This window comes from Bradyrhizobium sp. 139 (assembly GCF_023074175.1).
GTDB lineage: Bacteria > Pseudomonadota > Alphaproteobacteria > Rhizobiales > Xanthobacteraceae > Bradyrhizobium.
In genome coordinates this window covers 57,672-115,342 of sequence record NZ_JADPKS010000174.1, presented here as the reverse complement: position 1 = coordinate 115,342, position 57,671 = coordinate 57,672, and the positions used below count along the sequence as shown (strand labels likewise).

Sequence of the window (57,671 nt, the reverse complement as noted above, 5' to 3'; positions counted from 1 at the left end):
ATATTTGATCAGGAACGGCCGATCGTTGGCGATCAGCTCGGCGAACAGCGACACCACGAACAGGATCATGAAGATCCAGAACGACCAGTAGCCGCGCCGGTTCGCCTTGAAATTCTGCCAGCGCCGCCTGTTCAGCGGCGACGGCACGAACGGCTTCCGCGTGATCGGCACGGCAACGCCGAGCGGCGACTTCGCAGTGGTTTCGATCGGCGTGGTGGGGGCCGCCAGCGTCATCAGACCTCCCGTGCCTCGAAATCGATCCGCGGATCGATCCACATGTAGGTCAGGTCAGAGATGAGGTTGATCACGAGGCCGACGAGCGAAAAAATGTAGAGCGTACCGAACACCACGGGATAGTCGCGATTGAGCACGCTCTCGAAACTGAGCAGTCCCAGCCCGTCCAGCGAGAAGATGGTCTCGATCAGAAGCGAGCCCGAGAAGAAGGCGTGAATGAAGGTGCTGGGAAAGCCCGCGATGACGATGAGCATTGCGTTGCGGAAGACGTGGCCATAGAGCACCCGGTTCTCGCCGCAGCCCTTCGCGCGCGCGGTCATGACGTATTGCTTGCGGATTTCGTCCAGAAACGAGTTCTTGGTCAGGAACGTCATGGTGGTGAACGCGCCGAGCCCCATGGCGATCAGCGGCAGCGTCAAATGCCAGAAGTAATCGATGATCTTCCAGTACCAGGGAAATTGCGACCAGCCGTCCGACGTCAAACCGCGCAGCGGAAACCAGTTGAAGAAGGAGCCCCCGGCAAACAGGATGATCAGGAGGATCGCGAACAGGAAGCCGGGAATCGCATAGCCGAGCACGAGCACGCTCGAGGTCCAGGTGTCGAAGCGCGTTCCGTCCTTGACCGCCTTGCGGATGCCGAGCGGAATCGAGATCAGGTAGGTCAGCAGCGTCAGCCAGATGCCGAGCGAGATCGAGACCGGCAACTTTTCCTTGATGAGCTGGAGTACGCTGACGTCGCGAAAATAGCTCTTGCCGAAGTCAAAGCGGGCGAAATTCCACACCATCAGCGCGAAACGTTCCGGCGCCGGCTTGTCGAAGCCGAATTGCACCTCCAGCTTCTTGATGAAGTCGGGGTCGAGCCCCTGCGCGCCGCGATATTTCGAGTTGATGGCATCGCCGCCGGCCCCTAACTGTCCCGGCGCGCGCTGCGCAAAGTCGCCGCCGCCAGAAATGCGCGAGCTGCCGCCGGTATCAGCCCCGGACAATTGAGCGATGACGCGTTCGACCGGGCCGCCAGGGGCGAATTGCACGACGACAAAGGACACGAAGAGGATACCGAGCAAAGTCGGGATCATCAGGAGGATGCGGCGGGCGATATAGGCGCTCATGGCTATTTCGCCTGATCGAGCTTGGTCGACTTGGCGCGGTCATGCCACCAGATGTCGGGGGCTCCCACGCCATTGGCGTAACGCGGCAGCTTCTGCGGATGACCGAATTGGTCCCAATAAGCGAGCCGGTGCGTCTTGTTGTACCATTGCGGCACCCAATACCGGCCGGCGCGAAACAGGCGATCGAAGGCACGGCAGGCGACGGTTAATTCCCCGCGGCTCTCGGCCGCCATGATCTTCTCGATCATGGCGTCGATGGCCGGACTGGCGACACCGGCGAGATTGTACGATCCCTTGGTCGCAGCGACCTGCGAGGAGAAGAACGCACGCATGGCGTCGCCCGGCGTCGCCGACATGCTGAAACGCTGGATCGTCATATCGAAATCAAACTCTTCCTGGCGCGCCTTGTGTTGCACGGCATCGACGACACGCACGCTCGCCTCGATGCCGAGCGTCGCGAGATTCTTGATGTAAGGCGCATGGTGCGGCTGGAAGGAAGGCTCGTCCAGCAGGAACTCGATCCTGAACACCTCACCATTCGGCAGCATTCGCTTGCCGTCCTTGATGGGCATGCCAGCTTCGTTCAGCAATTGCTGCGCCTTGCGCAACAGCTTGCGGTCTTGCCCGGAGCCATCCGAGACCGGAGGCGTAAATGGCGAGGCGAACACTTCCTCGGGGATCTGCCCGCGAAACGGCTCCAGCAGCCTCAGCTCTTCCGGCGAAGGAGGCCCGTTGCTCGCCATGAGATCCGAGTTCTGGAACGGCGACACGGTGCGCGCATAGGCACCGTACATGATGGTCTTGTTAGTCCATTCGAAATCGAAGGCATCGATCAAAGCCTCGCGCACACGAGGGTCCTTGAATTTGTCGCGACGCGTGTTGATGAACCAACCCTGCGCGCCGGACGGCGTGTCGTCGGGCACGACCTCCATCTTGACGCGGCCGTCCTTCACGGCGGGAAAATCGTAGCGCGTCGCCCAGATGCGCGAGGTGAATTCCTCACGATAAAGATAGTTCTTGCCGGTAAAACCCTCGAAGGCGACATCGCGATCGCGATAGAACTCGTAGCGCACGACATCGAAATTGTAGCTGCCGCGGCAGGCCGGCAGATCGGCGGCCCACCAGTCCTTCACGCGCTCGTATTCGATGTGGCGGTTGACCTCGAATTTTCCGATCTTGTAAGGCCCTGAGCCAAGCGGGATCTCCAGCGACGTTTCGTCGAAGGCTCGAGCGGCATAGTACGCTTTCGAAAAGATCGGCAAACTTGCGACGTAAAGCGGCACGTCGCGCGCCCGTCCCTTGGCAAACGTGACGACGAGTGTCGCATCGTCGATCGCTTCCGCGCTGACCAAATCGCGCATCTGCACGATGATCAGCGGATGGCCTTTCGTCTTCAGCGCAATCAGCGAAAACGCCGCATCCTGCGCGGTAAGCCTGGTGCCGTCATGGAATTTCGCCTCGGGCCGCATCGTGAAGCGATAGACCAGCTTGTCGGACGAAATCTGCACGGATCCGGCGGCAAGCCCGTACATCGCATCCGGCTCATCGTTTGCGCGGACCATCAGCGGCGAAAACGTCATGTCCATGCCTTGCGCGCCGTCCCCCTTCAGGATGAAGGCGTTGAGCGAGTTGAAGGTCTGGTAGGACTGGTTATAGGCACGCACCGACGGGATGAGCGAGAATGTACCGCCCTTGGGCGCATCGAGATTGACATAGTCGAAATGGTGAAAGTCGGCGGGATATCTGAGATCGCCGAATGCGGAGATGCCGTGCGCCTCGGCCGGCATCTCCGACGCCGCCGCGCCCCGCAGCCGGGCCGCGCTGATCGCGCCGCCGACGCCCAAGGCCAGCACATGCCGGCGTGAAAGCTGCGCCATGCGAGAAATGCCCTTCACGATTTCCTTGCGATCCGCGTGGCCTTGTCTGCGTCGTACCACCAGATGAACGGGAAGCCGGACTGACCGTATTTGGGCAATTCCGCCGGTCGGCCGAAGCGATCCCAGCGCGCGGTACGCACCTTTGGATAATTCCACTGCGGCACGACGTAGTGATTCCACAACAGCACGCGGTCCAGCGCCTTGGTTGCGGCAACCAGATCGTCGCGCCCCTTGGCGTAGATCACCCGCTCGATCAGCTTGTCGATAGCCGGATTCTTGATGCCGGTAATGTTGCGCGACCCGGCGATGTCAGCCGACTTGGACGACCAGAACTCGCGCTGCTCGTTGCCTGGCGACTGCGATTCGCCCCAGGAGTTGGTAACGACGTCAAAATCCCACTCGCGCGTCCTGTTCTCGTATTGCGTCGGATCGACCGTGCGCACGCTGACCGCGATGCCGAGCCGTTCCAGCGACGGCTTGTAGAACAGCGTGACCCGCTCGAAGCTCGGATCCGAGTTCAGCAGTTCCAGGGAGAACTGGGCGCCGGTCTTGACGTCGATCAGCTTGCGATCACGCACCTCGTAGCCGGCTTCCTTGAACAGCCGCAGGGCCTCGCGCAGATTGTCGCGCACCGCTTCCGGACTGCCGCCGACCGGATTGGTGTAGGCCGTCGTGAAGACTTCGGGTGGGACTTCGGCGCGGACAGTCTCGAGGATCTCGAGCTCCTTGCCCTGCGGCAACCCGGTTGCCATCAGCTCGTCGATGCCATCGAAATAGCTGCTGACGCGCTTGTACTGGCCGTAGAAGATCTGCTTGTTCATCTCCTCGAAGTCGAACGCGTAGTTGAGCGCACGACGCACGCGCGGATCCCTGAACTTGGCGCGGCGCAGGTTCGGCACGAAAGCCTGCATCACGCCCGAGCTGCGATTGGCGAACTCCTCGAGGATCACCCGCTTTTCGGTCACGGCCGGGAAATCGTAGGCGGTCGCCCAGTTCTTGGCGCTGTTCTCGGTGCGCCAGTCGACCTGATCGGCCTTGAAAGCCTCGATCGCCACGGTGGCGTCGCGGAAATATTCGTAGCGCATCTCGTCGAAATTGTTGCGGCCGACATTGGCGGGGAGGTCGCGCCCCCAATAATCCTTGACGCGCTCCAGCGCGATCGACCGTCCCGCGATGAATTCCTTGACCCTGTAGGGACCGGACCCAAGCGGCATTTCGAGCGTGGTGGCGGAGACATCGCGCTTGCGGCCCTGCGCGTCCGTCCCCTCCCACCAGTGCTTCGGCAAAATCGTGAGCTGCCCGACGATCTGCGGCAGTTCGCGGTTGCCCGGCGCGTCGAACACGAACTTCACCTCGCGCTCGCCGACCTTCTCGGCTTTCGCCACATGGCTGTAATACGCCGAGTACATCGGGTGGTGCTTCTTGAAGGACTCGAGCGAGAAGATCACGTCATCGACGGTGACCGGCTTGCCGTCATGCCATTTGGCCTGCGGCCGCAAACGATAGGTGACGAAGGAGAAATCGTCCGGGTGGCTCACGGCCTCGGCCAGCGCGCCGTATTCGGTCGAGACCTCGTCGAGCGCGGGGGTCAGAAGCGATTCATAGATGAATGCGACGGCACCGGCGACCTGCCCCTTCACGCCTGCCACCACGATGTTGAAATTATCGAAGGTGCCGACGGCGATCTGGCGCGCGACGCCCCCCTTTGGCGCTTCCGGATTGACGTAATCGAAGCGCTCGAAGTCGGCGGGATACTTGACCTGTCCGAACAGTGACAGCGCATGGCGCCAAGGAAGCCCATTTGAAGGCAGCTCACCCGCGGACTGCGCCTCGGCACTGCCGATGACGGAAAGGCCCGCTATGGAACCGAGGGCGGGGAGCGCTGCGGCAGCAGTGCCGGTGAGCAGGAGATCGCGTCGGTTCATGGCCAAATCAACATTCCTGTCTTGAAGGAGGCTACTCCTTTAAGTTCCCAATATAGGCGAGGTTTCGACGGAATATGTTGCTTTTTCCTCATCTTGGAAGGCCGGCTGGCCGATCGCTGCGGCCAAACGCCCCGATAGCCCACGCCGCAACGCCCGGATAAGCAAACGGCCAGGCTTTTCAGCCTGGCCGTTTATTCCAAGAGGATTTTCGAGGCCCTTATTTCGAGGCCGTCGGCAGCGGCTGAGGATGCTCCGACAGCGAATTCAGATAGGCAATGACGTCGGCGCGCTCGGAATCCTTGGGAATGCCGGCGAAGCCCATCGCGGTGCCCGGGATGAAGCCCTTGGGGCTGGCGATGAACTTGTTGAGATCGTCGAACGTCCAGGTGCCGCCCTTGGCCTTCATGGCGGCCGAGAAGTTGAAGCCGTTACGGCCCTCACCCCGCGCCTCGCCAACGACGCCATAGAGGTTCGGACCGACGCGATTCGGACCGCCTTTTTCGAAGGTGTGGCAGGCGCCGCACTTCTTGGCGGCGGAAGCGCCCTTTTCGACCGAGGCGGTCTGGAGCAGCTTTTCGATGGGCTCGGAGGGCGCAGCGGCGGCGCCACCTTCCTTGCCGTGGCCGGCGTCTTCCTTCACGGCGATCTCGAACCCCGGTTTTTCCGGCATCTTGGGCGAGAACAGCGCACTCGCGGTGAAGCTCGTCACCAGCAGGACGAGACAGGTGCCGAGCACGGCCCCGAGAATCTTGTTCAGTTCGAAAGAGTCCATTTCCGGCCAGGCCCCACACCGCAATAAAAATTGAGCGGCCGCGCGGCCGCCAGGACGAGCCTCGGGAGAATCAAACGTTCCCTATTGTTTCCCCGAGTTTTGCCATTGAGATATCGGTTTGCCCGGGGTCTGGCAACCCGTATAAGCGACCCGGCTTTCAGCCCATCCCCACCCCATTTCTCGACGCGGAAAACGCTCCATTTCCAGGCCCTTGAACCGATGACCGATCCCCGCATCCTGGTGCTGATCCCGGCACGCATGGCCGCCACCCGCCTGCCCGGCAAGCCGCTCGCCGATATCGCCGGGCTGCCGATGATCGTGCACGTGCTGCGGCGGGCAGAGGCCGCCGGAATCGGCCGGGTCGCGGTCGCAACCGACACGGCGGAGATCGCCTCGGTCGTGACCGCCCATGGCGGCGAGGCGGTAATGACGCGCCCGGAGCACCCCTCCGGGTCGGACCGCATCCACGAGGCCATGCAAAAGCTTGATCCGGACGGCAAGGCCGAGATCGTAGTCAATCTCCAGGGCGATTTCCCGACCATCACGGTCGCCAATATCCGCGAGGTGCTGCCGCCGCTGCAAGACCCCGCCGTGGATATCGCGACGCTGGCCTCGCAGATCCATACCGAGGAGGAGGACCTCGCGCCGAACGTCGTAAAGGCGATCGGAACCTCGCTCGGCGGGAAACGCATGCGCGCACTTTATTTCACCCGTGCAACCGCTCCGACCGGCGACGGACCGCGCTATCACCATATCGGCCTCTACGCCTATCGCCGCGCCGCGCTGGAGCGTTATGTCTCGCTGCCGCCATCCCCGCTGGAATTGCAGGAGAAGCTCGAGCAACTCCGGGCGCTGGAGGCCGGAATGCGGATCGACTTCACCATCGTCGATACGGTGCCCCGCGGGGTCGACACGCCGGCGGACCTGGAGACCGCGCGCAGCATCCTTTCCAAATCCTGAGCCGCTGTTACAAGGCCGATCATGAGCAAGCTGAAAATCGCATTCCAGGGCGAGCCTGGGGCCAATTCCCACATCGCGATCGTCGAGGCCTATCCCGACGCCGAGCCGATGCCATGCGCCACTTTCGAGGACGCGCTGTCGGCGATCTCGTCGGGCGAAGCCGATCTCGGCATGATCCCGATCGAGAATTCGGTCGCGGGCCGCGTCGCCGACATCCATCATTTGCTGCCGGCCTCCGGCCTCTTCATCATCGGCGAATGGTTTCTGCCGGTTCGCCATCAGCTGATGGCGGTGAAGGGGACCAAGCTTGCCGACATCAAGTCCGTCGAGAGCCATGTGCACGCGCTCGGCCAGTGCCGGCGCATCATCCGCAAGCTCGGCATCAAGCCGATCGTGCACGCCGACACCGCCGGTAGCGCCCGCGACATTTCCGAGCGCAACGACAAGACCGTCGCCGCGATCGCCTCGCGGCTTGCGGCAAAAATCTATGGCCTCGACATTTTGGCTGACGACATCGAGGACGAGGCCCACAACACCACGCGCTTCGTGGTGCTGGCGCGCGAGCCGAAATGGGCTGCGCAGGCTTCGGGACCACTGGTCACGACTTTTGTCTTCCGGGTGCGCAATTTGCCCGCCGCGCTCTATAAGGCGCTCGGCGGCTTTGCCACCAACGGCGTCAACATGACCAAGCTCGAAAGCTACATGGTCGACGGCAATTTCTTCGCCACGCAGTTTTACGCCGACGTCGACGGCCATCCCGAGGACAAGGGGCTGGCGTTCGCGATCGAGGAATTGAAATTCTTCTCGCGCGAATTCCGCATCGTCGGCGTGTATCCGGGACACCCCTTCCGCGCGACGATGGAGTAGCCTCGTGTCCCGGACGCGGCTAGCGCGAGCCGGGACCCAGAGGCCGCAGGGGCGCGATGGACCCCGGCTCTGCAGCGCAGCGCCGAAGTGGCGCTGCGCTGCAGAGCCGGGCCACGAGAGCTTTATCCGACCGCTTTGAGTCCAAACGCCTCCGCCAGCAGCGAATACGATCTCTTCCGCGCCTCGTGGTCGTAGACTGCCGTGATCACCATCAACTCGTCCGGCTTGCTCGCATCGATCAACGGCTGGAGTTTCTGCTGCACCGTCGCAGGATTGCCGACGAAGAGGCGCGAGCGGTTGCGCAGGATCGAGGTGCGCTCGACGTCCGTATAGGGATAGGCCAGCGCCTCCTCGACACTCGGCAGCGGCAGATATTGCCCGCGGTCGCGGCGCAGGCGGTTGAGATCGAACGAGGTGGCGAGCTTTTCGGCCTCCTCATCCGTGTCGGCCGTGATGACGGCGACCGCGAGGATCGCGTGCGGACTCGCGCTCCAGGCCGAGGGCTGGAAACGGTTGCGGTAATGCACCATCGCATCGATTGCATCATGCGATGCGAAGTGATGGGCGAAGGCGAAACCCATGCCGACTTGCGCGGCGAGCTCCGAGGAATAGTCGCTCGAGCCGAGCAGCCAAATCGGCGGCAGCTTGGTGTCGTCGGGCATCGCGACGACATTATTGTAGGGATGGCCCGAGGGAAATTCGCGGGTCTCCCACAAAATCAGTTCGTTCAGCCGCTCCAGGAAGTCGTCGCCCTCGCGGCGGTCGAGCCGGCTCCGTAGCGCGTAGGCGGTGGCGCCGTCGGTGCCGGGCGCGCGGCCGAGACCGAGATCGATGCGGCCCGGAAACAGCGCCTCCAGCATCTTGAAGCGCTCGGCCACGACCAGCGGCGCGTGGTTGGGCAGCATCACGCCGCCGGAGCCGACGCGGATGTGCTTCGTCACCGCCGCGATCTGCCCGATCATCACGTCGGGCGCCGGGCTCGCCACCGAGGCGAGGTTGTGATGCTCGGCGAGCCAGTAGCGGACATAGCCAAGACCATCGACATGGCGCGCCAGGTCGATGCTGTTGCGCAGCGCCGCCGCGGGTTTTGTGCCTGTTGTGACGACGGAGAGGTCGACGACTGAGAGCGGGATCATAGCGCGTCAACGTAATGGAGGGCGGCGCGGCGGCAATGGGCAGACTGCGCAGGTCTGGCGTGTGCGGCCCGCGAGCCGGCGTGCCTAGGCCGGCCATGATTGGTGGGACAAGGATTGTTATGGCAACATCACTTTCCAGCTGCCCACACAATTCACCCGCTCCGGCCGGCACTGGAATCACCCCAAATGATGATTTCTTTATATTATTAGCAGAAATCCCCGCTTCCCACTCATGCCCTTATCCGCGCAATAATTCGATGGTTACCGGTCAAAGTGGGCCACTTCCCATACCTGATGGGCTGTCGAGCCCAGCCGCTTTGGCTTATCTTAGCCACTCCAATCTAGACCCGACCGCCGGCCGCCAAGAACCTGACGAGCCTCTGGAGCAAGTGGTGCCATGATCGATCCGACGACGCCTGCTCAAACCGAAGGGCACGACCGGCACCTCCAAAATGGGCACCTCCCCTCGAAGCGGCCAGCGATCTCGTTCGAGTTCTTTCCGCCCAAGACGGAAGATATGGAGCGCAATCTCTGGGACACCATCAACCGCCTCGCCCCGCTCGACCCGAAATTCGTGTCCGTGACCTATGGCGCCGGCGGCTCGACCCGTGAGCGCACCCATTCCACCATCGCCCGCATCCTGAAGGAGACCGCGCTGCTGCCGGCCGCGCATTTGACCTGCGTCGGCGCCTCGCGCGGCGAGATCGACGAGATCGTCGACCGCTATCACGAGGTCGGCGTCCGCCACATCGTCGGTCTGCGCGGCGATCCGGCCGGCGGCATCGGCACGCCCTACGCCAGCCATCCCGACGGCTACCAGAGCTCCGCCGACCTCGTCACCGGCATCAAGAAGCGGCATTCCGATATCGAGGTGTCCGTGTCCGCCTATCCGGAGAAGCACCCCGAGGCCCGCGACTTCGATGCCGATATCGACACGCTGAAGGCCAAGGTCGATGCCGGTGCGACGCGCGCGATCACCCAGGTGTTCTTCGACAACGATCTCTACTTCCGCTATCTCGACCGCGTCCGCGCCCGCGGGATCGACATCCCGATCGTACCGGGCATCATGCCGATGCACAATTTCAAGCAGGCGAGAGCCTTCGTCACCCGTGCCGGCACGTCCGTGCCGGACTGGCTCGCCGAAAAATTCGACGGCCTCGACGACGACGCCGAGACCCGCAAGCTGGTGGCGGCAACCGTTGCGGCCGGCCAGGTGCAGAAGCTCGCCAAGCACGGCGTCGACACCTTCCATTTCTACACCATGAACCGCGCCGATCTCGTGTTCGCGATCAGCCATTTGCTCGGCATTCGCGCCAAGAGCGCGCAAAAGGCGGCGTAAGACACAATGACCGTATCCACCTCTCCCAAGCGAACTGCCCTGTTGAACGCCGCGCGCGAGCGCATTCTCGTGCTCGACGGCGCCATGGGCACGATGATCCAGAACCTTCAGTTCGACGAGGCCGCCTTCCGCGGCGAGCGCTTCAAGAATTTTCATCGCGACCTGCGCGGCAACAACGATCTCTTGATCCTGACCCAGCCGCAGGCGATCGAGGACATCCACGCCGCCTATTTGCGCGCCGGTGCCGACATCGTCGCAACCAATACCTTCTCGACCACCTCGATCGCGCAGGCCGATTACGACCTTGCCGACATCGTCTACGAGATGGCGTGCGAAGGCGCCCGGCTCGCCGGCAACGCCGCAAGGCGCGTCGAAGCCGAGGACGGCAAGCCACGCTTCGTTGTGGGCGCCATTGGCCCGACCAACCGCACCGCCTCGATCTCGCCCGACGTTTCCAATCCCGGCTACCGCGCCGTCACCTTCGACGATCTGCGCAAATCCTATGGCGAGCAGATCAACGGCATGCTCGACGGCGGCGTCGATTTGCTGCTGGTCGAGACCATCTTCGACACGCTGAACGCCAAGGCGGCGCTCTATGCGATCGCCGAGATCACGGAAGCGCGCGGCATCGACATGCCCGTGATGGTATCAGGCACCATCACCGACAAATCTGGCCGCCTCCTCTCGGGCCAGATGCCGGAGGCGTTCTGGCATTCTGTGCGGCACGCCAAGCCGGTGACCATCGGCTTCAACTGCGCGCTCGGCGCGGAAGATTTGCGCGCGCATATCGCCGATATCGGCCGCGTTGCCGACACTCTCGTTTGCGCTTATCCCAACGCCGGCCTGCCCAACGAATTTGGCCAGTACGACGAGACCCCGGAGTACATGGCGCGCCTGGTCGGCGAGTTTGCGCGTGATGGTTTGGTCAACATCGTCGGCGGCTGCTGCGGCACCACGCCGGAGCATATTGCGGCGATCGCCGCCGCGGTCGCCCCGCACAAGCCGCGCATCGTGCCCGAGATCGCGCCTCGCTTAAGGCTCTCCGGCCTCGAGCCGTTCATCCTGACCGACGCGATTCCCTTTGTGAACGTCGGCGAGCGCACCAACGTCACCGGCTCCGCCCGTTTCCGCAAGCTGGTCACCGCCGGCGACTATACCGCCGCGCTGCAGGTCGCGCGCGACCAGGTCGAGAACGGCGCGCAGATCATCGACGTCAACATGGACGAGGGCCTGCTGGATTCCGAGGCCGCGATGGTGACCTTCCTCAACCTCGTCGCCGCCGAGCCCGACATCGCCCGCGTCCCTGTCATGGTCGATTCCTCGAAATTCTCCGTGATCGAGGCCGGCCTGAAGTGCGTGCAGGGCAAGCCGGTCGTCAACTCGATCTCGATGAAGGAAGGCGAGGAGAAGTTCATCTTTGAAGCGCAGATCGCGCGGCGTCACGGCGCGGCTGTCGTGGTCATGGCGTTCGACGAGGTCGGCCAGGCCGACACCTTCAAGCGCAAGACCGAGATCTGCAAGCGCGCCTACGACATCCTGGTAAACCGCGTCGGCTTCCCGCCGGAAGACGTCATCTTCGATCCGAATATCTTCGCGATCGCGACCGGCATCGAGGAGCACAACAATTACGGCGTCGACTTCATCGAGGCGACCCGCTGGATCCGCAAGAACCTGCCGGGCGCGCATATCTCGGGCGGCGTCTCCAATTTGTCGTTCTCGTTCCGCGGCAACGAGCCGGTGCGCGAGGCCATGCATTCGGTGTTCCTGTATCACGCCATCAAGGCCGGCATGGACATGGGCATCGTCAATGCCGGGCAGATGATCGTCTACGACGACATCGATGCTGAATTGCGCCAGGTCTGCGAGGACGTCATCCTCAATCGCGATCCCGGCGCCTCCGAGCGTCTGCTGGCGCTCGCGGAAAGATTCCGCGGCAACAAGACCCAGACCAAGGAAGCCGATCTCGCCTGGCGCGAATGGCCGGTGGCGAAGCGGCTGTCGCATGCGCTGGTCCACGGCATCACCGAGTTCATCGAGCAGGATACCGAAGACGCCCGCAAGGCCTCCTCGCGCCCGCTCGACGTGATCGAGGGACCGTTGATGGCGGGCATGAACGTGGTCGGCGACCTCTTCGGCGACGGCAAAATGTTTCTGCCGCAGGTGGTGAAGTCCGCCCGCGTGATGAAGCAGGCGGTCGCCTGGCTGATGCCGTTCATGGAGGAAGAGAAGGCGCGCAATCTCGCCAACGGCATCGGCACCGAAGGATCCTCTTCCGCCGGAAAGATCGTGCTCGCCACCGTCAAGGGCGACGTCCACGACATCGGCAAGAACATCGTCGGCATTGTGCTCCAGTGCAACAACTTTGAGGTCATCGACCTCGGCGTGATGGTGCCGGCTGCCAAGATCGTCGAGATCGTGAAGGCGGAGAAGGCCGACATCGTCGGTTTGTCCGGCCTGATCACGCCCTCGCTCGACGAGATGGCGTTCTTCGCCGCCGAACTGCAACGCGAGGGCCTCAAGCTGCCGCTCTTGATCGGCGGCGCCACGACGAGCCGCGTGCACACGGCGGTCAAGATCGACCCGAGCTATCGCGCCGGCCCCGTCGTCCACGTCAACGATGCCAGCCGTGCCGTCGGCGTTGCCTCCTCGCTGCTGTCGCCCGAGAAGCGCGACGCCTACGCCGCCGAGGTGCGCGCCGAATACGCAAAAATTTCGGACGCGCATCTGCGCGCGCAGGCCGACAAGAAGCGGCTGAAGCTGGCCACGGCCCGCGCCAACCGCGTACCGGTCGATTTCACTGCTGCCAAGCCGGTGAGGCCGACCTTCCTCGGCACCAGGAGCTTTGACGACTACGATCTTGCCGAGCTTGTGCCCTATATCGACTGGACGCCGTTCTTCCAGACCTGGGAGCTCGCCGGCCGCTTCCCCGCCATTCTCGACGACGCCAAGGTCGGCGAGGTCGCGCGCTCGCTCTACGATGACGCGCGCAAGATGCTCGACCTGATCGTCAGGGAAAAATGGTTCCGGGCGCGTGCCACGATCGGCTTCTGGCCGGCCAATGCGCAAGGCGACGATATCGTGCTCTATGCCGACGAGAGCCGGACCAGGAGCGTCGCGACGCTGCACACGCTACGCCAGCAACTCGAGAAGCGCGAGGGCCGTTTCAACGCCGCGCTCGCCGACTTCGTCGCGCCCGTTGGTGCCGGCGTGCCCGACTATGTCGGCGGCTTCGTCGTCACGTCCGGCATTGGCGAGGATGTGGTCGCCGACCGCTTCAGAAACGCGAATGACGACTATTCCTCGATCCTGTGCAAGGCGCTGGCCGATCGCCTCGCCGAAGCCTTTGCCGAGCGCATGCATGCCCGCGTCCGCCGCGAGTTCTGGGCCTATGCGCCTGACGAGGCGCTGTCGACCGACGAGTTGATCCTCGAAAAGTACCAGGGCATCCGTCCCGCGCCGGGCTATCCCGCGCAGCCCGATCACACCGAGAAGGCGACGCTGTTCGAGCTGCTCGATGCCGAAGCGACCGCCGGCGTGCAGCTGACGGAGAGTTTTGCGATGTGGCCGGGCTCTTCCGTGTCCGGGCTCTATTTTGCAAACCCCGAGAGCTATTATTTCGGCGTCGGCAAGATCGAGCGCGATCAGGTCGAGGATTATGCTGCGCGCAAGGGCATGAGCGTCGCGGAGACCGAGCGCTGGCTCGCGCCGGTGCTGAACTACATTCCGTCGCAGCAAACCAACAAGGCTTTCGCGGCGACGCCCGCGAACGACGAGACGTCGAAGGACCTCGCCTCGCATCCGCCCGGCTGCACCTGCGCGGTGCATCTGGTCTGGCAGAAGAAGCGCGCGGGGGCGGGGTAATTTCCGCGTCTCTCGCCGTCATTCCGGTCCCGTCATCCTGAGGTGCGAGCCATGCGACGCAGCGCGTCGCATGGGGAGCCTCGAAGGATGAACGGCCGAGCAGGTGCAGCGGGGCCGTCGCCCTTCGAGGCCTCCGCTTCGCTCCAGCACCTCAGGGTGACGGTGATGAAGCAATCGCGGATGAATAGAGCGAAGCGAAACCCATCATCTTTCGTCAGCGCCGAGACGGAACTCAAAAAAACGAGACAACAACCCCATGCACAGTAGAGATGGGGTTGAAAAGCCTGATCAATTTCGGTCTTGCCGAAACAACTTGCGGCGTCGGGCAAAACACCTGTAACATTCCATCATCGCCCACAGCGCCTATCGCCGTCATTCCGGGTCGCGCGAAGCGTGAGCCAGGCCTTCCGCAGGTTCGCATGAGCACAGCGATATGCGGGACCGGCTCCCGGGATGTCGCTTCGCTCATCCGGGCTTGTGAACTCGATCACTTGTCCGCTCAACCTTGATTGGCTACCCTGTCGGTCTACTAGCATCAAACCGATGACTTGTTTGGGATCGAGCATATGAAGCAGCTCATTGCACTGTTCGTCGCCGCGATCGCTCTTGTCGTGCTGCCCACGATTGCCGCGGCTGACTGTCCGAAAGGCTACGTGCCATGCGGCGAGCGAAATCAGTTGTGCTGCCCGGGGAAGTAAGAAGTCGCAAATGGCTTTGGCTTGGCAGCGGCGTGTTTGTCGTGATCGGCCTCGTCACAACGCGATTTCGATGGAGGAGAAGGCCAAGCTGACATCCGAGATCGCAGCGAAGCTCGACCTGGAGGTACACCAGGGCGCGGACGACAAGGTGTCCGGCTCTCAATTGTTCTTTGGCATAAGACTGTCGCCGAATCCGATCCTCCTGAACTCCGCGACAGGCGAGATCAAGCCCTGTACGCGGAAATAGGATCGACGCAACTCTTCACGCCTTCGGCGGCGCCAGCGGCTGCACGATCTCCCGGAACGGCGCCAGCGCTTCGCAGTGATCGGCATGTGCGCTCAGCGCCGGATAGCGCGCCGTGTCGAACAGTTGTGGATGTGCCTCGCGGGTGAAGCGCACGACGCAGGCGACCGCGACATCGGCGTGACCGATGCGCATACCCAGCCAGTACGGCGTCGCCACCTGGGCGCGCTCGGCTTCCAGCACGCTCAGGACGTCGGCGATCTGCGCTTCGCAGCGCTCGACCCACAGCGCAAGCTGCTCCTTCCGCAGCACGCGTTCATAGACCAGGCTGACCGCCTTGTCGCCGAGGCCGCAGGCGAGCGCGCAGATGCGCAAATGGCGCCGTCGCTCGGCGCCGCTTCCCGGAAGCATCGTCTTCTCCGGCCCAACGCGCTCGTCGAGATAATCGAGGATGATCGTGCTCTCGATCAGCGCCTCGCCGTCGTCGAGCACCAGCGTCGGCACGCGCCGCAGCGGATTATAGGGCGCGATCTTGTCGGCATCGCCGAAGGTCGACCACGGCCGGTGCTCGAAGGCGAGGCCGTAAAGCCGGAGCGCGATCGCGACGCGGCGGACGAAGGGGGAGTCGTATTGGCCGATCAGGAACATGGGTCTCGCTCTTCTCGTTCGTTGGACACGGCAGGGCCGACCAGTTCATCGCCAATGCGCGTCGGCCGCAACAGAATTCTCGGAAGGAGAACGTTGCGCTCGCCGCAACAAGGCGGAGTTAATGTGCCGCCAACCCGGAGTTTGGCATGTCCCTGCGATCCGTGACCATGCTCGCGCTGCTCGCCGCCGCCAGCTTCGCCCACGCTCCGTCATTGCGAGCGCAGCGGAGCAATCCAGAAACTTCCCGGAGCTGGACTGGAATCTTCGTCGCAAGGGCTCCTCGCAATGACGCTGGAGGAAGCCGTGTAGCCCGCATGGAGCGGAGCGAAATGCGGGGACGCTGGCCCGAATTGCGCTGTGCTCATCCGCGCGTGATCCAGTAAGCGAAAACGGAATCTGCGGCCTCGGATTTCGTCGCATTCGGTCGAGATACGAATTCGCGGCTTGCCGTCATTCCGGGGCGCGCGGGGCGCGGGCCCGGTATCCAGCGTGCACATTCCCTTGGATTCCGGGCTCGCGCCAAGTGGCGCGCCCCAGAATGACGGCGAGGGGTGAGCCGTAGCCCGCATGGCGCGGAGCGGAATGCGGGGACGCTGCCCCGGATTGCGCTGCGCTCCATCCAGGCTACGACGCCGGCGCGCGTTGACGTGCCGATTCGAAGAGCGACGGCGGCGCCCACACTCAGGATTTTCCGCGGAGATGGACTGGATTGCTTCGTCGCAAGGGCTCCTCGCAATGACACCGTAGAGGCAGTCGTGTCGTGGGGGCAAGTGAAGCGGAATCCCGCTTGATCAGCGCGTGAGAAAGCCGCCGGGTAGGTGAGGACCTTACGGCCCTCACCCCCCACAGACCCGGACGTGCAGATTTCCCGCATCCGGTTCTTCGCGAGAGAGCTTCGCTCACGTTGCGTACCGATGGAAGATGCGGGCTCTGGGCAGCGGGTGACGTGCGAGGAGGTCCTTGAAGCGATCCCAAGGGATCGGCTCTGACCTCGTTCGCCGTTCCAGCCACTTTTTCCAGAGCCGTGTGGTCTGCCGGAGGTACCGGCCCAGTTGCTGCATGTTTCCCGTGATGCCGTAGTAGGCGTAGTGACCTACGAGCTTCGCAGACAGCCGGGCGTGCTGCCACCGGATCGGCTGGTGTCGATTGACCCGACACCAGTCGTTGACGGTGCGCAGCGCGCGGGCAAGCCGGCTCTTGGCCGTGCGTTGCCGCACCACCTTCTTGCCCTTCTGCGACGTCGCCCACGTGTGGGTGAAGCCGAGGAAGTCGAACGGTGGTCCGTTGCAGTCTGGATGCGTGCCACCTGGCCGCTCGGGTCGGAAGTCGATGAAGCGCGTCTTGTCGGGATGGAGCGTGAGCCCGTACCGTTCAAGCCGCTTTCCCAGCACTTCCAGCACCGCTTGGCGTCGTGGTGGTTCTTGAACGTCATCACGAACTCATCAGCGAACCGAACCAGAGTACAGGGCCCCGCCATGCGCGGCTTCACCTCGGTCTCGAACCAATCGTCCAGCACGTGGTGCAGGTAGATGTTCGAGAGCAGCGGTGAGATCACGCCGCCTTGCGGGGTTCCTTCGGTCGCCAGATGCAGGAGCCCGTCTTCCAGCACTCCTGCCTTCAGCCATTTGTCGATCATCCGTCGGATAACACCGTCCGTCACTCGCTGGTCGAGGATCGCTCGCAGGTGATGGTGCGGGATCGTATCGAAGTACTTGCGTATATCGACATCCAGCACCCAGTACTGTCCTTGCCTGGTGAGGGCACCATACAAAACACGCAGTGCCTCATAGGCCGAGCGCCCGGGCCGGAAGCCATGCGAGCACGGTAGAAAGTCCTGCTCGTAGACCGCCTCCAACACCATGACGATCGCTCGCTGCGCCACCTTGTCTTCGAAGGTCGGGATGCCGAGCGGCCGTTGCGAGCCGTCCGCCTTGGGAATGTACGTTCTGCGCACCGGTGGAGCCTTGTAGCGGCCGGATTTGATGCGCTCGAGCAGGTCCGCAAGATTGGCCTGCAGGTTCGCCTCATAGTCCTTCGCCGTTACTCCGTCGATGCCGAGCGCTCCGTCCTTGCGGGTCAACTCGTACGCCTCCTGCATCCATTCCAGATCGATATGATGGTGCAGCGTGAACAGCGCCGTCTCCGGCTTGCGTCTCGCCAGTTCGGCTATCCGTTGTCGTTTCGTGGACAGGTTTGCGGGGTCCAATGCTCCCTCCCGTGTTTCCCGCCAATGGCTCTCTCTCCGCGGCGCCTCCCTTTCCTCCTTCGGGTCCTGGTGAGCCCAGTTCCCCGCTCTCAGCGGTACTATGAAGGCGCTACGACTTCCCATCCGCGTATCAACGCTCGCTTATTGGTTCGCTCCCGCTGCCCACGCGATCCTCCTTGCGTTCGTGCTCGCCCAAAGCGCTCCCGGTCGAGCGGAGGTCTCGTCCGGGCCAGGGGCTTTGCTTGTGCCGGCCACCCCACTCTCCGGCTCGCTTCGCGCGTGGACGCGAATGGGATCTCTCAGGTCTTCAGGCGATCCATCCTGTGCCTTTGCTCCGTTCCAGGACCCCGGTCGAACCGATGCATCCTCGCCATGACGGCCACATCGATGCTGCCCCCGCTATCCGGACGGCGAAGGCTTCGGCAATAGCTGATTTCGGGGCTAACCCGTGAGCTTCGGCACCTGCTGTCTTACGCTTCACGCTTCCGTTGCCGTCACGTGCAAAGCTCGCTTCCGGCTGGCTGGCTCAGCCTCTACCGGGCGGGAGTCGAACCCGCTGGATCGCTACGAAAGGTTTCAGCTCGTGTTGACGATCATCCTCCCCTCCTGTTCTCCTGACGCTACCGGATTGCGCTTCGCTCCATCCGGCTACGAAAGCGCCCTCTACCCCTCCCCCTCGTCGCTCGCCAGCACGCCCTTCACCGCCCGCGCCCAGCCCGCCAGCTTCCGCTCGCGGGTGGCCTGGCTCATGGCCGGTTTGAAGCGATGCTCGAGGCGCCAATTGTCGGCGAATTTTGTCGGCTCGGGATAGACGCCGGCCGCAAGACCGGCGAGATAGGCGGCGCCGAGTGCCGTTGTTTCCTGGATTGCGGGACGGTCGACGGGAGCGTCGAGCAGATCGGCGAGGCGCTGCATGGTCCAGTCCGATGCGGTCATGCCGCCGTCGACGCGCAGCACAACGCTGGCGGTCTCCGAGCTCGGCCAATCGGCGCGCATCGCGGCCCAGAGATCGAAGGTCTGGTAACACACGCTCTCCAGCGCGGCGTGCGCGAGCTCGGCCGGACCGGTGTTGCGGGTGAGGCCGAACAGCGCGCCGCGCACGCGCGGATTCCAGTAGGGCGCGCCCATGCCGACGAACGCCGGCACGAGATAGACGCTCTGCATGGAATCGGACTGATCCGCGAGCGGGCCGGTCTCGGCGGCGTGCTTGATAATGCCGAGGCCGTCGCGCAGCCACTGCACCGCGCTGCCGGCGACGAAGATCGAGCCTTCGAGCGCGTAGGTGCGTTTTCCACCGAGCTGATAGGCGATGGTGGTGAGCAGCTTGTTCTTCGAGGCCACCGGCGTGGTGCCGGTGTTGAGCAGCGCGAAGCAGCCGGTGCCGTAGGTCGACTTCATCATACCCGGGCGGAAGCAGGCCTGGCCGATGGTCGCGGCCTGCTGGTCGCCGGCGATGCCGGCAATGACAATCGCGCCGCCGAACAGATCCGGCACGCTCTCGCCGAAGCGGGCGGAGGAATCCTTCACCTCGGGCAGCATGGAGCGCGGCACGCCGATGATCTCCAGCAGCTCGTCGTCCCACTGCCCGGTGTGGATGTTGAACAGCAGCGTGCGCGAGGCGTTGGTGGCATCGGTGGCGTGCACCTTGCCGCCGGTGAGGCGCCAGAGCAGATAGCAATCGACGGTGCCGAACATCAATTCGCCGCGCGCGGCACGCGCCCGCGCGCCAGGAACGTGGTCGAGGATCCAGGCGATCTTGGTGCCGGAGAAATAGGGATCGATGATCAGCCCCGTCTTTTGCGAGATCACGGGCTCGCGGCCGTCGGCTTTCAGTCTGGCGCAGATGTCGGCGGTGCGGCGGTCCTGCCAGACGATGGCGCGGTGCACGGCCTGGCCGGTGGCGCGGTCCCACACCACGGTGGTCTCGCGCTGGTTGGTGATGCCGATCGCGGCGATGTCCTTGGCGGCGATGCCGGCCTGCGCGATCGCATCGCGGCAGACCATCACGGTCGAGGTCCAGATATCCTCGGGCTCGTGCTCGACCCAGCCCGAGGCCGGGAAATGCTGCGGAAACTCGGCCTGCGCTTTCGCCGCAATGGAAATATCGCCGCGAAACACGATCGCACGCGAGGAGGTGGTGCCCTGGTCGATGGCAAGGACGAAAGACATGGAAGCTACCCTGGCGTTTGCGCTGACGGGGTCATTGTGTCGCGCCAAAGGGAGCGGATTAGGGCGGGAAGGTCAAGTTGGGATGACGATGTCCCTTCTCCCCTTGTGGGAGAAGGTGGCGCGAAGCGCCGGATGAGGGGTTTGCTTCAGCGAATGCAAATGCGAAAGAGTCACTCGCGGAGAGAGACCCCTCACCCGTCTCGCCGCTACGCGGCGATCCACCCTCTCCCACAAGGGGCTAAGGCGTGCACACATCTTTCGGTCGTTGGTCAGCACCAATAGAAAGCGCGAGTCTTTTCAATGAAAACTGACCGACCGCTCTTTGGGCGGTTCCGAAACCCGGGGTCATCTAAGTCCCTGTATTAGATTCCGTTTTTGAGATGTGTGCACGCCTTAGCCCACAAGGGGAGAGGGAAAGATACCTACACCGCCGCGGTGGTGACGCCGCCGTCGATCACGATGGTCTGGCCGGTCATGAAGCTCGACGCGTCGGAGGCGAGATAGGCGACGGCGCCGGCGATTTCGTCGGGTTCACCGATGCGGCGGAGCGGGGTGGTGGCGGTGCGGCGCTTGAGGTTGGCTTCGTCTTCCCACAATGCGCGGGCGAAATCGGTCTTGACCAGGCCGGGCGCGATGCAGTTGACGCGGACGCCCTTCGGACCCCATTCGCCGGCGAGCGAGCGGCACAGCGCGAAGTCGGCGGCTTTCGAGATGCCGTAGGCGCCGATCACGGTCGAGCCGCGCAAGCCTCCGATCGAGGAGATGATGACGACGGAGCCGCTGCCGCGTTCCGCCATCTGCGGGATCGCGAGCGCGGAGAGCCAGATGTTACTCTTGACGTTGCTGCCCATGATCTTGTCGAAGGCCTCGTCGGTAATGTCGAGCAGCGGGCCGTAATACGGATTCACCGCGGCGTTGCAGACGAGGATGTCAATCTTGCCGTAATGTTTCGTCGCGCCTGTGATCAACGCCTCAACCTCGGCCTTGCGCGCGATGTTGCAGGGGATGACGGTGGCGTCTCCACCGGCAGCGTTGATGCCGTCGGCGACTTCCTTGCAGGCCTCGGCCTTCCGCGAGGAGACCACGACCTTGGCGCCGAGCTTGGCGAGCAGCTCGGCCGAGGAGCGGCCGATGCCGCGGCTGGAGCCGGTGACTACGGCGACTTTGCCGGTGAGATCGAACGGCGTATTTTTCATGGTTGTTGGCTCCCTCTCTTCTGATCAATTCTCGCTTGCTCCATCGTCATGGCCGGGCTTGTCCCGGCCATCCACGTTCTTTCCTTGCCGCCAAAGACGTGGATGCCCGGGACAAGCCCGGGCATGACGACCTTTTGCGCGGCGCGCGCCTCGCTCTGCGGCGAAACTCAGATCAACCCACCCCCATCGGCCACGCGGCGCTGGTGGTAGTCGGTGTCGCCGAAGCTGTTCTCGATCATGGTGAGGCGCTTGAAGTAATGACCGATCTTCGCCTCCATGGTCATGCCGATGCCGCCGTGGAGCTGGATCGCCTGCTGGCCGACGAACTTCAGCGACTTGCCGATCTGCACCTTGGCCGCGGCGATCGCATTGGCGCGCTCCTTCGCGTCCTCGAAATCGCCCGCCATGGTCGCGAACATCGACATCGATCTCGCCTGCTCGGCGGCGACGAACATGTCGGAAGCGCGATGCTGCAGCGACTGGAACGAGCCGATCGCGACGCCGAATTGCTTGCGCGTCTTGATGTACTCGATCGTGGTCTTGAGCGACTCGTCCATCAGGCCGACCGCCTCGGCGCAGAGCGCGATGCGGGCTTCGTCCACGACGCGCTCGATCAGCGCGAGTGAGTCGTCGGGATTGCCGAGCGCCGCATCGGCGCCGACCTCGACACCGGTGAAGGTGATGTCGGCGGCGTGCAGGCCGTCCTGGGTCGGGTACGACTTCTTGGTGATGCCCTTGGCACTCGCCGGCACCAGGAACACGCCGATGCCGGCCTTGTCCCGGCGGTCGCCCTTGCTGCGCGCGGTGACGATCAGCGTGTCGGCGTTCTCGCCGTTGAGCACGACGAATTTTTCGCCGTCGATGACGTAAGCGTCGCCCTTCTTCTTGGCCGTCGTGGTGACGTCGAACAGATCATAGCGCGAGTTCTTCTCGAGCTGCGCAAACGCCAGCGTCTTGCTGCCGTCGATGACGGCAGGCAGATGCGCGGCCTTCTGCGCGTCGGTGCCGGCATGACGCAGGAAGCCGCCGCCGATCACCACCGTTGCGAGATAAGGCTCGAGCACCAGCGCCTTGCCGAGCGCTTCCATCACGATCATGGTCTCGACGCCGCCGCCGCCGAAGCCGCCATCGGCCTCGCTGAAGGGCAGGCCGAGCAGGCCCTGCTCGGCGAGATTGAGCCAGACCGTCTTGCTCCAGCCGCCCTTCTCCTTCATGTACTTCTTGCGGCTCTCGAAATCATAGGAATCAGTCAGCAGGCCGTCGATGCTGTCCTTGAGCAGCCGCTGCTCCTCGTTCAAATCAAAATCCATGTTGCTCTCCAAATTCGACGGTGGATGTCATTGTCCCTGCCGTCGCCCTACCCTCAGACGTCATCCCCGCGAAGGCGGGGATCCAGTAAACGCTAACCGCCTGTCGTTCTCACGACCGCCGCGGCGTACTGGGTCTCCCGCCTTCGCGGGGGACGACACCGTCATTGTTGCATCACAGCCCCAGCACCGCCTTGGCGATGATGTTGCGCTGGATCTCGTTGGAGCCGCCGTAGATCGAGACCTTGCGGTTGTTGAAGTAGCTCGGCGCGATCTGGGCGGTCCAGTCCATGGCTTCGTTCGAGCCGTCGTCGCCGTGCACGTCGTAAGGCGCGGCGAATGGGCCGATCACTTCCATCAAGAGCTCGGTGGTGGTCTGCTGGATCTCGGAGCCCTTGATCTTCAGCACGGACGACGCCGGATTGGGCTTGCCCTTGCCGTGCTTGCCCTCGTCGGCGACGACGCGGAGCTGCGTGAGCTCAAGCGCCTTGAGCTCGATCTCGCAGGCCGCGAGCTTCTCGCGGAAGGCGGCGTCCTGGATGATCGGCTTGCCACCGGATTCGACCTTGCCGGCGAGATCACGGATGCGGCGCAGCCGCTCCTTGGAGACGCCGACCCGGGCAATGCCGGTGCGCTCATTGCCGAGCAGGAATTTGGCGTAATCCCAGCCCTTGTTCTCCTCGCCGATCAAATTCTCGATGGGCACCTCGACGTCGTCGAAGAACACTTCGTTGACCTCTGCGCCGCCGTCGATGGTCTGGATCGGGCGCACCGTGACGCCCTTCGACTTCATGCTGAAGACGATGAAGGAGATGCCCATCTGCTTCTTGGCGCTGGGATCGGTGCGGCAGAGGCAGAAGATCATGTCGGCGTGCTGGGCCAGCGTGGTCCAGGTCTTCTGGCCGTTGATGATCCACTTGTCGCCCTTGCGCTCGGCCTTGGTCTTGAGCGAAGCGAGGTCGGAACCGGAGCCGGGCTCAGAGAAGCCCTGGCACCACCAGTCCTCGACACTGGCAATGCGCGGCAGATACTTCTTCTTCTGCTCTTCATTGCCGAAGGTGTAGATGACGGGGCCGACCATGCTGACGCCGAAGGCGAGTGGCTGCGGCGCCGGATAGGACTGCAGCTCCTCGTTGAAAATGTAGTGCTGCACGGAGGTCCAGCCGGTGCCGCCATATTGCTTGGGCCAATGGCTGACGCCCCAGCCCTTCTTGTTGAGGATGCGCCACCACGTCACCATCTCGTCCTTCGAGAGGTGGCGGCCCTCGACCAGCTTGCGCCGCGTATCCGGCGGCACGTTGTCGCGGAAGAATGATCGCACTTCCTCGCGAAACGCCTGCTCTTCTTTCGTGAATGCGAGATCCATCGGATCCTCCTGTGAAATCCAGCTTCTTATCGTCGTCCCGTCGAAGGCCGGGACGACAGTGAATTGCTGCAACACCTCAAACAATCCCGTCGCGTCCTCCGCCTCCAGATGCGAGTTGGGCGGATTGTGATGGTTTTTGCTGCTGGCGCAACTCATGGCGCGACAGCTTGCCGACCGACGTGCGCGGCAGATCGTCGACGAACTCGACCTCGGCCGGCAATTCGTGCTTGCCGAGCTTGCCGGTGAGCTGCGCCCGCAGCTCATCAAGCGAAAACGGCTTGGCGTCCGGCCTCAGCTTGATGAAGGCTTTGGCGGCCTCGCCGCGGTACGGGTCGGGAATGCCGAGCACGATGACCTCGTGCACGCCTGATATGGTGTAGATCGCCTGCTCGATCATCTGCGGATAGACGTTGAAGCCGCCGGAGATGATCATGTCCTTCTTGCGGTCGACCAGGAAGAAGTAGCCATCGGTGTCGACATAGCCGATGTCGCCGGTGAGGAAGCGGCCATCGGCGAAGGATTCTGCGGATTCCTTCGGCTTGTTCCAGTAGCCTTTGGTGACGTTCGGGCCCTTGATGCGGATCTCGCCGACCTCGCCCGGCGGCAGCACTTTGGTGGGGTTCTCCAGCGACACGACGTCGAGCTCGATGCCGGGCAGCATCAGGCCGATCGAGCCCGGCTTGTCCGGTCCCGTCGGCGGATGGCCGGTGCCGGGCGAGCAGGTCTCGGTCATGCCCCAGCCGCTGCGCAGCTTCTTGCCGACCTTGCGCTCGAAGAAGCTGGCGATCTCCACCGGCAGCGGCGCACCGCCGGAGCCGATGGTCGCAAGCGAGGAGAAGTCGCGCTTGTCGAGATCGGGCAGTGCCGCGATCGCAATCCACATCGTCGGCACGCCCGGAAAGTACGTCGCGTGCTTGATTTCGATGTCGCGCATCACCGCTTCGACATCAAAACGCTGGTGGAGCGAGATCAGATTGCCGCGGCGGAGCGAGGACAACAGCACGACGGTGAGCGCGTAAATATGAAACAGCGGCAGCACGCAGATCACACGTTCGACGATTTCGCCGCGCGTCGCGCGTCCCGGCTTGCCCCAGACGTCGTAGATCGACACGGCGGAGGTGAGGTTGCCGTGGGTGAGCATCGCGCCCTTGGGCAGGCCGGTGGTGCCGCCGGTGTATTGCAGCAGCGCGACGTCATCGGCGGTCACATTCGGCCACTCTGCCGGCGCGGTGGCGCCCTCGACGAAGCTCCTGAAGGTGACGATGCGGGGATCATCAGGGATCGCCGCCTGCGGCGTGCCGACCTTGCCCCAATTATCGTCCTCGCAGACGACGAGGCGGTCGATCAGGCCCTTCTCCAGGAACTTCAGCGCGGTCGGCAGCAGCGCCGCGAGATTGGAGGTGACGAGCAGCCGCGAGCCGGAATCCGAGACCTTGTGCGCCAGCGCGATCTCGCCGTCGAGCGGCGAGAGATGCGCAACGCGGGCGCCGGCCTTCAGCGCGCCGAAGAAATTGACCGGGTGGTCCGGGCTGTTGCCGAGGAACAGCGCGACGGACGTGTTCTTGCCGCAGCCGGCGCGCAGGAACGCTGCGGCCGCACGCTCCGCCATCCCAGCCAGCTCGGAATAGGTGACCGGGCGATCACGGAATTCCAGCGCGGTGCGCGGGCCGAAATCGGCGGCGGCTTTCGACAACAGGTCGGGCAGCGTGCCCTGAACGATAGTGTCGTCCCAGCGCACGCCCTCTGGATAAAACTGTTCGCCGGGATGGGTCATGTTCTGCATCACAATCAGTCGTCATTGCCGGGCGCGACCAACGGGTCCGCGCAAAGCGCGGCCCGATGACAGGCTCCGTCGCGAGCTATGATGCGCAATTGCGCATCTGAGAATCCACCGAGCCGCGCGCTCGAAGGCGAAATGGATTCCGGGTCTGGCCCTTTGGGCCATCCCGGAATGACGAGAGGATAGGCAGCGGCCATCACGCCGCCTTCGATGCCACCGCGAGCGAGGCAAACGTCTTGCCTTCGGCCGCGAGCTTCTTCAGCAGCGGCGCGGGCTCGAGGCTGGGGTCGTTGGTCTCCTTGGCGTAGAACGCCAGGCGATCGGCGATGTGCTTGAGGCCGACGCTGTCGGCCCAGAACATCGGGCCGCCGCGATAGATCGGCCAGCCATAGCCATAGAGCCAGACCACGTCGATGTCGGAGGGACGCGCCGCGATGCCCTCTTCCAGGATCTTCGCACCCTCGTTGATCATCGGATACATCATGCGCTCGAGGATCTCCTCGTCGCTGACGATTCGCTTCTTGCGGCCGAGACGCAGCAGCGTCTCGTCGATCAGCTTCTCGACCTCCGGATCGGGCAGCGCCGAGCGGCTGCCTGCTTCATACTTGTAGTAGCCCTTGCCGGTCTTCTGGCCGAAGCGGCCGGCCTCGCACAGCGCGTCCGCAATCTCCGACTTGATGCCGCGATCCTTGCGCGAGCGCCAGCCGATGTCGAGGCCGGCGAGGTCGCCCATCGCGAACGGTCCCATCGGCATGCCGAACTTGGTCACGACGGCGTCGACCTGTTGCGGCAGGGCACCTTCGAACAACAGCTTCTCCGATTGCTTGCCGCGCTGCGCCAGCATGCGGTTGCCGACAAAACCGTCGCAGACGCCGACCACGGCCGGCACTTTTGCAATTTTGCGCGCGATCGAGACAGCCGTCACAAGGGCATCCGGCGCGGTCTTGTCGGCGCGCACGATCTCGCACAATTTCATGACGTTAGCGGGCGAGAAGAAGTGCATGCCGAGCACGTCCTGCGGACGCTTGGTCGATTTTGCGATCTCGTCGATGTTGAGGTAGGAGGTGTTGGAGGCGAGCACGGCGCCCGGCTTGACGTATTGGTCGAGCTTGCCGAACACTTCCTTCTTCACCGCCATGGTCTCGAACACGGCTTCGATCACCAGGTCAGCATCACCGACGTTCTCGATGCCGACGACGCCGTTGATCAGCGCCATGCGCTTGGCGGGCGCGTCAGCCGGGATGCCGCCGCGCGCGGCGGTCGCTTCCCAGTTCTTCTGCATGATGCCCATGCCGCGCTTGAGCTGCTCCTCGCCGGTCTCGATCAGGGTGACGGGAACGCCAGCATTGGCAAAGGACATCGCGATGCCGCCGCCCATGGTGCCGGCACCGAGAATCGCGACGCGGTTCACGGGCCGCGGCTTGGTGCCCTCGGGCACACCGGCGATCTTGGCGGCTTCGCGCTCGGCGAAGAAGGCATAACGCTGCGCCTTGGACTGATCGCTGGCGACGAGCTTCAGGAAGCCCTCGCGCTCCTTCTTCAAACCTTCGTCGAACGGCAGGTCGATGGCGTAGCCGACGGCGTCGGCCGCCGCGAACGGCGCTTCCAGGCCGCGCGACTTCTTGGTCATGGCAGCGACCGCATTGGTGAAGATCGAGCGGTCGGCCTTGGCCGCGGCGAGCTTGGAATCGTCGTCGCGCAGGCGGCGCAGCGGGCGCTTCTCGGCGAGCAATTTGCGCACGAAGGCTTCGCCGCCGGAGGCCGGGCCTTCGACGATCTCCTCGATCAGGCCGTTCTTGAGCGCCTCGGCAGCGCCGATGGGATCACCGCCGACGATCATCTTGACCGCGAGTTCCGGCCCGACCGCGCGCGGCAGGCGCTGGGTGCCGCCGGCGCCCGGCAGCAGGCCGAGCTTGACCTCGGGCAGGCCGAGCTTGGCCTCTTTCACGGCGACGCGGAAGTGACAGGCAAGCGCAACTTCGAGACCGCCGCCGAGCGCCGTGCCGTGGATCGCAGCGACGATCGGCTTCGGCGAATTTTCCATCTCGGCCAGAACTTCGTTCAGTCCCGGCGGCTTCGGCGGCTTGCCGAATTCGGTGATGTCGGCGCCGGCGATAAAGGTGCGGCCGGCACAGGTCAGCACGATGCCCTTGATCGCGGGATCGGCAATGGCGGCCTTGATGCACTCGAGAATACCACCGCGCACTGCGGCGCTCAGCGCATTGACCGGAGGGCTGTTGACCGTGACGATCCCGACTTCGTCATGACGCTCAAGCTTGACCACTTCGCTCACGGTATCCCTCCTTGGTGGGGTTAATTTTTGTTCGATTTCGCGGTGCGGAATTTAATTCCGCATCTTGACGGCAGAGTTATTTTGAAGCACGCACGTTGTCAACGACTCCGCGCAAGAAGCAGATCAGGGATGAAGCGTACAGGAAAGAAGACTGCGACCGATCGGAATTTCGTCGTCGCGCTTTCCCGCGGACTAGATGTATTGCGCGCATTCGAGCCCCACGACGGACTTCTTGGCAATCAGGAGATCGCGGCTCGTACGAATCTGCCCAAGCCAACCGTGTCGCGGCTGACCTACACATTGACCAAGCTCGGTTATCTGACACCGGTTCCCCGTTTCGAGAAGTATCAGCTTGCGCCGGCCGCGATGGCGCTCGGCTACGCGGCGCTGGCCAATCTCGGCGTTCGGCATTTGTCCGAACCATTTCGCGAAGAAATGATGCGCACGACCGGCGGCGCGGTCGCCGTCGGCGGCCGCGACCGTCACAGCATGATCTATTTCGGGCAAAGTCGCGGCAGCGAGACGGTCGGCGTTCAACTTGACGTCGGCTCCCGCGTGCCGATTGCAACCAGCGCGATGGGCCGGGCCTATTTCTGGGCGCTCGACGACGAGGATCGCGCCGAAGTGTCCCGCATCCTGCGCGAACATTACGGCAGCCGCTGGCCCAAGATGCGGGACGGACTGGAACGTTCCGGCGAAACCGTCGCGAAATACGGTTTCGCGATTTCCGTCGGCGACTGGCACGACGACATCGGCGCCGCCGGCGTCGCGCTCAAGCTCAACGACGGAACCGGACCTTACGCATTCAATTGCGGTGCGCCCGCATTCCGCTTCACGGAAGAGCGTTTGATCAACGACATTGGACCGCGTCTGCTTGCGATGGTAAGGAACATCGAAGCGGCACTTGGTGGACTGATGCCGCAATCCAAAAAAGACGCCAGCAAAAAGCTGAAATCAGGAGGGAAAGTTGCGCGTGTGGCCGAGGGGATCAGATAGCTTTTGTCATAGCCGGGAGCGGTTCGCATCGCCCCTTCGCCCACTGCACAGTGCGGGCGAGACGAGATGACGCAGGCACAGCTCGCGCAGGGGACAGCGCCTCTGCTCGCGGTTCGCGACGTCAGCGTCGTGTTCGGCGGTATCGTCGCGCTCAACGGTGTGTCCTTCGACATGCACAAGGGCCAGATCCTCGGATTGATCGGCCCCAACGGCGCCGGCAAGACCACGCTCTTCAACTGCCTGTCCCGGCTCTATCAGCCGTCGTCCGGCGACATCCTGATGGAAGGCGTGAGCATCCTGACGCGGCCGCCGCACCGGATCGCCGAGATCGGCATCGGCCGCACCTTCCAGAACGTGGCGCTGTTTCCCAACCTCACGGTGATGGACAATGTCCGCGTCGGCGCCCATTCGAAGACCTCGAGCGACATTATCAGTGACTCCCTGAGACTTGCCTGGGTCCGGCGCAGCGAGACCAGCGTCAACAACAAGGTCCACGAGATCCTCGCCTATCTCAAGCTCGAGGACGTCGCCCATACCGTCGTCTCCGGCCTGCCTTTCGGCACGCAGAAGCGCGTCGAATTGGCGCGCGCACTCGCAGCGGATCCGAAGATCCTGCTGCTCGACGAGCCGGCCGGCGGCCTCAACCATGAGGAAGTCTATTTGCTCGGCGACCTGATCCGCCGCATCCGCGACGACCGCCACATGACCGTGCTGCTGGTCGAGCATCACATGGGCCTCGTGATGTCGATCGCCGACCACGTCGTCGCGCTGAATTTCGGCAAGAAGCTCGCTGAGGGCACGCCGGCCCAGGTGCAGGCAGACCCCGACGTGATCAAGGCCTATCTCGGGAGCAAGGACCAATGACGACGCTGCTCAACGTCAAGGACCTGCGCGCCTATTACGGCCAGGTCCAGGCGCTCCATGGCCTGTCCTTCTCGCTCAACGAAGGATCGTTGACGACGCTGCTCGGCGCCAACGGCGCCGGCAAGACCACCACCTTGCGCGCGATCTGCAACATGGTGCGCTCCACCGGTGCGATCGAGTTCGAAGGCAAGCCGCTCAGCAACCGCTCCACCGAGAGCATCGTGCGGTTCGGCATCGCCCATGTGCCGCAGGGCCGCGGCACCTTCACCACCATGACGGTCGAGGAGAACCTCCAGCTTGGTGCCATCACCCGCAAGGACAGCGCCGGCATCGTTTCCGACATCGAGCGCATGTACGCGCATTTCCCGGTGCTGAAGCAGCGCCACACCCAGCAGGCCGGCACGCTCTCGGGCGGCGAGCAGCAGATGCTCGCGGTCGCCCGTGCGCTGATGCTGCGGCCGCGGCTGATGCTGCTGGACGAGCCGTCATTCGGCCTCGCGCCGCTGGTCGTGCGCGACCTGTTCGGCATCCTCGGCAAGATCAATCGCGAGGACAAGGTGTCGATCCTGGTGGTCGAGCAGAACGCCCAGCTCGCGCTCGAGCTTGCAGACCAGGCCTATGTGATCGAGACCGGACGCATCGTGATGTCGGGCAATGCCAAGGACATCGCGAACAACGAAGAAATCCGCAAATCCTATCTGGGCTACTGAGGAGCCGGCACGATGGAGCTATTCACCAACCAAGTGCTGGCCGGCATCGCGACGGGCGCTATCTACGCCTGCATGGCGCTCGCCGTGGTCATGATCTACCAGGCGATCGACCATCTCAACTTCGCGCAGGGCGAGATGGCGATGTTCTCGACCTTCATCTCCTGGCAGTTGATGCAGTGGGGCATACCCTATTGGGCCGCCTTCATCGTCACGCTGGCGCTCTCCTTCGTCGCCGGCATCGCGATCGAGCGCATCCTGTTCAAGCCGCTCGCGAAAGCGCCGGTGCTCACCAACGTCGCCGGCTTCATCGCGCTGTTTGCGATCATCAACTCCTCGGCCGGCCTGATCTGGGACTTCACCATCAAGCAATATCCGACCCCGTTCGGCTCCGCGCCGTTCCTGGGCAGCCAGCTGATCTCGACCCATCAGGCCGGCATGATCGGCGTCACCGTGCTGCTGCTGCTCGGCCTCTATTTCTTCTTCCAGTACACCCGGATCGGCCTTGCGATGCGCGCGGCCGCCTCCGTGCCTGAATCGGCCCGGCTGGTCGGCATCAACACGTCCTGGATGATCGCGCTCGGCTGGGGCATGGCGACCGCGATCGGTGCGATCGCCGGCATGCTGATCGCTCCGGTCGTGTTCCTCGAGCCGAACATGATGGGCGGCGTGCTGATCTACGGCTTTGCCGCTGCGGTGCTCGGCGGTCTGACCAGCCCGTTCGGCGCCGTGGTCGGCGGCTTCCTGGTCGGCATCTTCGAGAACCTCGCCGGCACCTACATTCCCGGCGTCGGCAATGAGCTGAAACTCCCGATCGCGCTCGCGCTGATCATCTCCGTCCTGGTCGTCAAGCCCGCTGGCCTGTTCGGCCGGCACATCGTCAAGCGAGTTTGATCATGAGCGCTGCAGAAGACGTCGTCACGGAAGCCCCGGCGGTCGAGGCCGTTCCGAAGCGGGCCATGACGCTGGGCACCGGCACCTCGCTGGTGGTGCTCGCGGCACTGCTGATCGCGCCGGTCTTCGTCAAGAACTTCATCATCTTCCAGATGACGATGCTCCTGATCTACGGGCTCGCGGTGCTGGCGCTGAACATCCTGACCGGCGGCTCCGGCCAGTTCTCGCTCGGCCAGAGCGCGTTCTACGCCGTCGGCGCCTACACGACCGCGGTGCTGATGGAGCACTTCAACATCAACTACGCGCTGACCCTGCCGATCGCCGGCGTGGTCTGTTTCGGCTTCGGTTTCCTGTTCGGGCAGCCGGCGCTGCGGCTCTCCGGCGTCTATCTCGCGCTCGCGACCTTCGCGCTCGCCACCGCCATGCCGCAGCTGTTGAAGCTGAACTTCCTCGAGCACTGGACCGGCGGCGTGCAGGGCCTCGTCGTCACCAAGCCCGATGCCCCCTTCGGCCTGCCGATGTCGCAGGACATGTGGCTGTACTATTTCACGCTCGTCGTCGTGATTGCGATCTACATCTTCTCGGTAAACCTGCTGCGCTCCCGGTCGGGCCGCGCCTTCATGGCGATCCGCGACAACGAGATCGCGGCCTCCGCGATGGGCGTCGACGTCGCGCTGTACAAGACGCTGGCGTTCGGCGTCTCCGCCGCCATCACCGGCATCGCCGGCTCGCTCGGCGCCATCGCGGTGCAGTTCGTCGCGCCCGACAGCTACACCATCACGCTCGCGATCTCGCTGTTCCTCGGCATGGTCGTCGGCGGCGTGGGCTGGCTGCCCGGCTCGATCATCGGCGCGGCCTTCATCATCTTCGTGCCGAACATGGCGGAGGGCATCTCCAAGGGCCTCTCCGGCGCCGTGTTCGGCGTGCTCCTGTTCCTCGTCATCTACCTCGTGCCGCATGGCGCAAGGCAAGTCGCGATCCTGGGCCAACAACTCGCCGGCAAGCTCAGAAAGAACTGAAACTCCCATCAAGACTGTTGTTTAACCAAGGAGACCCCAATTGCTTTTCGGAAGAACACTGCGAACCATCGCGCTCGCAACTGCGGCCGCGACTCTCACCTCCGGCGCGGCACTTGCCCAGAAGAAATACGACACCGGCGCGTCCGACACCGAGATCAAGATCGGCAACATCATGCCGTACAGCGGTCCGGCGTCGGCCTACGGCATCATCGGCAAGACCGAAGACGCCTATTTCAAGATGATCAACGACAAGGGCGGCATCAACGGCCGCAAGATCAACTTCGTCACCTATGACGACGCCTATTCGCCGCCGAAGGCCGTCGAGCAGGTCCGCAAGCTCGTCGAGAGCGACGAGGTGCTCGCCGTATTCAACCCGCTCGGCACGCCCTCGAACAGCGCGATCCAGAAGTACCTGAACGCCAAAAAGATCCCGCAGCTCTTCGTCGCGACCGGCGCCACCAAGTGGAACGATCCGAAGAACTTCCCCTGGACCATCGGCTGGCAGCCTTCCTACCAGAGCGAAGCGCAGATCTATGCGAAATGGCTGCTCAAGGAGAAGCCGGACGCGAAGATCGCGATCCTGTATCAGAATGACGATTTCGGCAAAGACTACCTCAAGGGCACCAAGGACGGCCTCGGCGCCAAGGCCTCGTCCATGGTCATCCTGGAAGAGAGCTATGAGGTGTCCGAGCCCTCGATCGACGGTCACATCGTCAAGATCAAGGCCGCCAATCCCGACGTGCTGCTGATCTATGCGACGCCGAAATTCGCCGCCCAGACCATCAAGAAGACCGCCGAACTCAGCTGGAAGCCGCTCCAGATCCTCACCAACGTGTCGATCTCGGTCGGCAGCGTGATGAAGCCGGCCGGCTTCGAAGCTTCGCAAGGCGTCCTCTCGGCGGCCTATGCCAAGGACTCGACCGATCCGCAGTGGAACAACGACCCCGGCATGAAGAAATGGAATGAGTTCGTCGACAAGTACATGCCCGGCGCCGACAAAACCGACACCGCCATGGTCTACGGCTATGGCGCAGCGTCGACCTTGGCCAAGGTTCTGGAAATGTGCGGCGATGATCTCACCCGCGCCAATCTCATGAAGCAGGCCGCGAGCCTGAAGGACTTCGCGCCGGACACGCTGCTGCCCGGCGTCAAGATCAACACCAGCGCGACCGACTTCGCCCCGATTGCCCAGCTCCAGATGCAGCGCTTCAAGGGCGAAAAGTGGGAACTGTTCGGCGAGATCATCAGCGGCGACGTCCCCACGGAGTGACACGCTGACGCAATAGTTCAGGTCTATTCCAGGCCAACGAGCCCCCGCGAGCCGTCGCGGGGGCTTTTTTGTTGACGTCAGACGTCAATCTTTTGTTCAATTGCGGCGCCGATCCAACTCGGGGTGGGAGACCAATGACTGCTGTTCGATTTCAGGTTGCGGCCATTTCGGCCGCGCTCGCGTTGTGCACTGCGATAAGCAGCCCGGCACTCGCGCAAAAGAAATACGACAGCGGCGCTTCCGATACCGAGATCAAGATCGGCAATATCATGCCCTATAGCGGGCCAGCCTCCGCCTATGCCGCGATCGGCAAGACCGAGGAAGCCTATTTCAACAAGATCAATGCCGAAGGCGGCATCAACGGCCGCAAGATCAAGTTCATCTCCTATGATGACGGCTATTCGCCGCCAAAGACGGTGGAGCAGGCTCGCAAGCTGGTCGAGAGCGACAACGTGCTGCTGATCTTCGGCTCGATCGGCACCTCCACCAACGGCGCCATCCGCAAATACATGAACGAGAAGAAAGTGCCGCAATTGTTCGTGGCGAGCGGCGCCTCGAAGTGGAACGATCCCAGGCAATATCCGTGGACCATGGGCTGGCAGCCGAGCTACGCCAGCGAGGCGCGAATCTACGCCAAGTACATCATGAAGGCGAAGCCGGACGGCAAGATCGGCGTGCTCTACCAGAATGACGATTTCGGCAAGGACTATCTGAAAGGGCTGAAGGACGGCCTCGGTGCCAAGGCGTCGATGATCGTGCTGGAAGACGGCTACGACACTTCGGAGCCCGCGATTGACGAGCACGTCGTGAAGCTGAAAGCCTCGGGCGCCGACGTCTTCATCAGCATCACCACGCCGAAATTCGCCGCGCAAGCGATCAAGAAAGCGGCCGAGATCAACTGGCATCCTGTCCACATCATCTCAAACGTCTCGGCTTCGGTCGGCGGCGTGCTCGAGCCGGCGGGCCTCGAGATCTCGCAGGGTATCCTGTCGGCGAGCTACACCAAGGACGGCTCCGACCCGCAATGGAATGCCGACGACGGCATGAAGAAGTTCTATAAGTTCCTCGCACAATACGATCCCAAGGCCAACAAGCTCGATGCCGGCGTGGTGTTCGGCTATGCCGCGGCCCAGACCATGGTGAAGGTGCTGCAAATGTGCGGCGACGAACTCACCCATGAAAACGTCATGAAGCAGGCCGCGCACCTGAAGGATTTCGAGCCCGATACGCTGCTGCCCGGCATCAAGATCAACACCGCAGCCGATAATTTCGCCCCGATCGAGCAACTCCAGATGATGCGATTCAAGGGCAGGAAATGGGAGCTGTTCGGCGACATCATCTCGAGCGAGCTCGGTCATTGACGTCGTGCAACGCAAAATAGCTTCCGACTGCTTCATCAACTCAAGACAGCTGCGACTTCGCAGTCGCACACGAGATCTGGCGCGTCCTTGACTACTAAAGAAGCAGCCCCTGTGACGCCGTCACGGGGGCTTTCAGTTGTAGGCATAGGCCAAATCGTATTGAATTGCGGTCGCGTCGCCAAAAACAATCGACACAAGAAAAGGGACGCACACACACCGAGAAAATAGGGAGATAGGAATGCCCGCTGTCACCGGCAAACTTGCGGCCGCGTCACTGGCGCTTGCGCTCATCGCGGCCTCGGCCTCCACTGCATCGGCCCAGAAGAAATACGATACCGGCGCGACCGATACCGAAATCAAGATCGGCAACATCATGCCGTACAGCGGACCGGCCTCCGCCTACGGCATCATCGGGCGGACCGAAGCCGCCTATTTCAAGAAGATCAACGACGAAGGCGGCATCAACGGCCGCAAGATCAATTTCATCTCCTACGACGACGCCTACTCGCCACCGAAGGCCGTGGAGCAGGCGCGCAAGCTGGTCGAGAGCGACGAAGTGCTTCTCATCTTCAACTCGCTCGGCACGCCGTCGAACTCGGCGATCCACAAATACATGAACTCGAAGAAGGTGCCGCAGCTGTTCGTCGCGACCGGCGCCACCAAGTGGAATGATCCGCAGAACTTCCCCTGGACCATGGGCTGGCAGCCCAATTACCAGAGCGAAACGCAGATCTATGCGAAGTGGCTGCTCAAGAACAAGCCGGATGCAAAAATCGCCGTCCTGTTCCAGAACGACGATTACGGCAAGGACTATCTCAAGGGCCTGAAGGATGGCCTCGGCTCCAAGGCCGCCTCGATGATTGTCATGGAGGAGAGCTATGAGACCACCGAGCCGACCATCGACAGCCACATCGTCAAGCTGAGATCGACGGGCGCTGATGTCTTCATGAACATCACGACGCCGAAATTCGCGGCGCAGGCGATCAAGAAGGCCGCTGAGATCGGCTGGAAGCCGCTGCACTTCCTCAACAACGTCTCGGCCTCCGTCGGCAGCGTGATGAGGCCCGCCGGCTTCGAGAACGGCCAGGACATCATCTCGGCCGACTATCTCAAGGACGCGGCTGATCCGGAATGGAACAACGACGCCGGCATGAAGGAGTTTCTCGCCTTCATGAACAAGTACTTCCCGGAAGGCGACAAGCTCGACAAGGGTACGGTCGTCGGCTTCGCCGTCGCGCAGACGCTGGTCCAGGTGCTGAAGCAATGCGGTGATGATCTCACGCGCGCTAACGTCATGAAGCAGGCCGCCAGCCTGAAGGACTTCCGCACCGGGACGCTGCTGCCGGGGATCCAGATCAACACATCTGCGACCGACTTCGCCCCGATCAGCCAGCTTCGGCTCGAGAAGTTCAAGGGCGAGCGTTGGGAGCTGTTCGGGGACGTGATCAGCGCCGACGTCGGCGGCTAGCCGCCTCACGCGACGACAACAAGCCCCCTGCGAGCCATCGCAGGGGGCTTTTGCTTGTGCGCCGATCTTGCGCGCCGATTATGATCACGCGATTGCACAATCGAATGAGGGTACAGCCCGCTTACGCTTTCGCGCCTGATGCGGTAGGCATGTGAACCGGCACGTTTGCTGCCGGACTTTTCCGTCCGCTCAAGGCTTTTCGTCATGACCGACCGACGTCCCCTGCTCCGCGCGCTCTACGACGCTGCCGTTGCCGCCGCTCATCCCGACACGGTGCTGGCGCCGCATCTGCGGCCCGCGCCCAAGGGACGCGTGATCTGCCTCGCGGCCGGCAAGGGCGCGGGCGCGATGGCTGCGGCCGCCGAGCGGCATTATCTCGACACGCTCAAGCTCGCGCCGGAGCGTCTGGTCGGCATTGCCACCACCCGCCACGGCTACGGCGTGCCGACGCGCCGCATCCGCGTCGTCGAGGCCGGCCATCCCGTGCCGGATGAAGCCGGTTTGAAAGGCGCAGCCGATACGCTCGCGCTTGCAGGCGAAGCCGGGCCGGACGATCTGCTGCTGGTGCTGCTCACCGGCGGCGGCTCGGCGAACTGGATCGCGCCGGTGGACGGCATCAGTTTTGCGCAGAAGCAGGCGGTCAACAAGGCGCTGCTGCGCTCGGGCGCGCCGATCGGCGAGATGAACACGGTCAGGAAGCATTTGTCGCGGATCAAGGGCGGCCGGCTGGCGCGCGCAGGCAAAAATGCCGCCGAGATCGTGACGCTCGCGATCTCCGATGTGCCGCATGACGACGCTTCCGCGATCGCCTCCGGCCCCACGGTGCCCGATCCGACGACGCTGGCTGATGCACGCGCGATCGTCGCGAAGTACAAGCTCGCCATCGACGATGCCGTCCGCCGTGCGCTCGATGCTCCCGCCAACGAAAGCTGCAAGCCCGGTGACGCCGCCTTCGCGCGCGCGCATTTCGAGCTGATCGCGCGCCCCAAGCAGTCGCTCGACGCGGCGGTGAAGCTCGCGAAGGAGGCCGGTTACGAGACCATCGATCTCGGCGCCGATCTCGAAGGCGAGGCCCGCGATGTCGCCGCCGATCACGCGAAGCTCGCGCTTCAGGCGCGCGCGCAAGGCAAGCGCATCGCGATCCTTTCCGGCGGCGAACTCACGGTCACCGTGCGCGGCCAGGGGCGCGGCGGCCCCAACCAGGAATACGCGCTGGCGCTCGCCGGCCTCTTGAAGGACACGCCCGGCATTTCGGCCCTTGCCGGCGACACCGACGGTGCAGATGGCGGCGCCGGCCACCCCACCGATCCCGCCGGCGCACTGATCGACGCGGCGACCTTCGCGAAGATGTCAGCGCAGGGGCTGCAGCCGCAGGCCTATCTCGACAACAACGACGCGACGACGTTCTTCGAGGCGACCGGCGATCTCTTGATGCCCGGGCCGACGCTGACGAACGTGAATGATATCCGGGTGATCCTGGTGGATTGAGGTTCAAGCCTCTCATCCGTCATGGCCGGGCTTGTCCCGGCCATCCACGCGCCGCCACGCCTGAGGAAAGGCGTGGATGCCCGGGACAAGACCGGGCATCACGCCGGAGAATGTAGGCTCCTCCTCAAAACTCGTTGGCGATCTTCGACAGCATCTCGATCAGGGCTGCGCGATTGGCAGATCCGAGCAGCTCGTTCAGTCGCGACTCGTGCTTGGTGGCGACGAGCTTCTTGGCGCGCGTCAGCACGGCCTTGCCCTTGTCGGTCAGCACCAGGATGTGCGAGCGGCGGTCGTTGGTGGAGCGGATCCGCGCGCAGAGGTCGCGGCTCTCGAGATTGTCGAGCATGGCCACGAAATTCGGGCGCAGGATGCCGAGCGTGGAGGCGATCTCGGTCTGGTTACGGCCCGGATTCTTCTCGACCAGCAGCAGCACGGAAAACTGCGCGGGCGTGAGCTGGAGCGAGGCCATGCAGCGCAGAAAGTTCTCGAACACCTTGAGCTGCGCCCGCTTCAGCACATAGCCGAGCTGTTCGGAGAGCTCACCGAGCTGGAGGGCTTCGGGCGGCCCGTCGGTCGCGTCCTTGCGGCCCTTGGTCGCCTCCGCGGATTTTTCGGCGCTCTTGGAAACGGTCATCGCCTCGTGCTCGTAATCCCGCTAAATTCGGGCGGATCGTCCGCCACCCTTGATGTTATATTTGATAATTGTTATGGACCATATCAAATATCGCCAGCGTTTTTCAATGGCTGTAGGCGGACCGTCCACCGCAATCGAGCGGGACCGGCCCGGATCTTTGAGGGGGAGCGTCCGGTCTTGAATACCACCATCATGCTGTTCCTGGTGCAGGACGGCATCACCAATGGCGCGATCTATGCGCTGCTCGGCCTGGCGCTGGTGCTGGTGTTCGCCGTCACCCGCGTGATCCTCATCCCCCAGGGCGAATTCGTCACCTATGGCGCGCTGACCTATGCCTCGCTGGCCGCGGGCCAGATGCCGGGCACGGCAAAGCTCGCGCTTGCCCTCGGCATCGGCGCCTTCGTGTTCGACCTGTTCGTGGCGCGCAAGGCGCTGCACGGGCGCCTGATCGTTCGCAGCTTCGTCGCCAACATCGTGCTGCCGGCCATCGTGCTGGCTCTGACCGTATACTTCGCCAGCCAGAAGCCGCCGGTGGCGGTCTGCATCGCGCTGTCGCTGGTGATCGTCGCGATGATCGGGCTGTATCTTTACCGCATCGCGTTCCAGCCGCTGGCGCACACCTCGGTGCTGGTGTTGCTGATCGCCTCGGTCGGCGTCCACCTCGCGCTGCAGGGACTGGGCCTGCTGTTCTTCGGCGCCGAAGGCCAGCGCGGACCCGCCGTGCTGTCCGGCTCTTTCACCGCCGGCGCGCTGCGCTTCACCGGCCAGAGCATCACCGTCTACGGCATCACCATCGCATTCATCGTCGGGCTGTGGCTGTTCTTCGGGTTCACGCTCTACGGCAAGGCGCTGCGCGCGACCGCCGTGAACCGGCTCGGCGCGCGGCTGGCCGGCATCCGCACCACGCTGTCCGGCCAGATCGCCTTTTTGCTCGCGTCCGTGATCGGCGCGCTGTCCGGCATCATGATCGTGCCGATCACGACGCTCTACTACGACTCGGGCTTCCTGATCGGCCTGAAAGGTTTCGTCGCCGCGATCATCGGCGGCCTCGTCAGCTATCCCCTGACCGCCGTCGCGGCGCTGGTCGTCGGCCTGGTCGAGGCGTTCTCGTCCTTCTACGCCTCGAACTACAAGGAGGTGATCGTTTTCATGCTGCTGATTCCCGTGCTGCTGCTGCGCTCGCTCGCCGCGCCCGCGGTCGAGGAAGAGAAGGACTGACGCCAAGATGCAGAGCCGGCTTCCCATCCTCATCTTCGCACTCGCGATGGCGGCGATCCCGTTCGTACCAGGCATGCCGCCGTTCTGGATCGTGCTGCTCGACAATATCGGCCTGACCGCCCTGGTCGCGATGGGCCTCGTGCTGCTCACCGGTGTCGGCGGCCTGACCTCGTTTGGTCAAGCAGCCTTTGTCGGTTTCGGCGCCTACACCACCGCGGTGCTGTCGACGGCTTATGGCCTGTCGCCGTGGCTGACCTTGCCGCTGTCGCTATTGGTCAGCGGATCGTTGGCGGTGCTGCTCGGGCTGGTGACCGTCCGTCTCTCCGGGCATTATCTGCCGCTCGGCACGCTGGCCTGGGGGCTGGGCCTGTTCTATCTCTTCAGCAAGCTGGAATTTTTGGGGAGAAACGACGGCATCTCGGCGATCCCGCCGCTGTCGATCGGGTCGTTCAAAATGCTCTCGCCCGGCTCGATCTATTACGCGATCTGGGTTGCCGTGATCGTCTCGGCCCTGCTCACGATGAACCTGCTGGATTCCCGCACCGGCCGCGCCATCCGCGCGCTGCGCCGCGGCCACGTCGCGGCCGAGGCTTTTGGCGTGCACACGCCGCGGGCAAAGCTGCTGGTGTTCATCCACGCCGCCGTGCTCGCGGGTCTGTCGGGCTGGCTCTACGCGCACCTCCAGCGCGCGGTGAACCCGACGCCGTTCGGCGCGCAGGCCGGCATCGAATATCTCTTCATCGCCGTGGTCGGGGGCGCCGGCTATGTCTGGGGCGGCGTGCTGGGCGCGGCGATCGTCGTGGTCCTGAAGGAAGTGCTGCAAAGCTATTTGCCGCTGATCCTGCCCGGCTCCGGCCAGGTCGAGACCATCGTGTTCGGCATCATGCTGGTGGCACTGTTGCAACTCGCGCCCGGCGGCGTCTGGCCCTGGCTGATGGCATTCTTGCCCGAGCGAACCCGTGGCAAGAAGCCGGATACCTCGCTGAAACTGGAGCAACGCACCCGCGCATCCGGCCAGTCGAGCGTGCTGCTCCAGATCGAAAAAGCGCGAAAGCAGTTCGGCGGCGTGATCGCGGTCAACAACGTCTCCTTCGACGTGCAGGCCCGCGAGATCGTCGCATTGATCGGGCCGAACGGCGCCGGCAAGAGCACGACGTTCAACCTGATCACCGGTGTGCTGTCGGCGACATCAGGCTCGATCTCGGTGCTCGGCAAGAAGGTCGACAGGGCGCCGCCGCAGGAGATCGTCAAGCTCGGCATCTCCCGCACGTTCCAGCATGTGAAGCTCGTTCCCGACATGACCGTGCTGGAGAATGTTGCGATCGGCGCGCATCTGCGCGGCCATTCGGGACCGATCTCTTCGATGCTGCGGCTCGACCGCGCTGATGAAGCCAGGCTGCTCGCTGAAGCGGCCCGCCAGATCGAGCGCGTCGGGCTCGCCGAGCAGATGCATCAGCTCGCAGGTTCGCTCTCGCTGGGCCAGCAGCGCATCGTCGAGATCGCCCGCGCGCTGTGCGTCGATCCGATGCTGCTGCTGCTCGACGAACCGGCCGCCGGCCTGCGCCACATGGAGAAGCAGCGCCTCGCCGCGCTGCTGCGCGAGCTGCGCGACGGCGGCATGAGCGTGCTGCTGGTCGAGCACGACATGGGCTTCGTGATGAACCTCGCCGATCGCATCGTGGTGCTCGATTTCGGCACCAAGATCGCGGAAGGTCCCCCTGCCACGATCAAGACCAACCCCGAAGTGATCAAGGCCTATCTCGGAGTGGCGGCATGAGCGCGCTGTTGTCCGTCGCCGACGCCCATGTCGCCTACGGCAAGGTCGAGGCGGTGCGTTCGGTCTCGCTCCAGGTCGGCGCGAACCAGATCGTCACCATCGTGGGCGCCAACGGCGCCGGCAAGACCACGCTGCTGTCCGCCATCATGGGCATTTTTCCGCTGAAGGGCCGCGTCAGCTTTGCCGGACAGGACCTCGCCCGGCTCGACATCGAGGACCGCGTCGCGATGGGGCTTGGCCTCGTCCCCGAGCACCGCGAGTTGTTCGTGACCATGAATGTCGAGGACAACCTCGAGTTAGGGGCCTTCCGAATCGAGAGAAGCAAGGCGAAAGCCTCGATGGAACGGGTCTACACGCTGTTTCCGCGGCTGAAGGAGCGGCGCAAGCAGCTCGCCGGCACGCTTTCGGGCGGCGAGCAGCAGATGCTCGCGATGGGCCGTGCGCTGATGGGCGAGCCGAAACTGCTGATGCTGGACGAGCCGAGCCTCGGCCTCGCCCCGATCATCGTCGCCGACATCTTCCGCATCGTCACCGAGCTGCGCGCCAGCGGCGTCTCGGTGCTGCTGGTCGAGCAGAACGCACAGGCCGCGCTGAAGATCGCGGACCAGGCCTATGTGATGGAGCTTGGCGAATTCGTGCTGAGCGGCAAGGCCAGCGACATCGCGGCGAACGAGCGCGTGGCGGCAAGCTATCTCGGTTTCCAGCACGAAGGCGCGAGCGGATTGTGATTCTGAGACGTCTCCACGAACTCAAACTGTCATCGTCCGCGAAGGCGGACGATCCAGTATTCACAGACGACTGTGCTCGAACCGAGAGGCCGCGGCGTACTGGATGCCCCGCCTTCGCGGGGCATGACACCGTAGGATGCGGCGATAGCAGTGACGATGGACTCGTCACTTGGCCGCCGCCGTCTCCCCCTTCAGCGCCGCCACCTCGGCCTCCAGCTCGGCGATCCGCTGATCCCTTGCCGCCAGCGCTGCCGCGACATCCGCCGCGTCGAACTTCTGCGGGATGTGCTGCGGGCAATTGGTATCCCAGGCTGCGATCTTGAACAGGATCACCTGCTCCGGCCGCGCGCGGTACCCCTTGGGCATCAGCGACGTTGTCAGCGCCTCGTCGTCCTCGACCACGCGGGCCTCGCCCCAGATCTTCACCCGGCGGCGGTGGGCGTAGTCCATCACGAAGATATAGGCCTTTGGATTCTCAGACAGGTTGCCCTGCGTGAGGTACTGCTGATTGCCGGCATAGTCGGCGAAGGCGAGCGTCTGCTTGTCCAGCACCTTGAGAAAGCCCTTGGGCCCGCCGCGATGCTGGATGTAGGGCTGGCCGTCGGCCGAGGCTGTGGCAAAATAGAAGCTATTGGCGTCAGTGAGGAAGGCTGCAAGATTCTCGTCGATCTCGTTACGCCAGCCGCGCTGCTCGGCACGCGCGTAGGCCTCTCGTGATCCCTTTCGGGTCTGGATCGACTTCACCGCCGGCGTGAACGCCACGTCGCTGGCGTAAGTATGTGCTGTTGTCATCGGAACATCTCCTGAAATCCCGGCGCATCTCTGCGTCTTTCATTGGGCAAGATGGACCTCCCGGCGGCTAAAACAATTTGGCCGCTTGACACTTCATCATTGCACTATAAGCAATAATGTGATGGACCGCCTCGAAGCCATGCATGTCTTCGTCACCGTCGCCGATTTGCGCGGCTTTGCGCCGGCGGCGCGCAAGCTGCGGTTGTCGCCTTCGGCGGTGACGCGGCTGATCGCGGCGCTGGAGGAGCATCTCGGCGCGCGCCTGCTGCAACGGACCACCCGGCAGGTGAGGCTGACCGATGTCGGCACGCGCTACCTCGAGCGTGCCCGGCGCATCCTCGCCGATGTCGAGGAGGCCGACAGCTCCGCGCGGGAGGAGCGCAACCGGCCGAGCGGGCGTCTCGTGGTGTCGGCGCCGATCGGCTTCGGCCGGCTGCATGTCGCGCCTGTCATGACCGCCTACCTCAAGCGCTATCCCGAGGTCGCCTGCGAACTCAGGCTATCGGACCATCTCGTCAACCTCGTCGAGGATGCCGTCGACGCTGCCGTCCGCATCGGCCATCTCGCCGACTCCTCGCTCGTCGCGCGCCAGGTCGGCGAGATGCGGCGGATCACGGTGGCAACATCTGGCTACCTGAAGCGTCACGGCGAGCCAAAGACGCCGGAGGCGCTGCTCGAGCACCAGACCATCGCGTTCGGCCCCTCCGCGAGCTGGCGCTTCGTGCAGGACGGCCGCGACATCGAGGTGACGCCGAACCCACGCTTCACGAGCAACAGCGCCGATGCCGCCTTGCAATATGCCGAAGCCGGCGGCGGCGTGACGCGCGTGCTGGCCTATCAGGCCGCCGAGGGGCTGAAGCGCGGGCGGCTGAAAATCGTGCTGGCGAAATACGAGCAGCCGGCGCTGCCGATCCACATCGTGTATCCGACCTCGCGCCTGCTCTCGGCCAAGGTGCGCGCGTTCATCGACCTCGTGGTGGAGACGGCCGAGTGGAGGTTTGGGTAAGGCCTCGTGTCCCGGACGCGCTGCAACGCCCCTTAGCGTTGCTGCGCAGAGCCGGGAACCAGAAGGCCAGGGCGTAAGCTGTGGATCGATGGGCCCCGGCTCTGCAGCGTACCGCTGAAGAAGCGCTGCGCTGCGTCCGGGGCAAGAGCCTCACCCCTTCTTCGGCACCACCCGGAACGTGCCGCTGGCCCGCGCGATCACGGCGCCGTCGGCCTTGATCAGGCTCTGCGCGAAGCAGATGGTCTTGCCGGTCTTGATCACATCGCTCTCTATCGAACACCATTGGCCGATCTCGGCCGAGCCGACAAAATCGATCGAAAGCGACACCGTCACGAACGACGTGGTCCAGTTTGTCACCTGCGCGCAGCTATAGCCCATGGCATTATCGGCGAGCGCGGTGATCAGGCCGCCATGGATCAGGCCGCGGCCATTGGTGTGCGGCCTTGCCAGACGAAGGCCGATGATGACGGCCCTCTCGGTTTTCTTTGCGTAGATCGGCTCCCAGGGTTCGGTGAGCGGGCTCTTGCGGGACAACGGCTCGAAGCCGTCGGGGATGTCGATGGTGGTCATGCGTGCCTCGCGTCATTGGCTGGGGCCATTGAACGCGATGTGGATGACAGTTTCACCGCCTACAAAGTTTTAAACGGGATTTGCGCGGGTGTTTGAAATGGGCACGATGTGGAGGCGGCGCGCGATCCCGTAGCAAGGGTGGGCAAAGGCGCGAAACGCCGTGCCCACCATCTCGCAACGAATGCAAGGTTGGTGGGCACGCTTACGCTTTGCCCACCCTACGGCCGTTGCGTATTGCCTAAAGCGGCAGCCCCACATAGTTCTCCGACAGTGACGTCATCGCGGCCTGCGACTGCGTGACGTAGTCGAGCTCGGCGAGCTGGATGCGCGCGCCGATGGTACCGGTGTCCGGGAACTTGTGCAGCATCGAGGTCATCCACCAGGAGAAACGTACGGCCTTCCAGACCCGCGCCAGTGCCTTGGCGGAATAGGCGTCGATCCCGACGCTCGACTTCTCGTCGTAGAACTCGCGGAAAGCACTGGCGAGATAGTGCGCGTCGCTGGCCGCGAGGTTCAACCCCTTGGCGCCGGTCGGCGGCACGATGTGGGCGGCGTCGCCGCACAGGAACATCTTGCCGAAGCGCATCGGCTCGGCGACGAAGCTGCGCAATGGCGCGATGCTCTTCTCGATCGAGGGCCCCGTGATCAGGCTGTCGGCGGCATCCTGGTCGAGGCGGCGCTTCAGTTCGTCCCAGAAGCGGTCGTCCGGCCACTGGTCGACATGGTCGTCAAGCGAGCATTGCACGTAGTATCGGCTGCGCTTCATCGAGCGCATCGTGCAGAGCGCAAAGCCGCGGGAATGGTTGGAATAGATCAGCTCGTGGCTGACCGGCGGCGTATCGGAGAGGATGCCGAGCCAGCCGAACGGATAGACCCGCTCGAACTCCTCGATCGCCGATGCCGGGACACTGGCGCGGCTGACGCCGTGAAAACCGTCGCAGCCGGCGATGAAGTCGCAATCGATCGTGTGGGTGACACCATCTTTCACGTAGGTTACGCGCGGGTGACCGCCGTCGAAATCATGCGGCTGCACGTCCTTGGCCTCGTAGACGGTGGTAAGACCGGCAGCCTTGCGCGCATTCATCAGGTCGAGCGTGACCTCGGTCTGGCCGTAGATCATGACCATCTTGCCGGTCGCGCCCTTCATGTCGATGCGGTGACGGCGTCCGGAAAAGGCGAGCTCGATGCCTTCATGCAGCAGGCCTTCGGCATGCGCCCGCGCGCCGGCGCCGATCTGGTCGAGCAGCGCGACGGTTCCCTCCTCCAGGAGACCCGCGCGGATGCGGCCGAGCACGTAGTCCGGGCTCTGCCGCTCCAGAATGAGATTGTCGATGCCGTGCTTGTGCAGCAGTTGCCCAAGCAACAATCCGGCCGGCCCGGCCCCGATGATTGCGACTTTTGTCCGCAATACTTGCTCCTTCCGATCCTGTAGGCTTTCGTCGCGGCTCGCTTGTCGCGGTCGTCCGCGCGCGATAATTATATCATATAACGGTTGGGTAAAGGGGAGTGCTCGTCGCCGCAGCGACAAATCCATGTAACATGGCTGACATAGATGACGCGGCGGCGCGCCGCGCCAGTTCAGGCTTGAACGCGTCCGCCAATTAGATAACATGTTAATTAACGAGACCGGGCCATCGAAGCCCGCCGTCAAAAACAGGGAGAGACGCGTGATGAGGAAAGCCTGTCTGGCGTTGCTGCTGGCAGCAAGCGTGAGCCCTGCGTTCGCGCAGGACAAAACTTTTGACCTGAAGATCTCGCACTGGGTGCCGGCTTCGCATCCGCTGCAAAAATCACTGGAAGACTGGGTGGCCGCGGTGAATAAGGATTCCGGCGGCACTATCACGGGGAAGGTTTTTCCGGCCCAACAGATGGGCAAGGCGTTCGACCATTACGACATGGCACGCGACGGCATTGCCGACGTCACCTACGTCAATCCCGGCTACCAGCCCGGCCGCTTCCCGATCATCGGCGCGGGCGAATTGCCGTTCCTGATCTCGGACGCCAAGGGCGGATCGATGGGGCTCGACGCCTGGTACCGCAAATATGCCGAGAAGGAGATGAAGGACGTCAAATACTGCCTCGCCTTCGTCCACTCGCCCTCCTCCTTCCACTCCCGCACCAGGAAGATCGTGATGCCGGAGGACGTGAAGGGCCTGAAGATCCGCCCCGCCCACGCCACCATGGCGAATTTCGTCACCTCGCTCGGCGGCACCAACGTGCAGTCCTCCGCGCCCGAAGTGCGCGACATCATCGAGCGCGGCGTCGCCGACGGCGTCACCTTCCCCTGGGGTTCGCTGGTGCTGTTCGGCATCGACAAGGTGACCAAGTACGACATGGAGGCGCCGCTCTACACCACGACCTTCGTGTTCGTGATCAACAAGGACAAGTACAATGCGATGTCCGACAAGCAGAAGGCCGCGATCGACAAGAACTGCTCGACCGAAATGGCCGGCGTGGTCGGCGAGCACTGGGGCAAGTTCGAGGATGCCGGCATCGACAAGGTGAAGGCTGAATCCGATCACGAGGTCTACAAGCTGACGCCGGATCAGACCGCCGCCTGGAAGAAGGCCGCCGAGCCGCTGGTCAAGACATGGTCCGACGGTGCCAAGAAGACCGGTGCCGATCCGGACGCAGCACTTGCGGATTTGAAGGCGTCGCTGAAGAAGTACAACGCACTGGCGGAGTGAGGCCGCCTCGATAAGGACGCGGCGGCGGGAGCCGTCTCGCCGCTGTTGTTCTGCACCCGCGCTGAAGGGTGAGGGGCGCACGGCGCTTCGTCTCCCTCGCCCCGCTTGCGGGGAGAGGGTTGGGGTGAGGGGGAGTCTCCGCGGGGGCGGTGATAGTCGAACTCGCGGAGAGTCCCCCTCACCCGCCGCGCTTTGCGCGTCGGCCTCTCCCCGCACGCGGGGAGAGGCGAAGTGCGCGGCGACATCGGGATCAAAGGGCATGACGTCACACGACGAGACACTTCCCACGAAACGAAGTTGGATGGATCGCGTCATCGATACGATCGAATGGATCGCGGCCGGCTTCGTCGGCATTGTCGCGCTCGACATCTTCCTGTCGGTGCTGCTGCGCAACACGCTGAACTATTCGATCCCCGACAGTTTCGACATCGGCCGCATGCTGCTTGGCATTCTCATTTTCTGGGGCATTGCCGCGACCTCCTATCGCGGCACCCACATTACCGTCGACCTGGTCTGGGGCAATGTCGGGCCGCGCCATCAGCGCTGGATCGACGTGTTCGCAACGCTGGTTCTGCTGTTCGTCGTCAGCGTGCAGACCTGGACCTTGTTCGACAAGGTGCGGGGCACCTACAACGACAATGTGCAGACCTTCGACATGCACATGCCGACCTGGCCGTTCTTCGCGATCGCCTGGATCGGCGACGTCTCCGCCGTGCTGCTGATCGCGATCCGCACCTACCGGTTGATCTTCCATCCCGAAGAGATGCACGACCCCAAGCTGAAGGCGACGGAGTAATCATGAGCACCGATGCCGTCGCCGTTCTCGGCTTCGTTTCCCTGTTCGCGTTGATGCTGCTGCGCGTGCCCGTCGGCATGGCCATGGGCCTCGTGGGTGTGTCCGGCTTCTCCTATCTCGTCGGCGCCACGCCGGCGCTGAAGCTGGTTGGCCAGACCTCGATGCGCACGGTCACCGACTACACCTTCGGCGTCATCCCGATGTTCCTGCTGATGGGCTCCTTCGTCAGCAATTCCGGCATGAGCCGCGAGCTGTTCCGCGCCGCCAACGGGTTCGTCGGGCATTTGCGCGGCGGGCTCGGCATCGCCACCGTCGGCGCCTGCGGCGGCTTTGCCGCCATCTGCGGCTCCTCTGTCGCGACCGCAGCGACCTTCTCCGCCGTCGCCTACCCCGAGATGCGCCGCTTCGGCTATCCGCAGTCATTCGCGACGGGCGTGATCGCCGCCGGCGGCACGCTCGGCGCGATGCTGCCGCCCTCAACCGTGCTCGCGGTCTATGGCATCATCACCGAGCAGGACATCGGCAAGCTGTTCATCGCCGGCATCATCCCGGGCATCCTGGCGATGACGATGTACATGATCACGATCTTCCTGATCGGCTATTTCCGCCCGGACTTCCTGCCCAAGGGCAAGGTGCTGCCGTGGCGCGAGCGCTTTGCCGGATTGAAGGAGATCTGGGCGCCGGTGCTGCTGTTCGTGTTCGTGATCGGCGGCCTCTACGGCCTGCCGTTCCTGCCGCGCTTCACCCCCACGGAAGCCGGCGGCGTCGGCGCCGCGGGCGCGTTCATCATCGGCGTGCTGACGGGGCGGCTCGACCGCGAGAAGATTCTGGCGTCGCTGCTCCAGGCCACGCGCACCGCGGCCGCCGTCTTTACCGTGCTGATCGGCGCGCTGATCTTCGGCTATTTCCTCACGGTGACGCAGACGCCGCAGAAGGTCACGGAATTCCTCACGGGTCTCGGCCTCGGACCCTACGGCGTGCTGGCGCTGATCATGGTGATGTATCTCGTGCTCGGCTGCCTGATGGACGCCATGGCGATGATCATTCTCACCGTGCCGATCATCTTCCCCGTCATCACGCATCTGGGCTTCGACCCGATCTGGTTCGGCGTCATCATCGTGATGACGGTCGAGCTCGGCCTGATCCATCCGCCGGTCGGCATGAACGTCTTCGTCATCAAGAGCGTGGTGAAGGACGTCTCCTTCTCCACCATCTTCAAGGGCGTGATCCCGTTCGTGGCGACAGACCTCGTGCGCCTGGTGATCCTGATCGCGTTCCCGCTGCTGGCGACATGGCTGCCGACGCGCATGATGGCGCATTGAGAGGCGAAGCGATGACCACACCGACGCTGGAGACCAAATACGTCTTCACCATCACCGCTGAGATCGGCGACGTCGTCACCGTCGGCGAGACCGGCATCGGCGTCCGCCGGATCATTCCGATCCTCGGCGGCGAGGTAAAGGGCGCAATCACCGGCAAGGTGCTGCCGTTCGGCGCCGACTTCCAGACCATCCGGCCCAACGAGCTGATCGATCTCGAAGCCAGATACGCCTTCCAGACCGACGACGGCGCCACCGTCTATGTCGAGAACAAGGGCATGCGCTTCGGCCTGGTCGAGCTTTTGCAGAAGCTCAAGCGCGGCGAGCCGGTCGATCCAGGACTGATCTATTTCCGCACCGTGCCCCGGTTCGAGACCGGGCATGAGAAGTACCGCTGGCTGATGGAGCACGTCTTCATCGGCTCAGCCGCGCGCCATGCGGATCGCGTGGTGATCGACGTGCATAAGGTGGTGTGAGTCTCGGATTGACAAATCCATGCCTGATGTGTATAAATACACACGATGAATAGCCGGGAAATTGTCTCGGCCCTTCAGAGGGATGGCTGGGTTCAAGTGGCTCAAAAAAGGCAGCCACGTCCAGTTCAAGCACCCGACGAAGACGGGCCGCGTCACGGTCCCTCATCCGAAGCGGGACGTCCCGCTCGGCACCCTGAAGGCTATAGAACGGCAATCCGGCCTGAAGCTGAGGTAAGCGCCATGCGTCATTACATTGGTCTTATTCATAAGGACGCCGACAGCGATTTCGGCGTGTCGTTTCCCGATCTGCCGGGCGTCGTGACCGCAGGGACCACGCTCGACGAAGCGCGCGACATGGCCGAGGAAGCGCTGGCGTTTCATCTCGAAGGCATGGCGGACGACGGAGAGGCGATTCCCAAACCTTCGTCGCTCGAAGAGATCATGTCGGATCCGGAGAACCGCTCAGGCGTCGCCATTCTGGTGTCGGTGAAGGACGAGCAGCCAAAGATCGTGCGCGTCAATGTCACCTTGCCCGGCGACGTCCTGGAGCAGATCGACAAATATGCCGAGGCCCACGGCTACACCCGATCGGGCCTGCTGGCTCAGGCCGCGAAGAAGTTGATGACCGGAACCGTTTGAGGCGTTTGAGCACATTGCGCCAATGCGGCGCTCTAATGCCTTGCATTTGTTCGAAGCCGCCCTCTCCCGCAACTACGACGGGCCCCTCCTTGACTCCCCCAGAATTCGTTATACAACATAACTATTCTGACAAGGACGCAAATGACACAGGGAAACGCCGAGACCGCTGACGCGGGCGCCTCCGGGCTTTTGAGGATCGAGCGGGCGGACCGGATTCTGACCGTGGGCCTGAACCGGCCGGCCAAGCGCAACGCGCTCAACGACGGTATTATCCAGGAAATCGGCGAGTGTTTTTCTTCCCTGCCCGAGGATATTGGCGCGGTCGTCATCCACGGCATCGGCGATCACTTTTCCTCCGGCCTCGACCTCTCCGAGCTTCAGGACCATGACGCCACCGGTGGCCTGCTGCATTCGCAGATGTGGCACCGGGTGTTCGACCGCATCCAGTACAGCCGGGTGCCCGTGATCGCGGCGCTGAAGGGCGCCGTGATCGGCGGCGGGCTGGAGCTTGCCTGCGCCGCCCACATCCGCGTCGCCGAGCCCTCGACCTATTTCGCCCTGCCGGAAGGGCAGCGCGGCATCTTCGTCGGCGGCGGCGGCTCGGTGCGGCTGCCACGGCTGATCGGCGTCGCCAGGATGATGGACATGATGCTGACCGGCCGCGTCTATTCCGCGACCGAAGGCGCCTCCTACGGCTTTGCGCAATATGTCACGGAGGCCGGCAACGGGCTCGGCAAGGCGCTGGAGCTTGCGACCAAGGTCGCCTCCAACGCGCCGCTGACGAACTTCGCCGTGCTGCAGGCGCTGCCGATGATCGCGGAGGCCAATCCGCAGACCGGCCTGTTGATGGAATCGCTGATGGCGACGGTGGCGCAGAGCGACAAGGAGGCAAAACGCAGAATCCGCGAATTCCTCGAGCACAAGACCGCAAAGGTGAAGCCCAAATCATGAGCGCGCAGCCGTCCTCTTCCAGCATCGAGCGCGGCGCGAGCACTTCCCCGCTGCGGCCCATTTCGTTCGGCGATCCCGTCGTCAACATCGAGCGGCGCGACGACGGCACGATTTATCTGCGGCCCAAACAGCCGCTTGGCGACTATCCCGTCCGCATCACCGACCGCCTGCATCACTGGGCCAAGACCACGCCGGACCGCGTCTTCATGGCGGAGCGCGAAGGCGGCCGCGGCTGGCGCAAGATCACCTATGCCGAGTTGCTCATCGCGTCCCGGCACATCGCCTCAAGCCTGATCCGGCGCGGCCTGTCGGCGGAGCGGCCGGTCGTCATCCTCTCAGGCAATTCGATCGATCACGCACTGCTCGCGTTCGGCGCGTTCTATGCCGGCATCCCGTTCTGCCCGGTGTCGGCGGCCTATTCGCTGGTGTCGAAGGATTACGGCAAGCTCTCTTACCTGATGAAGCTGCTGACGCCCGGCCTCGTCTTCGCCGAGGACGCCGACAGGTTCGCGGATGCGCTTTCCGCCAATGTCTCGCTCGGCACCGAGATCGCCGCTTCCTACGGCAAGGTGCCGGGCCGCGACGTCACCTTGCTCGCCGACCTCATGGCGACGCCGATCCGCAGCGATCTGGACGAAGCGCACGGCAAGATCGGTCCGGACACGATCGCAAAATTCCTGCTGACGTCGGGCTCGACCGGCAATCCCAAGGCTGTCATCAACACCCAGCGCATGATCTGCGCCAACCAGGTGATGCTGCGCGAGACGCTCGCCTTCCTCAAGGACGAGCCGCCTGTGATCATCGACTGGCTGCCCTGGAATCACACCTTCGGGGGCAACCACAATATCGGGCTGACGCTCTACAATGGCGGCTCGATGTATCTGGACGCCGGCAAGCCGGTGCCTGGAGGCATCGAGGAGAGCGTGCGCAATCTCCAGGAGATTTCACCGACGGTCTATTTCAACGTGCCCAAGGGCTATGAATCGCTGCTGTCTTATCTGCGCGACGACCAGGGGCTGCGCGCAAAGTTCTTCGACCGGCTGCATGCGATGTTCTTCTCGGGCGCAGCGCTATCGCCATTCGTCTGGAACAGCCTCGACGAGCTCGCCGTGAAGGAAAAGGGCTATCGCGTGCCGATGCTGACCGGCCTCGGCGCAACCGAAACCGCGCCGTTCTTCATGTCGGTCAATCCGCGCACCAGCCGCTCCGGCCATGTCGGGTTGCCGGTATCAGGCAACGACGCCAAGCTGGTGCCGAACAACGGCAAGATGGAAGTGCGCTGCAAGGGGCCGAACGTGATGCCCGGCTACTGGCGCCAGCCCGACATCACCGCAAAATCGTTCGACGAGGAAGGCTTCTACAAGCTCGGCGACGCGCTCAAGCCCGCCGATCCCGACGATCTCAATGCCGGCTTCGATTTCGACGGCCGCATCGGTGAGGACTTCAAACTCGGCAGCGGCACCTGGGTCAGCGTCGGCCCGCTGCGCGCGCGCTTCGTCGCCGCCTGCGCGCCGCTGGTGCGCGATGTCGTCATCGCCGGCATCAACCGCGACGAGATCTCCGCACTCGTGGTGCTCGATCTCGACGGCTGCCGGCTGGTCAACCCGACACTGCCGGCTGACGATCTCGTCGTCGCGACGCGCGACCGGCTGGTGCGTGAAGCCTTCCGCGAGCGCCTGACGCACTTTCTCGCCTCGGCCACCGGCTCCTCGACTCGGATCACGCGCGCGATCCTCATGGATACCCCGCTTTCGATCGACAAGGGCGAAGTCACCGACAAGGGCTCGATCAACCAGCGCGCGGTGCTCGAGCATCGCGGCGTCCTGATCGAGGAGCTCTACGCTGCCAATCTATCGGACCGTGTGATATCGGTCGGCTAAGAAACCACCGCCACAGGAGAACGCCATGTTGTTGAAAGATCAGGCAGCCATCGTCACCGGCGGCGCATCGGGACTGGGTGCGGCGACCGCGCGAAAACTGGCGGCGCAAGGCGCCAGGGTCGCGGTGTGCGACCTCAATGCCAAGCTCGCGGAGGCCGTCGCTGCCGAGATCAACGGCGTCGCCGTGACCTGCGATGTCTCCGATGCCGCCTCGGCTGAGGCCGCGATCGCGCAGGCGACCAAGGCCCACGGCCCGGCGCGCGTGCTGGTCAACTGCGCTGGCATCGGCGTGGCAAAACGCGTCGTCGGCCGCGACGGCCCGATGGCGCTCGCAGATTTCGACAAGGTGATCAAGGTCAACCTCATCGGCACCTTCAACATGCTGCGCCTCGCCGCAACCGAGATGTCCAAGCTCGAGCCGCAGGCGACCGGCGAGCGCGGCGTCATCATCAATACGGCGTCCGTAGCCGCCTATGACGGCCAGATCGGCCAGTCGGCCTACTCGGCCTCAAAGGGCGGCATCGTCGGCATGACGCTGCCGATCGCGCGCGAGCTCGCGCAGTTCGGCGTCCGCGTGCTGACCATCGCGCCCGGCCTGTTCCTCACGCCTCTGCTGGCCAACCTGCCGCAGGAAGCCCAGGACTCGCTCGCCGCCGCAATCCCCTTCCCGCGCCGGCTCGGCCACGCCGACGAGTTCGCCGCGCTAGCGCTGCACATGGTCGAGAATTCGTACCTGAACGGCGAAGTGGTGCGCCTCGACGGCTCGCTGCGCATGGCGCCGAAATAGGGCGCGATGCATGTTCGTGAACCGGCGCGACGTCCAGATCCAGTGGGGCGACTGCGACCCCGCCAACATCGTCTACTACCCGCGCTATTTCGCGATGTTCGACGATTCGACGTCGACCCTGTTCGAGGTCGCCGGGTTCTCCAAGCAGGACCTGGTCCGCAAATACGGCCTGGTGGGCATCCCCATGGTCGACACGCGGGCCAAGTTCTACATCCCCTCGACCTATGGTGACTGGATCACCATCGAAACGAAGATCGAGAGCATCAAGCGCTCGAGCTTCGAGGTGAAGCACAACGTCTACAAGGGCGAGGCGCTGGCCATTGAGGGTTTTGAGACGCGCGTCCTGGTCGGCCGCGATCCCGTTAACCCCGACAAGCTGAAATCGGCACCGTTCCCGGCGGAAATGGTAGCCAAATTCACGGGGAGTTAAGTCTGGAGCTAAATCGCCGCATCGCCAAAAGACGGGGCTGAATTCACGTTCGATTTCTGCTTTCAAAGAAACACATAAAGGGAGGAATAGATGAAACGCTTCTACCTGACCGCCGCGATCGCCGCGGCCACGCTTGCGCTTCCGGCGCTGCCGGCGTTGGCCCAGACCAGCGAAGTCACCATCGGCATCACCACCACCACGACCGGCCCGGGCGCGGCGCTCGGCATTCCCGAGCGCAACGCGCTGGAATTCGTGCCGAAGGAGATCGGCGGCGTGCCGCTGAAGGTGATCGTGCTCGATGACGGCGGCGACCCTACCACGGCGACCACTAACGCCCGCCGCTTCGTCACCGAATCCAAGGCCGACATCATCATGGGCTCGGCGCTGACGCCGCCGACCATCGCGGTCTCCAACGTCGCCAACGAAGCCGGCATTCCGCATTTCGGCCTCGCGCCGTTCCCGATCACGCCGGAGCGCATGAAGTGGTCGGTGGCGATGCCGCAGCCGATCCCGATCGTGGGCAAGGTGCTGTACGACCACATGAAGGCCAAGGGCGTGAAGACCGTCGGCTATATCGGCTATTCCGACTCCTATGGCGACCTCTGGTTCAACGACCTGAAGGCGCAGACCGGACCGATGGGCATGACCATCGCCGATGAGGAGCGCTTCGCCCGCCCCGACACCTCAGTCACCGGACAGGTGCTCAAGCTCGTCGCCGCCAATCCCGACGCGATCCTGGTCGGTGCCTCCGGCACCGCGGCCGCGCTGCCGCAGACCGAACTGCGCGAACGCGGCTATCAGGGCCTGATCTACCAGACCCATGGCGCGGCCAGCATGGACTTCATCCGCATCGCCGGCAAAGCGGCGGAAGGCGTGCTGATGGCCTCGGGCCCGGTGATGGACCCGGAGGATCAGCCGGACGAGGCCGCGACCAAGAAGCCGGGCCTCGCGCTCAACGCCGCCTATGAAGGCAAGTACGGCCCGAACAGCCGCAGCCAGTTCGCCGGCCATTCCTACGATGCATTCGAGATCCTGAAGCGCATCATTCCCGCGGCGCTCAAGACGGCCAAGCCGGGCACGCCGGAATTCCGCGAAGCGATCCGCCAGGCCTTGCTGTCGGAGAAGGAGCTGGCGGCAAGCCAGGGCGTGTACAATTTCACCGAAAAGGACCGCTACGGCCTCGACGAGCGCTCGCGCATCCTGCTCACGGTGAAGAACGGCAAGTACGCGCTGGTGAAATGAGCACGGAAAAAACTTGGAGATGACGAGAGCCGGCCCATAGGGCCGGCTCTTTTGTTTTGCTCACGGGTGAGCTGCCGCAATTGCAACAGGTGGTCATGCCCGGGCTTGTCCCGGGCATCCACGTTCTCCGTGCCGCACGGCAAGGCGTGGATGGCCGGGACAAGCCCGGCCATGACGATGTCGAAGCTCAGTGCCCCAAGCATGACCAACGGATTGACGCTACGCCGCCTGCCGCAGCGGGGTCCAGGCGAACTCCGGATAGTAATTGTCCATCATCCGATCGACATAGGCGGTGAGGTTCGCAAATCCCTCGGCGCGCTGGCGCAGTCCGGATTCGAAGAACGGTGTCAAAATCCCGGCGAGCGCGCCGAAGGCGGTGGCATCGACGCCGCAGGGCTTGTTGCCCATCAGATAGGCCTTGTCGCCGAGCTGCACCGAGAGTGCGAACAGCGAACGCACCGCGAGATCGACGTCGTCATCGGGCGCGTGGCGGCCGAGGCCGGAGAGCAGATAATTCTCGGCGACACGGAATTGCGCATCCTCGCGCAACTTTTCACGATTGTGCTCCGGCGCGCCATCGAAGAAATGCGCAGGACCCTTGGCGAAGTTGACCGAATCGACCCAGCGCGCCCCGACCAGCGCCCAATAAACGTGATGCTCGATCATGCGCTCGAACGCCCAGGCCTGCGCACGCTCGGCCAGCGACAGGCCGGCGTCGAAATCGAAACCATAGCGGCGCTCGACATGGGCGCGGATGAAGGTGGAATCGGCCACCGCCTCGCCGCCATCGTCGATGAATGGCAGCTGCCCCTTGGGCGAGGCCGGCGGCATCGCCCGCTCCTTCCGGTAGGGCAGTCCCGCCATCTTGAGCTGCACCTCGGTCTTGGTGACGAAGGGACTGATTTCCGGCAGGCCGAAGCCGGTGCCGAAGCCGTAAAGCGTGATCATGAGAGCTCTCCTGAACGACCGAAAGAGTTGACGGAACCTAGCGCCGGGCTGCTGCCACCATGGTGGCAGCAGCCGTGATATCTTCTGCAAAGCGGGCCCCTCGCCAGGCGCGGCCCACGAAATGGCGGACCAGTCCGTCCGCGGCCTGGGCCAGCGAGCGTGTCACCATGGTCGCGAGCGCAACGCGGAGGTCGATGACGGTGAGATCGAAAAACATCAGGCGGCCGAGGGCCCAGGAGCACAACAAGGCGTGCAGCGAGGCCTGCGCCCGCCACAGCGGACCGGCCGGGCCGAGATGGGTCGGAATGATCATGGACAAATCCCCTTCAGTCGATGTGTTGTCCCGGTATAGAACTCCCCTGCTGCCAACATCCTGTCAGCATCCACGCGCCGTTTTCTGACCCGCCCCCGATAAGAGAATTGTCATGAGACGCGCCGACCGGCTGTTTCAGATCATCCAGGTGCTGAGGCGCACGCGTAAGCCGCTGACGGCGGACGCCATCGCGGCCGAGCTCGAAACCTCGAAGCGCACAATCTACCGCGACATTGCAACCTTGATGGGCCAGCGCGTGCCGATCCGCGGTGAAGCCGGCATGGGCTACATCCTGGAAAAGGGATTTGACCTGCCGCCTTTGATGCTGACACCGGATGAGATCGAGGCGGCGGTGCTGGGCGCGCAATGGGTCGCGGGTCATGCCGACTCCGCGCTGGCGCGCGCGGCTGAAGATTTGATGGCC

General features: G+C 63.7%; 50 protein-coding genes and 1 pseudogene (2 of these 51 cut by a window edge). 31 read left to right on the top strand and 20 right to left on the bottom strand.

The window, feature by feature from the left end; all coding sequences use genetic code 11:
• The 5 genes from IVA80_RS37345 to IVA80_RS37325 all read right to left on the bottom strand — a co-directional run.
• On the bottom strand, window positions 1–234 hold the start of the coding sequence (locus IVA80_RS37345) for an ABC transporter permease (protein WP_247440110.1). The gene continues 948 nt to the left of window position 1, outside the view; 234 of the gene's 1,182 nt are visible here — the first part of the coding sequence; the start codon lies at window positions 232–234; the stop codon falls past the left edge of the window.
• Complete coding sequence (locus tag IVA80_RS37340) at window positions 234–1,343, bottom strand: microcin C ABC transporter permease YejB (protein ID WP_247440109.1); 1,110 nt, start codon at window positions 1,341–1,343, stop codon at window positions 234–236. The genes IVA80_RS37345 and IVA80_RS37340 overlap by 1 nt, the downstream gene beginning before the upstream one ends.
• Window positions 1,344–1,345: 2 nt before the next feature.
• On the bottom strand, window positions 1,346–3,220 hold the full coding sequence (locus IVA80_RS37335) for an extracellular solute-binding protein (RefSeq protein ID WP_247440108.1): 1,875 nt from the start codon (window positions 3,218–3,220) through the stop codon (window positions 1,346–1,348).
• A gap of 14 nt (window positions 3,221–3,234) precedes the next feature.
• Complete coding sequence (locus IVA80_RS37330; RefSeq protein WP_247440107.1) at window positions 3,235–5,151, bottom strand: extracellular solute-binding protein; 1,917 nt, start codon at window positions 5,149–5,151, stop codon at window positions 3,235–3,237.
• 211 nt (window positions 5,152–5,362) lie between these two features.
• Window positions 5,363–5,917: a cytochrome c family protein gene (locus tag IVA80_RS37325; protein WP_247440106.1), complete on the bottom strand. Its 555-nt coding sequence runs from the start codon at window positions 5,915–5,917 to the stop codon at window positions 5,363–5,365.
• 219 nt (window positions 5,918–6,136) lie between these two features.
• Between IVA80_RS37325 and IVA80_RS37320 the strand changes: the two genes are divergently transcribed.
• Both IVA80_RS37320 and IVA80_RS37315 read left to right on the top strand, forming a co-directional pair.
• Window positions 6,137–6,877 (top strand): 3-deoxy-manno-octulosonate cytidylyltransferase, encoded by a 741-nt coding sequence (locus IVA80_RS37320; protein WP_247440105.1) that lies wholly within the window; start codon window positions 6,137–6,139, stop codon window positions 6,875–6,877.
• A gap of 21 nt (window positions 6,878–6,898) precedes the next feature.
• Window positions 6,899–7,744, top strand: coding sequence for a prephenate dehydratase (locus IVA80_RS37315; RefSeq protein WP_247440104.1), 846 nt, complete (start codon window positions 6,899–6,901; stop codon window positions 7,742–7,744).
• Between the two features lie 122 nt (window positions 7,745–7,866).
• Here IVA80_RS37315 and IVA80_RS37310 read toward each other — a convergent pair whose 3' ends face one another.
• Window positions 7,867–8,880 carry an LLM class flavin-dependent oxidoreductase gene (locus IVA80_RS37310; RefSeq protein WP_247440103.1) on the bottom strand — a complete coding sequence of 338 codons (1,014 nt, stop codon included), beginning with the start codon at window positions 8,878–8,880 and terminating at the stop codon, window positions 7,867–7,869.
• A gap of 397 nt (window positions 8,881–9,277) precedes the next feature.
• On the opposite strand from IVA80_RS37310, the gene metF reads away from it, so the two are divergent.
• From metF to IVA80_RS37295, 4 genes are all read left to right on the top strand, one after another.
• The gene (metF, locus tag IVA80_RS37305; RefSeq protein ID WP_247440102.1) at window positions 9,278–10,219 is read left to right on the top strand and encodes a methylenetetrahydrofolate reductase [NAD(P)H]; all 942 of its coding nucleotides are present in this window, start codon (window positions 9,278–9,280) and stop codon (window positions 10,217–10,219) included.
• Between the two features lie 6 nt (window positions 10,220–10,225).
• On the top strand, window positions 10,226–14,080 hold the full coding sequence (metH, locus tag IVA80_RS37300; RefSeq protein ID WP_247440101.1) for a methionine synthase: 3,855 nt from the start codon (window positions 10,226–10,228) through the stop codon (window positions 14,078–14,080).
• Between the two features lie 566 nt (window positions 14,081–14,646).
• Entirely contained in the window at window positions 14,647–14,778 is a 132-nt protein-coding gene (locus IVA80_RS38490) for a hypothetical protein (protein ID WP_256467582.1), read from the top strand.
• Between the two features lie 70 nt (window positions 14,779–14,848).
• Window positions 14,849–15,025 (top strand): hypothetical protein, encoded by a 177-nt coding sequence (locus IVA80_RS37295; protein WP_247440100.1) that lies wholly within the window; start codon window positions 14,849–14,851, stop codon window positions 15,023–15,025.
• A gap of 15 nt (window positions 15,026–15,040) precedes the next feature.
• Here IVA80_RS37295 and IVA80_RS37290 read toward each other — a convergent pair whose 3' ends face one another.
• The 8 genes from IVA80_RS37290 to IVA80_RS37255 form a co-directional block, all read right to left on the bottom strand.
• A complete protein-coding gene (locus IVA80_RS37290; RefSeq protein ID WP_247440099.1) occupies window positions 15,041–15,670 on the bottom strand; it encodes a glutathione S-transferase family protein in 630 nt (209 codons plus the stop codon).
• A gap of 1,093 nt (window positions 15,671–16,763) precedes the next feature.
• The gene (locus IVA80_RS37285; RefSeq protein ID WP_247440098.1) at window positions 16,764–17,876 is read right to left on the bottom strand and encodes a reverse transcriptase domain-containing protein; all 1,113 of its coding nucleotides are present in this window, start codon (window positions 17,874–17,876) and stop codon (window positions 16,764–16,766) included.
• 663 nt (window positions 17,877–18,539) lie between these two features.
• The gene (gene glpK, locus IVA80_RS37280; protein WP_247440097.1) at window positions 18,540–20,045 is read right to left on the bottom strand and encodes a glycerol kinase GlpK; all 1,506 of its coding nucleotides are present in this window, start codon (window positions 20,043–20,045) and stop codon (window positions 18,540–18,542) included.
• Window positions 20,046–20,467: 422 nt separating this feature from the next.
• On the bottom strand, window positions 20,468–21,241 hold the full coding sequence (locus tag IVA80_RS37275) for an SDR family oxidoreductase (protein WP_247440096.1): 774 nt from the start codon (window positions 21,239–21,241) through the stop codon (window positions 20,468–20,470).
• 167 nt (window positions 21,242–21,408) lie between these two features.
• Window positions 21,409–22,551, bottom strand: coding sequence for a pimeloyl-CoA dehydrogenase small subunit (pimD, locus tag IVA80_RS37270; RefSeq protein WP_247440095.1), 1,143 nt, complete (start codon window positions 22,549–22,551; stop codon window positions 21,409–21,411).
• A 172-nt stretch (window positions 22,552–22,723) separates the two neighbouring features.
• Window positions 22,724–23,914: a pimeloyl-CoA dehydrogenase large subunit gene (pimC, locus tag IVA80_RS37265; RefSeq protein ID WP_247440094.1), complete on the bottom strand. Its 1,191-nt coding sequence runs from the start codon at window positions 23,912–23,914 to the stop codon at window positions 22,724–22,726.
• Between the two features lie 76 nt (window positions 23,915–23,990).
• Window positions 23,991–25,688: a dicarboxylate--CoA ligase PimA gene (gene pimA / locus IVA80_RS37260; protein ID WP_247440168.1), complete on the bottom strand. Its 1,698-nt coding sequence runs from the start codon at window positions 25,686–25,688 to the stop codon at window positions 23,991–23,993.
• 202 nt (window positions 25,689–25,890) lie between these two features.
• Window positions 25,891–27,987: a 3-hydroxyacyl-CoA dehydrogenase NAD-binding domain-containing protein gene (locus IVA80_RS37255; RefSeq protein WP_247440093.1), complete on the bottom strand. Its 2,097-nt coding sequence runs from the start codon at window positions 27,985–27,987 to the stop codon at window positions 25,891–25,893.
• Between the two features lie 129 nt (window positions 27,988–28,116).
• Here IVA80_RS37255 and IVA80_RS37250 point away from each other — a divergent pair, with 129 nt between their 5' ends.
• The 9 genes from IVA80_RS37250 to IVA80_RS37210 all read left to right on the top strand — a co-directional run bounded on the left by IVA80_RS37250 (window position 28,117) and on the right by IVA80_RS37210 (window position 38,054).
• Window positions 28,117–28,983: an IclR family transcriptional regulator gene (locus IVA80_RS37250; RefSeq protein WP_247440167.1), complete on the top strand. Its 867-nt coding sequence runs from the start codon at window positions 28,117–28,119 to the stop codon at window positions 28,981–28,983.
• 66 nt (window positions 28,984–29,049) lie between these two features.
• The gene (locus IVA80_RS37245; protein WP_247440092.1) at window positions 29,050–29,847 is read left to right on the top strand and encodes an ABC transporter ATP-binding protein; all 798 of its coding nucleotides are present in this window, start codon (window positions 29,050–29,052) and stop codon (window positions 29,845–29,847) included.
• Window positions 29,844–30,557, top strand: coding sequence for an ABC transporter ATP-binding protein (locus IVA80_RS37240; protein ID WP_014498266.1), 714 nt, complete (start codon window positions 29,844–29,846; stop codon window positions 30,555–30,557). Before IVA80_RS37245 ends, IVA80_RS37240 begins: the two co-directional genes overlap by 4 nt.
• A gap of 12 nt (window positions 30,558–30,569) precedes the next feature.
• Window positions 30,570–31,448 (top strand): branched-chain amino acid ABC transporter permease, encoded by an 879-nt coding sequence (locus IVA80_RS37235; protein WP_247440091.1) that lies wholly within the window; start codon window positions 30,570–30,572, stop codon window positions 31,446–31,448.
• Window positions 31,449–31,450: 2 nt separating this feature from the next.
• The gene (locus IVA80_RS37230) at window positions 31,451–32,467 is read left to right on the top strand and encodes a branched-chain amino acid ABC transporter permease (RefSeq protein WP_247440090.1); all 1,017 of its coding nucleotides are present in this window, start codon (window positions 31,451–31,453) and stop codon (window positions 32,465–32,467) included.
• 40 nt (window positions 32,468–32,507) lie between these two features.
• Complete coding sequence (locus IVA80_RS37225; protein ID WP_247440089.1) at window positions 32,508–33,737, top strand: ABC transporter substrate-binding protein; 1,230 nt, start codon at window positions 32,508–32,510, stop codon at window positions 33,735–33,737.
• A gap of 134 nt (window positions 33,738–33,871) precedes the next feature.
• Window positions 33,872–35,098 carry an ABC transporter substrate-binding protein gene (locus tag IVA80_RS37220; protein WP_247440088.1) on the top strand — a complete coding sequence of 409 codons (1,227 nt, stop codon included), beginning with the start codon at window positions 33,872–33,874 and terminating at the stop codon, window positions 35,096–35,098.
• A gap of 238 nt (window positions 35,099–35,336) precedes the next feature.
• Window positions 35,337–36,566, top strand: coding sequence for an ABC transporter substrate-binding protein (locus IVA80_RS37215; protein WP_247440087.1), 1,230 nt, complete (start codon window positions 35,337–35,339; stop codon window positions 36,564–36,566).
• A gap of 204 nt (window positions 36,567–36,770) precedes the next feature.
• The gene (locus tag IVA80_RS37210; protein WP_247440086.1) at window positions 36,771–38,054 is read left to right on the top strand and encodes a glycerate kinase; all 1,284 of its coding nucleotides are present in this window, start codon (window positions 36,771–36,773) and stop codon (window positions 38,052–38,054) included.
• A gap of 124 nt (window positions 38,055–38,178) precedes the next feature.
• Here IVA80_RS37210 and IVA80_RS37205 read toward each other — a convergent pair whose 3' ends face one another.
• Complete coding sequence (locus tag IVA80_RS37205) at window positions 38,179–38,688, bottom strand: MarR family transcriptional regulator (RefSeq protein ID WP_247440085.1); 510 nt, start codon at window positions 38,686–38,688, stop codon at window positions 38,179–38,181.
• 177 nt (window positions 38,689–38,865) lie between these two features.
• On the opposite strand from IVA80_RS37205, the gene IVA80_RS37200 reads away from it, so the two are divergent.
• From IVA80_RS37200 to IVA80_RS37190, 3 genes are read left to right on the top strand one after another with little or no spacing between them, the layout of a single operon-like run.
• Complete coding sequence (locus IVA80_RS37200; protein WP_247440084.1) at window positions 38,866–39,906, top strand: branched-chain amino acid ABC transporter permease; 1,041 nt, start codon at window positions 38,866–38,868, stop codon at window positions 39,904–39,906.
• A 7-nt stretch (window positions 39,907–39,913) separates the two neighbouring features.
• Window positions 39,914–41,683, top strand: a complete 1,770-nt coding sequence (locus IVA80_RS37195; RefSeq protein ID WP_247440083.1) for a branched-chain amino acid ABC transporter ATP-binding protein/permease — start codon at window positions 39,914–39,916, stop codon at window positions 41,681–41,683.
• Window positions 41,680–42,411 (top strand): ABC transporter ATP-binding protein, encoded by a 732-nt coding sequence (locus tag IVA80_RS37190; protein WP_247440082.1) that lies wholly within the window; start codon window positions 41,680–41,682, stop codon window positions 42,409–42,411. The genes IVA80_RS37195 and IVA80_RS37190 overlap by 4 nt, the downstream gene beginning before the upstream one ends.
• 165 nt (window positions 42,412–42,576) lie before the next feature.
• On the opposite strand, the gene IVA80_RS37185 is transcribed toward IVA80_RS37190, so the two are convergent.
• Window positions 42,577–43,203 carry a pyridoxamine 5'-phosphate oxidase family protein gene (locus tag IVA80_RS37185; protein WP_247440081.1) on the bottom strand — a complete coding sequence of 209 codons (627 nt, stop codon included), beginning with the start codon at window positions 43,201–43,203 and terminating at the stop codon, window positions 42,577–42,579.
• Between the two features lie 121 nt (window positions 43,204–43,324).
• Between IVA80_RS37185 and IVA80_RS37180 the strand changes: the two genes are divergently transcribed.
• Window positions 43,325–44,209, top strand: a complete 885-nt coding sequence (locus IVA80_RS37180; protein ID WP_247440080.1) for a LysR family transcriptional regulator — start codon at window positions 43,325–43,327, stop codon at window positions 44,207–44,209.
• A gap of 150 nt (window positions 44,210–44,359) precedes the next feature.
• Here the strand turns inward: IVA80_RS37180 and IVA80_RS37175 are convergent, their stop codons facing one another.
• The gene (locus IVA80_RS37175; RefSeq protein WP_247440079.1) at window positions 44,360–44,779 is read right to left on the bottom strand and encodes a PaaI family thioesterase; all 420 of its coding nucleotides are present in this window, start codon (window positions 44,777–44,779) and stop codon (window positions 44,360–44,362) included.
• Between the two features lie 238 nt (window positions 44,780–45,017).
• Window positions 45,018–46,187 carry a 4-hydroxybenzoate 3-monooxygenase gene (pobA, locus tag IVA80_RS37170; protein WP_247440078.1) on the bottom strand — a complete coding sequence of 390 codons (1,170 nt, stop codon included), beginning with the start codon at window positions 46,185–46,187 and terminating at the stop codon, window positions 45,018–45,020.
• 262 nt (window positions 46,188–46,449) lie between these two features.
• On the opposite strand from pobA, the gene IVA80_RS37165 reads away from it, so the two are divergent.
• The 11 genes and pseudogenes from IVA80_RS37165 to IVA80_RS37115 all read left to right on the top strand — a co-directional run bounded on the left by IVA80_RS37165 (window position 46,450) and on the right by IVA80_RS37115 (window position 55,986).
• Complete coding sequence (locus tag IVA80_RS37165; RefSeq protein WP_247440077.1) at window positions 46,450–47,466, top strand: TRAP transporter substrate-binding protein; 1,017 nt, start codon at window positions 46,450–46,452, stop codon at window positions 47,464–47,466.
• A gap of 259 nt (window positions 47,467–47,725) precedes the next feature.
• Window positions 47,726–48,262, top strand: a complete 537-nt coding sequence (locus IVA80_RS37160) for a TRAP transporter small permease (protein WP_247440076.1) — start codon at window positions 47,726–47,728, stop codon at window positions 48,260–48,262.
• A gap of 2 nt (window positions 48,263–48,264) precedes the next feature.
• Window positions 48,265–49,584, top strand: coding sequence for a TRAP transporter permease (locus IVA80_RS37155; protein ID WP_247440075.1), 1,320 nt, complete (start codon window positions 48,265–48,267; stop codon window positions 49,582–49,584).
• Between the two features lie 11 nt (window positions 49,585–49,595).
• Window positions 49,596–50,057, top strand: coding sequence for a DUF3237 domain-containing protein (locus IVA80_RS37150; RefSeq protein WP_247440074.1), 462 nt, complete (start codon window positions 49,596–49,598; stop codon window positions 50,055–50,057).
• Window positions 50,058–50,102: 45 nt separating this feature from the next.
• Window positions 50,103–50,292 (top strand): annotated as a pseudogene (locus tag IVA80_RS37145) (type II toxin-antitoxin system HicA family toxin).
• A gap of 5 nt (window positions 50,293–50,297) precedes the next feature.
• A complete protein-coding gene (locus IVA80_RS37140; protein WP_247440073.1) occupies window positions 50,298–50,696 on the top strand; it encodes a type II toxin-antitoxin system HicB family antitoxin in 399 nt (132 codons plus the stop codon).
• Between the two features lie 141 nt (window positions 50,697–50,837).
• The gene (locus IVA80_RS37135) at window positions 50,838–51,647 is read left to right on the top strand and encodes a crotonase/enoyl-CoA hydratase family protein (protein ID WP_247440072.1); all 810 of its coding nucleotides are present in this window, start codon (window positions 50,838–50,840) and stop codon (window positions 51,645–51,647) included.
• On the top strand, window positions 51,644–53,527 hold the full coding sequence (locus tag IVA80_RS37130; protein WP_247440071.1) for a feruloyl-CoA synthase: 1,884 nt from the start codon (window positions 51,644–51,646) through the stop codon (window positions 53,525–53,527). The genes IVA80_RS37135 and IVA80_RS37130 overlap by 4 nt, the downstream gene beginning before the upstream one ends.
• Before the next feature lie 25 nt (window positions 53,528–53,552).
• Entirely contained in the window at window positions 53,553–54,314 is a 762-nt protein-coding gene (locus tag IVA80_RS37125) for an SDR family NAD(P)-dependent oxidoreductase (RefSeq protein WP_247440070.1), read from the top strand.
• Between the two features lie 10 nt (window positions 54,315–54,324).
• Window positions 54,325–54,744 carry a thioesterase family protein gene (locus tag IVA80_RS37120; protein WP_157330573.1) on the top strand — a complete coding sequence of 140 codons (420 nt, stop codon included), beginning with the start codon at window positions 54,325–54,327 and terminating at the stop codon, window positions 54,742–54,744.
• Window positions 54,745–54,834: 90 nt separating this feature from the next.
• Window positions 54,835–55,986: an ABC transporter substrate-binding protein gene (locus tag IVA80_RS37115; protein ID WP_247440069.1), complete on the top strand. Its 1,152-nt coding sequence runs from the start codon at window positions 54,835–54,837 to the stop codon at window positions 55,984–55,986.
• 219 nt (window positions 55,987–56,205) lie between these two features.
• Here IVA80_RS37115 and IVA80_RS37110 read toward each other — a convergent pair whose 3' ends face one another.
• Window positions 56,206–56,934 carry a glutathione S-transferase family protein gene (locus IVA80_RS37110; protein ID WP_247440068.1) on the bottom strand — a complete coding sequence of 243 codons (729 nt, stop codon included), beginning with the start codon at window positions 56,932–56,934 and terminating at the stop codon, window positions 56,206–56,208.
• Window positions 56,935–56,971: 37 nt separating this feature from the next.
• Window positions 56,972–57,247 (bottom strand): hypothetical protein, encoded by a 276-nt coding sequence (locus IVA80_RS37105; RefSeq protein ID WP_247440067.1) that lies wholly within the window; start codon window positions 57,245–57,247, stop codon window positions 56,972–56,974.
• Window positions 57,248–57,359: 112 nt separating this feature from the next.
• Between IVA80_RS37105 and IVA80_RS37100 the strand changes: the two genes are divergently transcribed.
• Window positions 57,360–57,671: the 5' portion of a YafY family protein gene (locus IVA80_RS37100; RefSeq protein WP_247440066.1), read on the top strand. The gene runs 387 nt beyond the window's last position; 312 of the gene's 699 nt are visible here — the first part of the coding sequence; its start codon is at window positions 57,360–57,362; the stop codon falls past the right edge of the window.

Bases quoted from the DNA above. Each gene is read 5' to 3' on its own strand.
- IVA80_RS37235 (WP_247440091.1), top strand. From the start codon at position 30,570: ATGGAGCTATTCACCAACCAAGTGCTGGCCGGCATCGCGACGGGCGCT.
- IVA80_RS37185 (WP_247440081.1), bottom strand. From the start codon at position 43,203: ATGACAACAGCACATACTTACGCCAGCGACGTGGCGTTCACGCCGGCG.
- IVA80_RS37215 (WP_247440087.1), top strand. From the start codon at position 35,337: ATGCCCGCTGTCACCGGCAAACTTGCGGCCGCGTCACTGGCGCTTGCG.
- IVA80_RS37335 (WP_247440108.1), bottom strand. From the start codon at position 3,220: ATGGCGCAGCTTTCACGCCGGCATGTGCTGGCCTTGGGCGTCGGCGGC.
- IVA80_RS37195 (WP_247440083.1), top strand. From the start codon at position 39,914: ATGCAGAGCCGGCTTCCCATCCTCATCTTCGCACTCGCGATGGCGGCG.
- IVA80_RS37120 (WP_157330573.1), top strand. From the start codon at position 54,325: ATGTTCGTGAACCGGCGCGACGTCCAGATCCAGTGGGGCGACTGCGAC.
- IVA80_RS37320 (WP_247440105.1), top strand. From the start codon at position 6,137: ATGACCGATCCCCGCATCCTGGTGCTGATCCCGGCACGCATGGCCGCC.
- IVA80_RS37220 (WP_247440088.1), top strand. From the start codon at position 33,872: ATGACTGCTGTTCGATTTCAGGTTGCGGCCATTTCGGCCGCGCTCGCG.
- IVA80_RS37130 (WP_247440071.1), top strand. From the start codon at position 51,644: ATGAGCGCGCAGCCGTCCTCTTCCAGCATCGAGCGCGGCGCGAGCACT.
- IVA80_RS37125 (WP_247440070.1), top strand. From the start codon at position 53,553: ATGTTGTTGAAAGATCAGGCAGCCATCGTCACCGGCGGCGCATCGGGA.
- IVA80_RS37340 (WP_247440109.1), bottom strand. From the start codon at position 1,343: ATGAGCGCCTATATCGCCCGCCGCATCCTCCTGATGATCCCGACTTTG.
- pimA (WP_247440168.1), bottom strand. From the start codon at position 25,688: ATGACCCATCCCGGCGAACAGTTTTATCCAGAGGGCGTGCGCTGGGAC.
- IVA80_RS37210 (WP_247440086.1), top strand. From the start codon at position 36,771: ATGACCGACCGACGTCCCCTGCTCCGCGCGCTCTACGACGCTGCCGTT.
- IVA80_RS37135 (WP_247440072.1), top strand. From the start codon at position 50,838: ATGACACAGGGAAACGCCGAGACCGCTGACGCGGGCGCCTCCGGGCTT.
- IVA80_RS37205 (WP_247440085.1), bottom strand. From the start codon at position 38,688: ATGACCGTTTCCAAGAGCGCCGAAAAATCCGCGGAGGCGACCAAGGGC.
- IVA80_RS37290 (WP_247440099.1), bottom strand. From the start codon at position 15,670: ATGTTCCTGATCGGCCAATACGACTCCCCCTTCGTCCGCCGCGTCGCG.
- IVA80_RS37230 (WP_247440090.1), top strand. From the start codon at position 31,451: ATGAGCGCTGCAGAAGACGTCGTCACGGAAGCCCCGGCGGTCGAGGCC.
- metF (WP_247440102.1), top strand. From the start codon at position 9,278: ATGATCGATCCGACGACGCCTGCTCAAACCGAAGGGCACGACCGGCAC.
- IVA80_RS37180 (WP_247440080.1), top strand. From the start codon at position 43,325: ATGGACCGCCTCGAAGCCATGCATGTCTTCGTCACCGTCGCCGATTTG.
- IVA80_RS37150 (WP_247440074.1), top strand. From the start codon at position 49,596: ATGACCACACCGACGCTGGAGACCAAATACGTCTTCACCATCACCGCT.
- IVA80_RS37240 (WP_014498266.1), top strand. From the start codon at position 29,844: ATGACGACGCTGCTCAACGTCAAGGACCTGCGCGCCTATTACGGCCAG.
- pimC (WP_247440094.1), bottom strand. From the start codon at position 23,914: ATGGATCTCGCATTCACGAAAGAAGAGCAGGCGTTTCGCGAGGAAGTG.
- IVA80_RS37315 (WP_247440104.1), top strand. From the start codon at position 6,899: ATGAGCAAGCTGAAAATCGCATTCCAGGGCGAGCCTGGGGCCAATTCC.
- IVA80_RS38490 (WP_256467582.1), top strand. From the start codon at position 14,647: ATGAAGCAGCTCATTGCACTGTTCGTCGCCGCGATCGCTCTTGTCGTG.
- IVA80_RS37115 (WP_247440069.1), top strand. From the start codon at position 54,835: ATGAAACGCTTCTACCTGACCGCCGCGATCGCCGCGGCCACGCTTGCG.
- IVA80_RS37165 (WP_247440077.1), top strand. From the start codon at position 46,450: ATGAGGAAAGCCTGTCTGGCGTTGCTGCTGGCAGCAAGCGTGAGCCCT.
- IVA80_RS37155 (WP_247440075.1), top strand. From the start codon at position 48,265: ATGAGCACCGATGCCGTCGCCGTTCTCGGCTTCGTTTCCCTGTTCGCG.
- IVA80_RS37175 (WP_247440079.1), bottom strand. From the start codon at position 44,779: ATGACCACCATCGACATCCCCGACGGCTTCGAGCCGTTGTCCCGCAAG.
- IVA80_RS37110 (WP_247440068.1), bottom strand. From the start codon at position 56,934: ATGATCACGCTTTACGGCTTCGGCACCGGCTTCGGCCTGCCGGAAATC.
- IVA80_RS37310 (WP_247440103.1), bottom strand. From the start codon at position 8,880: ATGATCCCGCTCTCAGTCGTCGACCTCTCCGTCGTCACAACAGGCACA.
- IVA80_RS37190 (WP_247440082.1), top strand. From the start codon at position 41,680: ATGAGCGCGCTGTTGTCCGTCGCCGACGCCCATGTCGCCTACGGCAAG.
- IVA80_RS37245 (WP_247440092.1), top strand. From the start codon at position 29,050: ATGACGCAGGCACAGCTCGCGCAGGGGACAGCGCCTCTGCTCGCGGTT.
- glpK (WP_247440097.1), bottom strand. From the start codon at position 20,045: ATGTCTTTCGTCCTTGCCATCGACCAGGGCACCACCTCCTCGCGTGCG.
- IVA80_RS37160 (WP_247440076.1), top strand. From the start codon at position 47,726: ATGACGTCACACGACGAGACACTTCCCACGAAACGAAGTTGGATGGAT.
- IVA80_RS37295 (WP_247440100.1), top strand. From the start codon at position 14,849: ATGGAGGAGAAGGCCAAGCTGACATCCGAGATCGCAGCGAAGCTCGAC.
- IVA80_RS37105 (WP_247440067.1), bottom strand. From the start codon at position 57,247: ATGATCATTCCGACCCATCTCGGCCCGGCCGGTCCGCTGTGGCGGGCG.
- IVA80_RS37250 (WP_247440167.1), top strand. From the start codon at position 28,117: ATGAAGCGTACAGGAAAGAAGACTGCGACCGATCGGAATTTCGTCGTC.
- IVA80_RS37275 (WP_247440096.1), bottom strand. From the start codon at position 21,241: ATGAAAAATACGCCGTTCGATCTCACCGGCAAAGTCGCCGTAGTCACC.
- IVA80_RS37140 (WP_247440073.1), top strand. From the start codon at position 50,298: ATGCGTCATTACATTGGTCTTATTCATAAGGACGCCGACAGCGATTTC.
- metH (WP_247440101.1), top strand. From the start codon at position 10,226: ATGACCGTATCCACCTCTCCCAAGCGAACTGCCCTGTTGAACGCCGCG.
- pimD (WP_247440095.1), bottom strand. From the start codon at position 22,551: ATGGATTTTGATTTGAACGAGGAGCAGCGGCTGCTCAAGGACAGCATC.
- IVA80_RS37325 (WP_247440106.1), bottom strand. From the start codon at position 5,917: ATGGACTCTTTCGAACTGAACAAGATTCTCGGGGCCGTGCTCGGCACC.